Origin of the sequence: Oxalobacter paraformigenes, assembly GCF_000158475.2 — a bacterium.
Taxonomy (GTDB): Bacteria; Pseudomonadota; Gammaproteobacteria; order Burkholderiales; family Burkholderiaceae_D; genus Oxalobacter; species Oxalobacter paraformigenes.
Window position 1 is genome coordinate 1,291,596 of sequence record NZ_KI392031.1, and the last position, 57,671, is coordinate 1,349,266.

The window sequence follows — 57,671 nt, forward strand, 5'->3', positions numbered from 1 at the left end:
CATAAAAATGCCGGAGTTACCGGCATTTTTTATGAAGTGACGCCCCATCACACATACCCATCCGGATTTCCGCTCTGCCAGCGCCAGTAATCCGCGCACATCTGATCCAGCCCGTATTTTGCTTTCCAGCCCAGCAAGAAAAAGGCCAGAGATGGATCGGCATAATACAGGGGAACATCACCTGCCCGTCTCGGCGCTATCCGGTAAGGAATGGAGCGACCGCACGCTTTCTCGAAAGCACGCACGACATCAAGTACGCTATATCCGACTCCGGTTCCCAGATTGACCGTAAAACCCTTGTTGTTTTCAAACAGATAAGCCAGCGCATCGACGTGACCCCGCGCCAGATCCATGACATGGATATAATCGCGCACGCCGGTTCCGTCTTTTGTCGGGTAATCGTCGCCGAAAACAGCCAGTTCCTTCAGTCTCCCCACAGCGACCTGTGCGACATAGGGCATCAGATTATTGGGAACCCCGTGAGGATCTTCACCGATCATCCCGCTGGGATGCGCGCCAACCGGATTGAAATAGCGCAGTATGGCAACCGACCAGGATGGATCGGAAAAAGACAGATCGTTCAGTATTTTCTCAATCATCAGCTTGGAACGGCCATACGGATTGGCAACCGACAATTTCGCCGTTTCCGGAACGGGCGAATAATCGGGATCGCCATAAACCGTTGCGGAAGAACTGAATACAAAGCGGCGCACCCCGGCCTCCCGCGCATCCTGCATCAGGGATATCGTACCGGCAACATTATTGTCGTAATATTTGAGCGGTTCGGCAACCGACTCTCCTACCGCCTTCAGTCCGGCAAAATGGATAATGGCGTCGATGCCGGATTGTTCAAACACCTTTTTCATCCCGTTCCTGTCACGGATATCCAGTTCATGAAAAACAAGTGGCTTGCCGGTAATTTTTTCCACCCTTTCAAGCGATTTTCTTGAACTGTTGCATAAATTATCGACCGCTACCACGGAAAACCCCGCTTCCAGCAATTCGACGCAGGTATGCGATCCGATATAGCCTGCCGCCCCGGTCACCATGACCGTCCTGTTTTTATCGCTCATATCTTCCATATTCACCAATCAAATCACGCCATCCCGCTTTTCCCCGTTCAGTTTCCAATACTGACATAGACCCTTTTCTCTTTCCAAACAGGCAAATCAATTATCCCGAAAATGACGATCGGCGAAAACGGTTTTACTGGATAAAACCGGATAAAAAGACCGCTTACCCCGGTAACTCCTGCAAAAACCGTCTTGTTTTGTGATAGGGCAGCCTTTCGATAAAACAAAACCGCTTCTGTCCGATCAAAGTTTTTTTAAGCTGAAAAGGAAAAGACCCATGAACAGACAAAGCCTGATAAAAACCCTGCTGGCATTTGCCGCATTTTTCATATTTCTTGGAAACGTTCAGGCGCAGAATGCAGGCGCTTTGGAAGCGAAATACCAGCAGTTGCAAAACAAACTGGCCAACAACCAGTTCAATCAACCCATCTACATGGATTCCAACGAGCAATCCAACAAAATCAGCGGCGACGTATACAGTGTCGTCAATTATCCCTACTCTACCGTCCGTACTGCACTGGACACCCCGTCCGAATGGTGCGAAGTACTGATGCTGCATCTGAACGTCAAGTATTGCCGGGCGTTAAGCGGCAACAGGATTGAAGTCTATGCCGGGACGAAAAAACCCCAGCCGCTGAAAAACGCGTACAAGATGACATACAACTTCAAACCGGTTATCAACAACGATAACTATATGCAAATCATCATGGATGCGAAATCCGGCCCGGTCGGTACTTCCGATTATTACATGATGATGGAAGCCATCCCGTTGCCCAACAACCGGACCTTCATTCACATCACTTATTCCTACCGTTTCGGCACCATGGCCAAAATCGCGACCAATCTGTATCTGGACACGGCAGGAAGCGGAAAAGAAGGCTTTACCATCGTCGGCAAAAAAGCCAATGGCGCTCCGGAATACGTAACCGGCTTGAGGGGAGCGATCGAACGAAATACCATGCGCTACTATCTGGCTGTTGAAGCCTATCTCGGTTCGTTGTCTGCGCCTCCCGCACAGCAACGGGAAAAACGTCTGAAGGCCTGGTTCACCGCCACCGAACGTTATCCGCAACTGTACGAAATTACCGAAAAACAGTATCTCAGCATGAAGCGGGAAGAATTCAGACAGACTCCGCCAAACAACTGAGGCCATAAAAAAGCATGCGCCCAAAGGCGCATGCTTCATGTTTTATCCAGGGAAAACCGCAATCAACGTACTTGCCATACGCCACGATCCCAGTCATACGGTTTGCTTTCTTCAACCTGACAGAACTTGTTTGACTAACTTGACATAACGCCTGAAATCGGCGTTTTCCTCCGCCAACCGGTTACACCTGTTCCAGTCCACCCATTCCCCTTCCCGCGCCGGAATCAGAATCTGACTCTCAGAAACATTCACGACATCCAGCTGAATCACGCCAATACCATGTGCGGCATTCAACATTCGCAACTCACGCATGGTGTCGCCGTCATTTATCTTGGCCGCAACCAGATAACCCGGATTGGCCCATGAAGAATTGGAAACTGCCTGAAAAAACGCTTCTCTTACATTGGACATATTTAGCGCTTTTTTCACTTCGAAAGACCACAGTCTTGTCCGTTTGTCACCATAATGTGCAATACATTCCTTTACGGCACGATCCCAGTGCGCGCCCCCATCTTCCAGCCCCACCAGATCCGGATGAAGCCATTTGTTTCCGTTTTTTCCTTTCTTCCGGACGGTTTTTTCTCATCAATCCGAAGGAGAAAAAACGCTCAGTTCATTTTTCAGGCAGGTTGTCAGCAAGGGATAAAAAGACGGTTCGTTCAACCCATCATTGGAAAATCCGGTTGCCTCTGCGGTTTCCACATCAGCCTCATCTGTTTTGTCCGTGTAATACTATTTTTTGGGACGTCCGGCAGTTGTCTTGATCTGGGAGGTTACTTTTGAAGGACAGGATGATGCACGCCCATTTCCGAGGCAAGCTGTGCATTACCTCATTATCCGTATTAAGATGACTGCCGGCCTTTTTCCTGGCCTGACAGCAGGCCGGATAAACCGTGAAAATCTGTTCTGCAATCTGCCTTGCGGTCAATTATCGTTCAGCCTGACTTTTAAGCAATTCAAAAACCATACTTCCCAAACTGATTTTTTTCATTTCCCTGTTCATTTACGGTTGAACAATCATCTGTTTCCCAAAATAGAACTGTTCCATACAGAACCGGGTTCCCCCTTTGCCAGTGCGAAACATTCGTACCGGCTTTAACACACTGTCGCCAGGCTCTTCGGTTCGCTGAAAAAATATCATTCCAGATTCTGGACCTGTTCCCGGATCTGTTCGATCAAAAGTTTCAGTTCCATCGAGGCATCGGACAATTCCTTGATCGCCGCTTTCGAACCCAGCGTGTTGGCTTCACGGTTCAGTTCCTGCAACATGAAATCCATGCGTTTGCCGACCAGCCCGCCTTTTTCAAGAATGACTTTTGTTTCCCCCAGATGGATTTTCAGGCGGGACAGTTCTTCCGCCACATCGATTTTCATCCCGTAAAGCGTCACTTCCTGGCGAATGCGTTCGGAAGCGTCCTGCTGCGTTAAAGTAACCGGTACACTGTCGGACAACGCGACACCCAACGCTTCCTGCATGCGTTCGATCGCTTTCTGCTTGAACTGATCGACCATTTGGGGAATCAGCGGCTCGATCCGTTCGACAATCCGCTGCATGGCGTCTACCCGTTCCACCAGGGCTTTCGTCAATGCAGCCCCTTCCCGTTCCCGCTCGGCCGTAAATGTGGCCAGCGTATCGCTCATCGCCTCTTTGACCTGTTGTTGCAACGTTTCCTGATCGGGCGCCACTTCTTCAATCATGCCCGGCCAGCGCAACAGTTCGTTTACTGTCATGGCCTGGGCCTGTGGATTGTGTTGCCTGATTTCATGCTGGAGTTTGGAAAGCTCCAGAAACAGGGCATTATTCAGACTCAATGCCGACGGATTTTGCGTAGCCCGTGCAAAAGATAAACGGCATTCGACCTTGCCGCGTTTGACGTTTTGCATGATCGTCTCGCGGAAAGACGGTTCATAGGCACGGAATTCATCGTTCATTCTGAACTGCAAGTCGAGAAAACGCGAATTGACGCTCTTCAGTTCTATCGTCAGGGTTCCCGCTACCGTTTCCACCGAAGTGGTGGCATAAGCGGTCATGCTGCGAACGGCCATTTTTCTTCCTTATTGAATAATCATGTATTGCCGGATAAAAACCGGTTCAATACGGTTTTACTTTTTCCATACCGGCTTCAAGAAAAACGGCACGCCCTGGCGTGCCGTTTCGGAAATGACATGCAGTACAGACTGCCTGTCCTATCCTGCATTACTTGCTGCGGCTGCGGTATTCGCCGGTACGCGTATCGATTTCGATCTTGTCGCCAATTTCAACGAACAGCGGAACCTGCACGACAAAACCGGTTCCCAGCTTGGCCGATTTCATCACTTTGCCGGAAGACGTATCCCCCTTGACGGCCGGTTCGGTATAAACCACTTCACGGACAACCGTATTGGGCAATTCAACCGAAATCGCCCTGTCGTTGTAGAAAACGACCTCGCAAGGCATGCCGTCTTCAATGTAATTCAGGGCATCGCCCATGTTTTCGGCTTCGACTTCGTACTGATTATAATCGGCGTCCATCAACACATAATGAGGATCGGCAAAATAGGAATAAGTCACTTCTTTTTTATCAAGAATCACAACGTCGAATTTGTCATCCGCCCGGTAAACGGATTCCATATTGGAACCATTCAGCAGATTTTTCATCTTCATCTTGCAAACAGAGGCATTACGCCCCGATTTGCTATATTCGGATTTGAGAACCACCATCGGTTCGTTATTGACCATAACGACATTGCCGGCGCGTACTTCTTGTGCAGTTTTCATAAAAATAGGTAAAAAAGGATTGAAAATAAAATTTTGTTTCCGTGCCAGCTATCCATAAAACCGGCACCAGATCACGTTTTTTGAAAAAATTGGCGTTATTTTAACGCAAAGTATTGATAAATCGTACCAAACCGGACGCCAAATCGGGCCGGGCCGTCATTTTTTTTGACCAATCGCGTCCATGCTGTTTCAATTGCGGCAAAATTTTCCCGAATTCTTCCATACTCTCCAGACTGGCCTGTTTTTTCCCCGCATTCCATTCATGCCAGAACCGCTTTACTCTTTCGGCATTTTCAGATGAGAAATCCGCAAGATAGCTGTCCAGAAACGCTTCCAGCTTGACCAGATGGACCTCTTCTTCCTGAGGATAGATATGCCAGACAAATGGACGGGCGGCCCACTGCGCCCGGACAAACGAATCTTCTCCGCGAACAAAATTGAGATCGCACGACCATAACAGATAATCATAAGCGTTCTGTTCCATCATCGGGAGAATCTGCAAACTTAACTGGCCGGCTGAAAAACGGACGCCCGCCACCGCATCCCGTCCCATGAAAAAACGGACTGCCCCGGAGGCAACCCCTTCCGGAATCAGGCACAGCACTTTACGGCGGCTACGCTGAAAAGACTCCAGCAACGAAACGACCGGCGCATCCGGATAACAGAAAAGAGACACCATGAAATGTTCCGTTTCGGCTTCAACGCCCAGGGAAGAAAGAAAACGGACAGCGTTTTGGCGGTCTGCCTGAAAATGGTCGCGCGCCTCGATCAATCCGTCTTCCCGGATCAACCCGCCTGTTTTTTCGGTAAAACCGGGAAAATAAAAATACTTCGTCAATGAAATCCACGACTGCGGAGAGGCCAGAAGATGGCTTTCGTCCACCCAGGATTCCGCGCTGAGATATTCCAGATTGATCCAGACGGGACGCGCCTGTCTGGCGGCCATTAGACGGACATAGGATTCCGGCAAACGGGCACCGAACCCTTCAACAACCACATCCGGAACATCACTGGCAGGGAACGCTGGAAAAATTGATGGCCATAAACGGATACCGACTCCGCAAACAACCTGTTCCACCGCCTCGGAAACCACATCCGGACAGATTTTCTGCAAAACAGCCGGTTTGTCGATCCATAGCCTTACCCGGAAACCCCGTTCATTGGCAAGCTGCCTTGCAAGTCGCCAGCACACCCCTGCATCGCCGTAATTGTCGATAACCCGGCAAAACAGATCCAGCCTCAAAGGGGAAGTCATGGGACAGGCAATACGTGCAATTGAGCAAAAATCTACTGAGCCGATTTCAATAACGGAAGCATCTGCCCGAAAACCCGGGGAGAACCTGCCACAATATTGCCCGTTTCCAGAAAACCGGATTCCCCGTCAAAATCCGCCACAATCCCGCCTGCCTCGGAAACCAGCAAAGCGCCAGCCGCAATATCCCATATCTTCAGATTCTTTTCATAATAACCGTCGTAACGGCCGCAAGCTACATAGGCCAGATCCAGCGCGGCGGAACCGGGCCGACGGACTGCCTGGCAATTCAGCGTCATGGCCTCGAACATGCGCAGAAATTCCTTTAATGCTTCCGGGTCTTTCTTGCGACCGGCAAAACCCGTCCCGATCAGCGCTTTCGACAGACGATCCGTCTTGCTGACCCGGATACGCTTGTTGTTCAAAAAAGCCCCCGCGCCCTTTGTGGCGGTAAAAAGATCATTATGAACCGGATCATAAACAACCCCCTGGGTAATGACGCCGCGTTGTCTCAATGCAATGGAAATGCAATAACACGGGAATCCATGGATAAAATTGGTCGTGCCGTCAATCGGATCGATAATCCAGACATTCTCGCTCTCGTCGTTCAATCCGTTTGAAGCCCCCGATTCTTCGGCCAGCACGGCATGCGTGGGATAAGCAGTCAGCAGAACGTCAATAATCGCCGCTTCGGCCGCCTTGTCGACTTCCGTCACGAAATCGTTCTGTTCTTTTTGTTCAACGGCGATCTGTTCAAGATCGAATGAGGCGCGATTGATAATCGTCGCGGCACGGCGGGCAGCCTTCACCGCCATGTTAAGCATTGGTTGCATAGCGCTTTCGTAAAATGACGACACCTGCCATATCCGGAAAGGCGGCGCAGTGTCATAATGATTCATTAAAAAACCGGACAAATCGGGAAGACGATACCGGATACCGGTTTCGGCTCCCATGATTTCCCCAAACCCTGTATTGTAAATGAACCAGCCAAAAACCGACACATCCATTTTTCAGTCTTTGCGTTTCATCCTTGTCGGCACCAGCCATCCGGGCAATGTCGGCGCGGCGGCACGCGCCATCAAAACCATGGGATTTGATCGTCTGATTCTGGTCAGGCCCCGTTTTGAAAACGTTCTGACTCACGAAGAAGCCATCGCCTTTGCCAGCGGCGCCCAGGACGTTCTTGAAAAGGCGGAAATCGTCGATACCATTGATCAAGCACTTGAAAACTGCCAGTTTGCCGCCGCCATCACGGCCCGGCTTCGGGAATTTTCTCCGCCGGTCCTGACGCCGAGACAGTTTGCGGAAACCGTGTTGTCCGACAAAAAGAAACCTTGCGCCCTTGTTTTCGGCAGCGAACGTTACGGTTTGCCCAATGAAGTTGTCGAACAATGCCAGGCTCTGATCAATATTCCCGCCAATCCGGCTTACTCCTCACTGAATCTGGCTCAGGCCATTCAGGTTCTGGCATACGAATGCCGGATGGCGCTGCTTTTGGAAAATGGAGAACCGGCAAGAGTCGATCACATCGGTTTTCACGGCGATCCCGCTTCCGTCGAACAGATCAATGGGATGTTCGCCCATCTTGAATCAGTGTTGACTGCGATCGGATTTTTAAACCCCGACAATCCCAAAAAACTGATGCCCCGCCTGAGAAGGCTGTTCTCACGCACCGGGCTTGAAACGGAAGAAGTCAATATCCTGAGAGGCATTGCCCGGCAGATGGAAAAACAGGCCAGATATTCCGAACCGGACTGAATTACTGCCAGGTTCGCAAAAGACCCACTACCAGCCCCTCGATTCGGAAATCGTCTGATTCACGGTTCACCCTGATCGGCCTGAAGTCCGGATTTTCAGAAAGCAACTCGATGGCCGATCCCGTTTTTTTGAAACGTTTGACCGTCACATCATCCCCCAGTCTGGCAACGACAATCTGGCCATTTCGCGCTTTTTCGGTTTTTTTGACAGCGATAAGATCGCCTTCAAGAATGCCGATATCCCGCATGGAAAGGCCTCTGACCTTCAGGAGGTAATCGGGTTTGTCAGAAAAAAGAGCCGGATCCAGCTGATAGGTCTTTTCCACATGTTCCTGCGCGAGAATGGGTGAACCGGCCGCTACACGGCCAACCAGCGGAACGGCATACTGTCCCTGACGGCCCGTTTCGGAAACCGGAATTTTCCCCTCGTCCTGCACCAGGCGAATGCCCCGTGAAATCCCCGGGACGATTTCAATGACCCCTTTCCGCGCCAGCGCCTGCAAATGCTCTTCAGCCGCATTGACAGACCGGAAACCCAGTTCCGCCGCAATCTCCGCACGGGTCGGGGGAAAGCCGGTCTTTTCGATCGATTGGCTGATAAGATTCAAGATTTCCTGTTGCCGTGCTGTCAGTTTGATCATACGCGCCCCGTCCGGATGGATAAATGACTGATAATATTTGACTGGGTATTTTTATAGCCTGTTGATTTTAACAGTATTTTAAAAGGAAATCGTCTGTTTTTCCACTTTTTCGGAAGCTTTTTGCCAATATAAATCAACCGTCTTTTTCTGACACAATAAATATTGCGCACAAACGCCCTACACAGTAAAATAACGAGTTTTCTTCTTCCCGCACCTGACTTGACGCCGGGGCGGGCAAATTTCAAACGTCCAAAAGGAGTATGCATGCGTCACTACGAAATCGTCTTTATCGTTCATCCTGACCAGAGCGAACAGGTTCCGGCCATGATCGAACGTTACAAAAACAGCGTCACTTCCCGCGGCGGGAAAATCCATCGCGTTGAAGACTGGGGCCGTCGTCAACTGGCCTACATGATCAACAAATTCGCCAAAGCCCACTACGTTCTCATGAACATCGAATGCGACGGCGAAACCCTGAACGAACTGGAAACGGCATTCAAATTCAACGATGCCATTTTGCGTCATCTGACCGTCAAAATGAAACACGCTGAAACCGGCCCTTCCCCGATGATGAAATCGGCTCAGAAAGAAGAATCTGCCAAGGCGCCCGCTCCCGCAGAACAACAGTCCGCTTCAGCCTGACAAAATCGCGACAGGAGACTTCTCTGACGTCTGAAAACCGGCTTCATCTGACTGCCCGCATCGTGGAACGCGAATCGATCCGATACACGCCCGCTGGCATTCCTGTGATTTCAGCCCGTCTGTGGCACCGTTCGCAGCAGATGGAAGCGGAAACAAACCGGAATATCGAATTCGAGATACCCGCCATCGTTATTGGCAATATTTCGGAAAAATTCGAAAAGCTGGCTTCCGATACGTTTTATCGTTTCACCGGTTTCATGGCGACAAAAAGTCTGAAAAGCAAAAGTCTTCTGTTTCACATTACCGGCTTTTCATCGATTGAATAGGCCAACCCTTTATATATACAGGAGCCGAAAATGGCATTTGGTAAAAAATTCGACAAGAACAAAAACAAAGACAAACGCAAACAACAGAATCCGCTGTTCAAGCGCAAAAAATTCTGCCGCTTCACGGTAGCCAACGTTGAACAGATTGATTACAAAGATATCGATACCCTGAAAGATTTCATTCAGGAAAACTGCAAGATCATGCCGGCCCGTCTGACGGGCACCAAAGCGCATTATCAGCGTCAGCTCGACACCGCCATCAAGCGCGCACGCTTTTTGGCCCTGCTGCCGTACACTTCCCTGCATTCCGCCTGATTTTTGCCGGACAATCTAAAGAATATTGGAGAAAAACATGCAAGTAATTTTGTTGGATAAAGTCGGCAATCTCGGCAACCTCGGCGATGTCGTTAAAGTCAAGGACGGATATGCCCGCAACTATCTGATTCCGCAACGCATGGCCCGTCGCGCAACGGCGGCCGCTATCGAGGAATTCGAAGCAAAACGCGCCGAACTGGAAAAAGCCGCAGCTGAAAAACTGGCGGATGCACAGGCCCAGGGCGAAAAACTGGCCGGTTTGACCGTCCAGATTCTGCAAAAATCCGGTGTCGATGGCCGCCTGTTCGGTTCGGTTACCAACTTCGACATTGCAGAAGCCTTGTCCAAACAGGGATTCGACATTCACAAGGCTCAGGTTCGTCTGCCACAGGGGCCGTTCAAGGCTGTTGGCGATTACCCTGTCGCTATCGCCCTGCATTCGGACGTTATCGTTGATATTACCGTTTCTGTCCTTGGCGAACACGTGTAATCAAGACAAGCGATCAGCAAAAAATCCCGGCATCATTCCCGGGATTTTTTGTTTTTAAAATATTCATTTCGCATTTTCAGGGAAACATATTACATTTGCAGAAGAAAGAGTTATTTGACAGCATAGCACCGCAAAACGCTGAAATTCGCACGGTTGCCAATTCGTTCCCTCTACTTCCCAAATATTCCGCTAAAAGCTTATTCTCCAATCGCTTAAGTCAAACCGATAAAAATCTAAAATACGGAACATGTTTCCCGCAAAACCGGACAGACACTGCTTATTTTCCGTAAATCATCCATTTCGGCAAACACATAAGCAAAAAACCGGCATATTTTGAAAAAATACGATCCAAAAAACAGCCACACTTGTCAATGCAGCTGCTTTTTTAACTCATCAGAATAAAACGCCGTTTATTTATTTTTTCTTTGTGATGTGATGAACCAGAACCGGAATCTGGCACAGGTTCAGCACCTTGGTCGTCACGCTGCCCAGCAAAAGCTGGCCGAGACCGGAACGACCGTGGGACCCCATGAAAATGAGATCGCAATTCTGCTCCTGCGCCGCTTCAGCAATGGCAGCGCCCGCTGAATTGGAAAAAAGGATCAGGCTGGAAAACTGGACGCCCGCTTCCTGCGCCGCTTTCTGGACAGGTTGAAGATATTCCATGCCGACCTTGCGCATCAAGGCATCGTATTCTTCTTCAATAGGGTAAGTCGGGGGAATGATTTCGACATAAACCGGATACTGGTATTCGGGCGCAACGTACACCCCGATCACTTCGGAATGGTTATCCGCTGCAAAAGCGACACCTTCCAGCGCGGCAGCCGTGGAAAGTTCCGAGCCATCGGTCGGAATCATGATTTTGTTGAACATGGCGATCTCCCAAAGAAAACCAGCTGTTTAATGGAGTTGCCGGTCTCTACGGCACAGGCCGTTTTTCGCGAATCCGGGCTTTTTCCTATAGCCTAATTTAAGAATGGCATTACATCAATTCTTCCAGTCGTATTTTCGTCACTTTTCCCATGACGGTGGGCAGATTTTCCACTTTTTCTATTGCCGCATCCATATTCTTCTCCTGAGTCATATGCGTCAGGATAATAATATCCACCAATGTTTCTCCTTCCAGCGGTTCCTTCTGGAGGAAAGCGTCAATTGAAATTTGCAGATCGGCCAGAATACGGGTAATGTCAGCCAATACACCCGGCTGATCTTTCACTTGCATGCGCAGGTAATAACTGGTCGTCACTTCAGACATGGGAAGAATCGGGGTATTCGTCAAGGCATCGGGCTGGAAAGCCAGATGGGGAACCCGATGTTCAGGATCGACCGATTCAAGACGGGCAATATCGACCAGATCGGCAATGACAGCCGAAGCGGTCGGTTCCGAACCGGCGCCCTTGCCGTAATAAAGGGACGCGCCCACCGCGTCGCTGTTAACCAGTACGGCATTCATCGCTCCTTCCACATTGGCGATCAGCCGCTTTGCCGGAATCAGGGTTGGATGAACGCGCAGTTCGATACCGTTTTCCATCCGCTTGGTAATGCCCAGCAACTTGATCCGGTAACCCAGCTGTTCGGCATATTTGATATCGATCGCTTCCAGCTTCGTGATGCCTTCGACATAAGCCCTGTCGAACTGGACCGGCACCCCGAACGCAATCGCGGACATGATCGTCGCCTTGTGGGCGGCGTCGAATCCCTCGATGTCGAAAGTCGGGTCCGATTCGGCATAGCCAAGCTCCTGCGCTTCTTTCAAAACGGTATCGAAATCCAGTCCCTTTTCGCGCATTTCGGAAAGAATGAAGTTGGTCGTGCCATTGATGATCCCGGCAATCCATTCAATCCGGTTTGCCGTCAGCCCTTCACGCAAGGCCTTGATGATCGGAATGCCGCCTGCGACAGCCGCTTCGAAAGCGACAATCACTTTCCTGTTCTGTGCCGCCTCGAAAATTTCATTGCCGTGCAAGGCCAGAAGCGCCTTGTTGGCTGTAACGACATGCTTGCCGTTGGCAATGGCCTTGAGAACGAAATCCCTGGCAACGTCGTAACCGCCGATCAGTTCGACCACGATATCGATATCCGGATGGTTCACGAGCAGATTGCCGTCGGAAACCACTTCGCAATCGCCATTGACGATTTTCCGTGCCATTTCCACATTCCGGTCGGCCACCATAACAACTTCGATGCCGCGACCTGCCCTGCCCCTGATTTCTTTCTGATTCCGTTTCAATACATTGAAAGTACCGGAACCCACCGTTCCCAAACCCAGAATTCCAACTTTAACCGGCTTCATATTTCCTGTTCAAATAAATAAGGTTTCAAACAACTCTCAATTCTTTTTCCTGGCGAGGTTTCCCGTATTTTCGCAAGGCCAGCTCCTCGGTGCCGAACTTTTTGCGGTAATACTCGAGAAAACGTGCAATCCTTTCGATGGCATGCGTCAGATCATCCGAGTTCGGCAAAAAGACCACGCGGAAATGATCGGGCGCGATCCAGTTGAATCCGGTTCCCTGAACGATCAGGACCTTTTCCCGTTCCAGCAATTCATAGGCAAACTGCCTGTCGTCTTCGATCGGATAAATTTCCGGATCCAGTCTCGGGAACATGTAAAGGGACGCTTTCGCTTTTACACAGGTCACGCCCGGAATTTCCGTCAAAAGCCGGTGAGCCAGATCGCGCTGGCGCGTCAGCCTGCCGCCGGGAGCGACCAGATCGTTGATGCTCTGGTAACCGCCCAATGCCGTCTGGATGGCATACTGTCCGGGAACATTCGAGCACAGACGCATCGACGCCAGCATATCCAGCCCGACAATATAATCTTTCGCATATTTCTTTTCACCGGAAACGACCATCCAGCCGACCCGGTAACCGCAGGAACGGTAATTCTTGGACAAGCCGTTCATCGTAATGAACAGCACATCGTTGGCCAGTGACGCCATGGAAGTATGCGTCACACCGTCATACAGGCACTTGTCGTAAATTTCATCGGCAAACACGATCAGTTGATGTTCACGCGCCAGATCGACCATCTTTTTCAACAGACCGACCGGATACAGGGCGCCGGTCGGATTGTTCGGATTGATGACGACAATAGCCTTGGTCTGGGGCGTGATTTTCGCTTCGATATCGGCAATGTCGGGCATCCAGTCTTTTTCTTCATCGCACAGATAATGCACTGCCTTGCCGCCGGCAAGGGTAACGGCTGCCGTCCACAAGGGATAATCCGGCGTCGGCACCAGTACTTCGTCACCATTGTCCAGCAAGGCCTGCATGCTCATCACAATCAGTTCGGAAGCGCCGTTGCCGATATAGATATCGTCGATCGTCACGCCCTCGATATTCTTTTGCTGCGTGTACTGCATGATCGCCTTGCGGGAAGCGAACATCCCTTTCGAATCCGAATAGGGCGCGGCATTCAGCATGTTCTTGATTATGTCGCGCACAATCTCGTCCGGCGGGTCGAAACCGAACGCACCGACATTGCCAATGTTCAGCTTGATGATTTTCTGACCATCCGCCTCCATTTCCCGCGCCCTCTCCAGAACGGGTCCGCGTATGTCATAACAAACATTGGCCAATTTTTTCGATTTGTTGATAAGGTGCATTTTGTGCTCCCGCAATGTGTTAAAGGATAGTGCCCTTCGTGACAAGACAATATATCATTCTGACTAATCCCCGATCCTGAATCAAGACGGATATCAAAACTGATCTGTCAAATCAGTAAGCCTATCACTTTATAAGAATTTAGGTAAGAAAAAAATGGATCGCGCCGCTTTTGTCAAACCGCATGTCCCATCTGATAAAGACATGCCATTATCCTTTTCAATATGGACATTCAGCCTGAAAACGCCGACAACCTGCAAACGGTCACCGCCTGCCGCGCCAACGGAATCACCCTTGACCAAACAGACTATCATGGCAGCCTGATCGTCATGCCCGGCACAACGCCATTGCCCTGGCACGTCAAATCGTTCAGGGAACTGGTGCTTGACGATCTTCTCGCCCTGACAGCATACCAACCCGATATCGTATTGCTGGGAACGGGAAACGAAACCAGACGCCTTCCGGAGGACTGGATTTTTTCCCTGCTGGACAACGGCATCGTCATTGAATGCATGAATGGCCGTGCCGCATGCGGCACATACAACATGCTGCTCGCGGAAGGACGGAACGCATTACTTGCCCTCGTCATGGAAGAGATAAAGTAGAGAAAAACGGTTACACTCTTGTCGTAGGATTTTTTGACCGGACAAGGTCTTGCCAGACCTTGCCTTTTACCTCAGAAAAAAGAGAAAGCACCATGCCAGAAGAAACTGTCCAGCTCAACCAGATCGTCCCCGATTTCGCTGCCGAGGCAACCGGCAAGCCTTTCAGGCTATCGGACTACCGGGGGAAAAACCTGGTCATTTATTTTTATCCCAAAGACAATACGCCGGGCTGTACCGCGGAAAGCATTGATTTTCGCGATCACTATGCCGAATTCCGGCAGGCCGATACCGAAATCGTCGGCGTCAGCCGCGACAGTCTGCGTTCCCACGAAAACTTCGCCAGAAAATTCGATCTTCCTTTCACGCTGATTTCAGACCCTGAAGAAACGCTTTGCAACCGCTTCAATGTGATGAAAACCAAGACCCGTTACGGAAAAGTGGGACGCGGCATTGAACGCAGCACGTTCCTTATTGACCGGAATGGACAACTGGTGAAAGAATGGCGTGGAGTGAAAGTACCGGGCCATATTGAAGAAATCCTCGACGCGGCCCGCCAGCTCAACCGGTAAATGCCCTGTCCTGTAACAGATGAAGCCGCCGGATACAGTCAGTTGTCGTCTCAAATACCGTACCGTCGAAAGCGAATCGTGAACAGGGTTCGCTTCGAACATAACCAAAACGAAACGAGGTTCTGATGCCCCTACCCAAAATGCCCACCAAACCTGCCGACATGATCACGCCAAAGGATGCGGCAGCTACCCGTTTGCCGGCAAACGCAGCTCCCAGAGAAAAGAAAGGAACGGCAGAAAAAAAGCTTGTGGCAGCGGCAAAACCGGCCGCCAGCGCTGCCCCCCAAACGGTCTCTTCCAGAAAAACTGCCGCTCCGGCGGGAAAAAGCGGTACAGCAAAAAATGGCGCGCCTTCAGGCAAAATGAAACTGCCGCCACGGCCGCCCCGTAAAAAACTGGTCGAAACGACCAAGCAATCGCCTTTGAGCCGTGCGGCAAGCCAGTCTGGAGAAACCAAGCTGTTCGTATTGGACACCAACGTCCTGATGCACGACCCGACTTCCCTGTTCCGTTTCGAGGAACACGATATCTTCCTGCCGATGATTACGCTGGAAGAACTGGACAACCACAAACGCGGCATGTCGGATGTTGCCCGCAACGTGCGTCAGGTCACCCGCACACTGGATCAGCTCGTCGCCGATGTAGACGAAAGCATTCTGCTGACGCGGGGCATTCCGCTAAACAAGCTCGGCAACAAGGAAGCGCAGGGACACCTTTATTTCCAGACCAAAATGGAAGCGAGTCCCCTGCCGAAAAATCTGGCCTCCGACAAGGCGGATAACCAGATTCTCGGCGTCATGATGACCCTGGTGGCCGAATACCCGAATCGCGCCGTCGTCATGGTGTCCAAGGACATCAACATGCGCATCAAGGCCCGCGCGCTGGGACTGTCGTCCGAAGACTACTTCAACGATCAGGTTCTGGAAGATTCCGACCTGCTTTACACCGGAACCCTGCAACTCCCTTCCAGTTTCTGGGAAAAACACGGCAAAAACATCGAAACCTGGCAGGAAAACGATCATCACGGCGTCAGCCAAAGCTTTTACCGGATCAGCGGACCGATGGTTCCTTCCATGGTCGTCAACCAGTTCGTTTATCTGGAACCGGAAGCGGGCGAAGCGCCGTTTCAGGCACAGGTCAGACACATCGAAGGGAAAACCGCCGTATTGCAAACCCTGCACGACTATACGCACGGCAAAAACAACGTCTGGGGCATTACCGCCCGCAATCGCGAGCAGAACTTCGCTTTCAATATCCTGATGAATCCGGATATCGACATCGTCACCCTGGTAGGTCAGGCCGGAACCGGCAAGACATTGCTGGCGCTGGCGGCCGGACTGGCGCAGGTACTGGAAATGAAGCGCTATAACGAAGTCATCGTCACCCGCGTCACCATCCCGGTCGGTGAAGACATCGGTTTTCTGCCAGGTACGGAAGAAGAAAAAATGTCGCCATGGATGGGGGCGCTGGACGACAATCTCGAAGTGCTTTCCAAATCCGACAATGACGCCGGAGAATGGGGGCGCGCCACAACGCAGGAACTGATCCGTTCCCGCATCTCCATCAAGTCGCTTAACTTCATGCGTGGCCGCACTTTCGTTGACAAGTTCCTGATTATCGACGAGGCGCAAAACCTGACGCCGAAACAGATGAAAACCCTGATCACGCGCGCAGGGCCGGGAACGAAAATCGTCTGCCTCGGCAATATCGCCCAGATCGACACGCCTTATCTGACCGAAGGTTCCAGCGGCCTGACCTACGTCGTCGACCGATTCAGAGGATGGGAACATAGCGGACATGTCATGCTGGCGAGGGGAGAGCGTTCCCGGCTGGCCGATTATGCAACTGAAATCCTTTAACCGGATTGGCGGGAAACAGCTGAAAAAAGCCGAAGCCTGTGCTTCGGCTTTTTTATTTTCTCTTCATCCTGAATAGCCGCTTATAAATATTTTCCTGTTTTCGCAAACAGAAAATTCCGCAAAATACTCTTTAGAGTATTTCAGGCTTTGCAAATCCGCCTACCTTTTCAGCAAAGAATCCGTACCATCTTTCAGTCCGGTAAAAATGTCCTGCCTTAACCTATTGTATTCTCAACAAATCCTGGCATTCTCCACGCTGAAAAACCGTGCAATACCTGAACGTCCTCATCATTTTCCAGCAAACCTTCAATTCTCTTTTTGAGCACAATTTACAGAAGGATTCCTTACAATCCGCCAAATCTTCTCAGCCGCTTTCCGGTTCTTGATTCCGGTTCAGGGAGGATACGAAGGAAGGCGTTCGCCTTCATTATAATTTTCCCCTTCTTCAAAGCTGGATTCATTTTCTTCCCTGACCAATCTGGAAAATAATCAAGACATTAATTAAGAGAACATATTAATAAATTTCCCTCCTTCTTTAATCATGAGTTCACTTGAAAAATGACGGTTCTTTTAGAGTCAATTATCAGCTTTTTATCAAGAAAACAGGAAAAGCCATAAACCGAAACGCCAACCTCAAAAACGCTGCTTGCTTAAATATGGACTGGATATTTCTCTACGCGAATGGAAATCACGAACTACAGGCCAGGCCGTGATGCCAAAAACAGCGGTTGTGCTATAACGAAATATACCGTGAAATGACTTGATCTTATCGTCACCGTTCTGACAGCCATGCTCAGAACCCTCCGGGCAGTCTCATGACCCGAAAACAGTGCAACGCGATTTTGCCGTACACCGGACATTCTCTGACCGGCAAAGGTGTAAGCCTTGCTCTCAGCCTGAACAGCATTTTTAAGTGACCCGGCATTTATTGCAAAACCGTAACAAGCACATCCTGGCGCAATGACTGATGTGCTGATTCCTTGCTGTAAGGAAAAAGATGTTTCCTGAAATCCTGTATCGCCGTTTTCCTTTTTAATTTTTCACGAAGATAAAACAGGAAGGACAAGAAAGCAAATACCCTCTTTGCCACTGCCTTTATTTTTCTGTAAACAGAACCGGACTATTTTACTTTTTAAAGTCCCTTTTCCATCAGATAATTTTTCAAAAGCACTCCTTTTCTTTCAACGTATTGTTCTGTGATGACTTTGTAACCCCGTTTTTCAAAAAACGGTTTGGCGGTAATGGAAGCCTGAACAATGACAGTATTTTCATGGACTGTGCTTTCAAGTTGATCGCATAAAAGAGTGGCGATTCCTTTTCTCTGAAAATCCTTATGCACGTATAATTTGTCAATATATCCTTTTTCGTCTATATCTCCAAAGCCGGCAATGACATTATTTTCGACCGCAACACAAGTAAAATGAGACAGGAAAGACCGGTCCCATTTTTTCAAATCGACTTTTCCTGTTGCCCATCTATCCAACTGCTCTTTGGTGTAATCTTTTGCATTTATGGTATGGACAGTATTGTAGAAAAGCCGGGCCATTTCCAAGACATCATCAGATTGGTATTTTCTTATTTCCATATTTCAATAAAATCCATGAGTGTGGCTTGAAGTCTCACCGGATCGCCCAATCCTCTGTCCGGCACGAAATAAAGTCGAATTCCGGAATTTCGGTAAACGACTTTCAATGGGCCGCTTTATGAAAGGAAAACAAGGCAGAACTTATCCTGCCCCGTGAAAAACCGCGAACAACACCGGCAAGCCGGCTTGCCATGCTTTCCTGTCTTATCAGGAAACGGCTTCAGCGGCTTGGCAGGCAAAACAACAGACAGGAGCTGTTGGCAAATACAGAATTCGCTCAATCCCCGAACGGACTTAAACGGTTCCAGTCGAATTTGTCCAGATAGTCATCTATAAAAGCGGCCTTGTTATTTCTATATTTTTCGACCAAGGCTTCCGATTTCATTCTCTGTGAAGCCGTCATATCTTCTTTGTGGAATTCCTTAATGATAGCGGCAACGTCTTTATGCGGAAAAAAATGGAACCCGCCGGCATTAAATCCCTCGCTTGCGAATCCTGTCGGTATCTGCATCAGCAATTGCCTTGCCGCATAAGCGATGACTTTATTATTGTGGGTTTGCGCGATTAGTTTCAGGGCCTGATAAACCGCGCAGGAATTGTCTCCCCTGCTTTCAGAACCCAGATTTTTCCACACTTCGTTTTCATGAAAAAAATTCAGCTTTATCCGGCAGACAGCATCGGCATTGCCGTTTTTCGCCGCAATGAAGTACCACTCCTGCGCCGTCTTTTCTTCACCGAAAGCCCGGTAAATTTCACCCGTCATATACTGGGCATACGGCACGTTTTTATCGGCAAACTTTTTGTATTGCCGAAATGCCCTGCTGTACCATGACTGGGCCTGCGCGCTTTTGAAATCCACGCAATAACGGGCATACAAATATTGGGCGTCCGGATTTCCGGTTACCGCAACCGGGTAAACCTGTCGGCACGCTTCGGCCAGCTGTTCCCTGAAAAAGCCATTCCCGTTTTCGGTTGAAACCGGATTGTCCAGATACATTTCGTACTGCCTTATCAGGGCCAGCACATTCCCTTTTCGGGCCGACAGGCCAAACAGATCATATACTTCCTGCACAGTGTGAGAAGGCCGGTTTTCCCAGCGACGGTAACGCATGGCCCGACGGTATTCCTCTATGCCGGGAAGATTATCCGGCAGGAAATCGCTGAAATTCACCGGAACATTTTTCCAGGCATCCGGACTGGAACCGGGTTCATCCGCTTTCCGGCTTTTGTCGTTTTCCCAGAAAACGAGGAAACGGCTGAAGTAATCCGTCCAGGATGCCGTTTTCCGTTCGCCAGTCCCCACCGGTCCGTTTTTCGCAAAAACGGTCAAGGGCGAAATGAAAACAAGGAAAAGGCACAAACACAAACCGGCGAATTTTTTTTCACGATTTTCCATAGTGCGCAGCCCCGGGTCTCCAGTTGGCAACCGGCCATACCTTTCAAACACACGTAAAACCGGACATATTCAAATTGTTCCCGCAGTGGAGAACCGAACTTCCGTCCATCATACTATGCGTATCGGTACAGCCTCAACCGGATTACCGGTTTTCAGGAAAAAACGGTATTTTCCATGATAGCAAGCGCATTGCTTTTCTCTCTGAACGGGTAAGCAGTCTGTTCTTTATTTTTTCGCTTCCACAAAAATGCCCCCTCGGGCAAAACCTCGAGGAGGCAAATTTACAAACCGTTCACAGACAGACTATCAATCTCCCGTCCGTTTGTCGAATACCAGTTCTCCATCCTTTTCGTCCACCACAATAACATCTTTCGGGCCATACCTGCCTTCCAGTATATACTTCGAAATCGGGTTTTCGATCTGGTTCTGGATCGCTCTTTTCAGCGGACGGGCACCGAACAGCGGATCGAAGCCGGCTTCGGCAATCTTGTGAAGCGCCGCATCGGAAACTTCCATCGACATATCCATCTTTTGCAAACGCCTGTTGACCAGTTCGAGCTGGATCCGCGCGATAGCGCCGATGTTCTTTTCGTCCAGAGCGTGGAAAACAACGATTTCATCCACGCGGTTGATGAATTCCGGACGGAAATGCTTCCTGACTTCTTCCATCACCGCCATCTTGACCAGGCCCTGATCGCTGCCGCCCATTGACTGGATCAGTTGCGATCCCAGATTCGAGGTCATGACAATCACCGTATTCTTGAAATCGACCGTCCGGCCCTGACCGTCGGTCATGCGCCCGTCGTCCAGCACCTGCAACAGCACGTTGAAGACATCCGGATGCGCCTTTTCGATTTCATCCAGCAAAATGACGCTGTACGGTTTGCGACGGACGGCCTCGGTCAGATAACCGCCTTCCTCGTAACCCACGTATCCCGGAGGCGCGCCGATCAGCCGTGCAACCGAATGTTTTTCCATGAACTCACTCATGTCGATCCGGATCATCGCGTCTTCGGTATCGAACAGGAAACCGGCCAGTGCCTTGCACAATTCCGTTTTACCGACACCGGTCGGGCCAAGGAACATGAATGAACCGTATGGCCGGTTCGGATCGGACAAGCCGGCACGCGAGCGGCGGATCGCCTCGGATACCGCGACAATCGCTTCATGCTGGCCGACAACGCGTTTGTGCAGTTCGTCTTCCATGTGCAACAGCTTGTCGCGTTCACCCTGCATCATTTTGGAAACCGGAATGCCGGTGGCGCGTGAAACCACTTCAGCGATTTCCTCGGCATCCACTTCGGTACGCAACAACCTCGGATGGGCGTGTTCCAGCCTGGCATCCTTGTCGTTTTCCATTGCCAGCGCTTTTTCAAGCTCCGGCAATCTGCCGTACATCAGTTCGGACATCTTTTGGTAATCGCCCCGGCGTTTGGCTTCCTCGATCTGCAGGCGGATTTTTTCGATTTCTTCCTTGATGTGTTTCGAACCTTCCACCCCGGCCTTTTCCGCCTTCAGGATTTCATCGTAATCGGCGTATTCCTTTTCGAGTTTCGCGATTTCTTCTTCAAGCAGGGCCAGGCGTTTCCTGGACGCTTCATCCGTTTCTTTTTTGACCGCCTCGCGTTCGATTTTCAACTGGATAATGCGCCGGTCGAGCCTGTCCATGACTTCCGGTTTGGAATCGATTTCCATCTTGATGCGCGAAGCCGCTTCATCAATCAGGTCAATCGCCTTGTCCGGAAGGAACCGGTCAGTTATGTACCGGTGAGACAGTTCCGCCGCCGCGATAATGGCCGGGTCGGAAATTTCCACGCCATGATGCACTTCATATTTTTCCTGCAAGCCGCGCAGAATCGCGATCGTATCTTCAACCGACGGTTCATCCACCATGATCTTCTGGAAACGGCGTTCCAAAGCGGCGTCTTTCTCGATGTACTTGCGGTATTCGTCCAGTGTCGTCGCACCGACGCAATGCAATTCACCGCGCGCCAGCGCCGGTTTCAGCATGTTGCCCGCATCCATCGCCCCTTCGGCCTTGCCTGCTCCGACCATCGTATGGATTTCGTCGATAAAGACGATATCCTGCCCTTCGTCTTTGGCCAGTTCGTTCAACACGGCTTTCAGGCGTTCCTCGAATTCGCCGCGGAATTTCGCCCCGGCCAGCAGGGCGGCCATATCCAGCGCCAGCACCCGTTTGCCCTTCAGGCTTTCCGGCACTTCATTGTTGACGATCCGCTGTGCCAGCCCTTCGACAATCGCCGTCTTGCCGACGCCCGGTTCGCCGATCAGAACCGGATTGTTTTTCGTCCTGCGCTGCAAGACCTGAATGGCCCGGCGGATTTCATCGTCACGGCCGATCACCGGATCCAGCTTGCCCTGGCGCGCCCTTTCGGTCAGATCCATCGTGTATTTTTTAAGCGCTTCGCGCTGGCCTTCCGCATCGGCGGAATTGACGTTGGCGTCTCCCCGGACAGCCTTGATCGCCGCTTCCAGCGCGCTGCGCGACAAGCCGGCTTCACGCGCCAGACGTCCCGCTTCCGACTTGTCATCAAGAAGCGCCAGCAAAATCATTTCACTGGCGATAAACTGGTCGTTCCGTTTTTGCGCTTCCCGGTCCGCCAGATTCAGGACATTCATCAATTCACGTCCGATCTGGACATCTCCCCCTGTACCGGTCACTTTCGGTAACCGATCAACGGCAGTTTTCAGGGCACCGGCAAGTTTGTTGACATTCACACCGGCCCGCTGGAGAAGGGACTTGGTACTGCCGTCATTTTGTTGCAGCAAAGCCGTCAACAGATGAACCGGATCAATGTACTGGTTATCGTTACCGACTGCCAGACTGTGCGCATCTGCAATGGCTTCCTGTAACTTCGTAGTCAATTTGTCTTGACGCATTGCAATCTCCCTATAACTGTTATTTTTTCCATATTGGGATCAGCATGCCTTATTTCAAGACTTTCACCTTGCGAAAAAAGGAAAGAGAACGACATTTTCGCCCTTTCAAAGTCCGGAAAAATAACGGTAGCTGGCAAAGCCCCCCATACACAACAGTATGGCGCCAGCGACATGCAAAACAACCTGCAAACCTGCCCAGAGATACTCTCCCCTTTGGAGCATCAGAACGGTTTCGGCGGAAAACGTCGAAAAAGTCGTCAGACCTCCCAGAAAACCCGTAATCGCGAAAAGCCGCCACTCCGGACTGATGCCGTTGTGTCCGTAAAAAAACGCCATTGCCAGACCGATGACGTATCCACCGGAAAGATTGGCGACAAGCGTTCCCAGCGGAATATGCTGATGAATGCTGTTCATCAGCATTCCCAGGCCCCATCTTAACCAGGCGCCGATTGCCGCGCCCAGACCTACCGCAAGCCAGCTCATTGAAACCCCTTCCTTGTTTGTCGGTTCAAAAAATATCTGTCCCTTCATTCAGGGACAAATGAAAGAAAACCGGAAGGCCAGGAAACGGGGGAACAAAAGACAGACGCACCGATATCCTCACCGCTCCGGTGAAAAAATCAGGCGTCATCAGCCACAAATAACCGTGGCGGTTGGGAAAGGTGGAACACCATCACCTTGAGTCTGAAATCATAATCTCCAAACAGCCGGAACACAATACCGTTTTCTCGCACGTCCCCTGCAACTCCGGTATCATCACTCTGTTAACCGGGCCAAACGGCATTCATTTCGGCATGCATTATTTCATTCTCTTTCTGGCGTTCGCCAAAATCGGCATGTTCACGATTGGCGGAGGGCAAGCCATGATTCCGCTGATCGAACGGGATATCGTGAGCCGCGGCTGGCTGGAACCCGACGAATTCATCGATCTGCTGGCCGTGACGCAATCGCTGCCGGGAGTCTTTGCCGTCAATATCGCCATATTCGTCGGGCATAAAATCAAGGGCGTATGGGGAGCAATCTGGAGCGCGCTCGGCTGCATTCTTCCCGCCTTTGTCACCATGCTGGCAATCGCCCTTTTCTTCAGACAGTATCAGGAAAGCGTCTGGGTAATCAAAATCTTCAACGGCATCCGTCCGGCTGTCGTCGCCCTTATTCTGGTTCCCTGCATCACTGCCGCAAAAGCGATGAAACTCTCCCGGATGGAACTGGTCTTTCCCGCACTGGCCGCGCTGTCGATCTGGTTGCTGGGCGTGTCACCGGTATGGATCGTCTGTCTGGGCATCGCCGGCGGCCTGCTCTATACCGGGTGGCTGAAAAACAGGATCCGAAGCAAAAGGAGAAACCGTTGACCCTCTATTGGCAACTCTTTTATGCCTATACCAAGATCGGCATTTTCGGATTCGGCGGCGGATATGCCATGCTGTCCCTGATCCAGCATGAAGTCGTGGACAAATACCACTGGCTGACGCTGGCCGAATTCACCGATGTTATCGCGATTTCCCAGATGACGCCCGGGCCTGTCGGCATCAACAGCGCGACTTATATAGGCTATACCGTAACGGGGAACGTCTGGGGAGCCATTCTGGCGACATTTGCCGTTTCCCTGCCGTCTTTTATTCTGGTCCTGCTGATTTCGGTTTTCTTTGTCCGGTTCCGGCAAAACCGCTATGTTTCTGCCGCCTTTACCGGCCTTCGCCCGGTCACCATAGGACTGATTGCCGCCGCCGCACTGGTTCTCATGAACGGCGACAACTTCATCGACTATAAAAGCGTGCTGATTTTTGCCGCCGCATTTTTGCTGAGCTGGAAATTCAGGCTGCACCCGATCCTGATGATCTGTCTTGCAGGGGCCGCCGGTCTGGCGCTGTACTGATACGGCAAAAACATCCATGGCCAACATACCGGCACTTTACCATTTCCGGCTGGCCGTTTCATCGTCCGGTTTCGCCGCTACCCAGCGGGAACCTTCCGGCGTTTCTTCCTTTTTCCAGAAAGGCGCCCGCGTTTTCAGCTGATCAATGACGTACTCGCAGGCACGGAATGCTTCACCCCGGTGCCGCGAACCGGCAGCGACCAGCACGATCTGGTCGGATGGCTCCAGTTTCCCGACGCGGTGAATCACAGCAAGATCCATCACGTCCCAGCGCCGGCACGCCTCTTCGGCGATTTCCTGAAGTACCTGCTCCGTCATGCCCGGATAGTGCTCCAGTTCCATGGACAAAACGGTTTCATCCCCGTGAATGTCCCGAACCGTTCCGAGAAACGATACAACCGCCCCGATATCGCGACGATCTGAACGCAAACGGTTCACTTCTTCCGTCAAATCGAAATCCCCGGTCTGGACGTGTATGGATATCATGAGTATCTTTTATTGTAGCCAACCAAAACGGATTCGAATGTTCTGCGGGAATGCCTTTCAGACAATACGCATGGAAAAATCCGTCGCCTTTATATCTTTGGTCAATTCCCCTATCGAAATCCTGTCCACCCCCGTTTCGGCAATGGCGCGAACCGTCCCCCGATCAATTCCACCCGAAGCCTCAAGTACCGCCCCTGTTTTCGACTCTTTGGCAATCCGGACAGCCTCACGCATTTTTTCCAGACTGAAATTGTCGAGCATGATCGATTTTGCGCCCGCCTCCAGCGCTTCCTTCAATTGTTCAAGTGTTTCCACCTCGATCTGAACCGGCACATTCCTGTGTTTGAACGCTGCTTCCAACGCCTGACGGATGCCGCCGGCGGCGGCAATGTGATTTTCCTTGATCAGGATGGCATCGTACAAGGCCATACGCTGATTTTCTCCCCCACCGACAGAGACGGCATATTTTTGCGCCACGCGCAAACCCGGCAGGGTTTTCCGCGTATCGTAAATTTTCGCGGACGTGCCTGCCACCAGCCTGACATACATTCTTGTCGCTGTGGCTACCGCCGAAAGCAGTTGCAGATAGTTCAGGGCCGTGCGCTCCCCGGTGAGGAGAGAACGCACGGAACCGGTCATACGGCATACTTCACTTCCCGCTTCCATCAAATCGCCCTCCCGATACCCCCACTCGATCCGGACGCGTGAATCCAGGGCGTTCATGACCCCTTCAAACCAGGGAATCCCGCACAGCACGGCCTCTTCCCGCACGATTACACGCGCGGAAACCGTTTCATTTTCCGGAAGAAGCGAAGCCGTCAGATCACCGGCTCCAATATCCTCGACAAGCGCGGCTTCAATATTGGTCGCGATCGTCGCTTCCAGCATGCCATACCCGAATATACTGCGGTGTTTCATGCCGCCCCCATGCCGGAAGTCAGCACGGCTTCCCTGCCCTGTGGCCTGTTTTTATGTTCGGCGGCGAAATCGAGCATCCGCTGGATACAGACAATCGCTTTTTTGCCGATTTCAGGATCGACCGATATTTCGTTATGCTCTTTTTCGAGCACTTCTGCCAGATTCGACAAGGAATTCATCGCCATCCAGGGACATTGTGCGCAACTCTTGCAGGTCGCGCCGTTGCCGGCTGTCGGCGCCTCGATCAGCGTCTTGCCCGGAACGGCCTGTTGCATCTTGTGGAAAATGCCCTTGTCGGTAGCCACAATAAAAGTCTGTGCCGCCATGTTTCGTGCCGCATTGATGATCTGGGACGTGGATCCGACGACATCCGCCAATGCCACGACAGAGGCAGGCGATTCAGGGTGCACCAGTACCTTTGCGTCCGGATATTCTTTTTTCATGAAAGCCAGTTCCGCTGCCTTGAATTCGTCGTGCACAAGACACGATCCCTGCCACAAAAGCATGTCGGCCCCGGTCTGTTCCTGAATATAACTGCCCAAATGACGATCAGGCCCCCACAAAATCTTTTTGCCCTGCGCATGGAGATGCTTCACGATATCCAGTCCGATAGACGACGTCGCCATCCAGTCGGCTCGCGCCTTGACCGCTGCGCTCGTATTGGCGTAAACGACCACCGTCCGGTCCGGATGGGCGTCGCAAAAAGCCGTGAATTCCTCGATCGGGCAACCCAGATCGAGAGAACAGCAAGCGTCCAGATCGGGCATCAGGATTTTCTTGTCCGGAGAAAGGATTTTTGCCGTTTCGCCCATAAAGCGCACACCGGCAACCACCAGTGTCTGCGCAGGATTGTCGCGACCGAAACGGGCCATTTCAAGCGAATCGGCAACGCACCCTCCGGTTTCTTCAGCCAGGTCCTGAATATCGCCATCGACATAATAGTGCGCGACCAGCGTCGCATTTTTTTCTTTCAACAGACGCCGGATCCGGTCTTTCAGTTCTTCTTTTCGCTGCACGGACAATTCGGCAGGCACCCGCGCCCAGGCGTTGGCCACACAAACCGCTCCGCTCTGCATTTGAGGCAGATCGTATTCCACTTTCTTGATATCAGAATCTTGCATTTTATTGACCGAAAAAATTAAACGCACAGGTTTCAACTATCGCACAAACAGGGAAACTTGTCAGGAAAACAGCGCCATCCGTTTTACTCGATACCCTGACTGCCCAGATATTCTTCGTAATTCCCCTTGAAATCGATCATTTCGCCCTCCCTGATTTCAATAATCCGGCTGGCCAGAGACGACACGAATTCACGATCATGCGATACAAACAGCAGGGTTCCCGTATATTTTTCCAGCGCGATATTCAACGCTTCGATGGATTCCATATCCATATGGTTGGTCGGCTCATCCATCAACATCACGTTATGACGGCCCAGCATCAGCTTGCCGTACATCATCCGGCCCTTTTCACCGCCTGACAAAACCTTTGCCTGTTTTTTGACCTCGTCACCTGAAAAAAGCAATCTTCCCAGAATCGAACGGACAGTCTGGTCGTCGTCCCCTTCCCGCGTGAAACGGGTCATCCATTCCGTCAGATTGAGATCGTTTTCAAACTCTTCGCCCGAATCCTGCGGCATGTAACCGATATCGGCATGTTCGGCCCATTTGACCGTACCGGAATCCGCTTTCATCTTGCAGACCGCATCGCCCAGACAACGCAAAAGCGTCGTTTTACCGGCGCCATTGGCCCCGATAATCGCTACTTTCTCGCCTGCCTCGATCGTGATATCGAGATTGCCGAATATCCGGCGGTCATAGGATTTGGACAGCTTTTCGGCTTCGACGGCCAGCCGGTGCAATTTTTTGCCCGCTTCAAAACGGATATAGGGATGGACACGGCTGGAAGGCTTGACGTCTTCGACCTTGATCTTGTCGATCTGGCGGGCGCGGGAAGTCGCCTGTCTGGCCTTGGATTTATTGGCCGAAAACCGGCGGACGAATTCCTGCAATTCGGCGATGCGTTCCTTTGCTTTCGCATTGGCGGCCTGTTGCTGCGCCCTGGCCTGTGCAGACGCCAGCATATAATCGTCGTAATTGCCGGGATAGACTTTCAGGGTTCCATAATCCATGTCGGCAATATGGGTACAGACCTGATTCAGAAAATGCCGGTCATGCGAAATGATGATCATGGTGGAATCGCGTTCGTTCAATACATTTTCCAGCCAGCGGATAGTATTGATGTCAAGATTGTTCGTCGGCTCATCAAGAAGCAGAATATCCGGATCGGAAAAAAGCGCCTGCGCCAGCAAAACACGCAATTTCCAGCCCGGCGCCACGGCACTCATCGGGCCGTCGTGAAGTTCCAGAGCGATACCGGCGCCCAGGAGCAACTCGCCCGCCCGCGCTTCTGCCGTATACCCGTCGTATTCCGCAAACTTCGCTTCCAGTTCGGCCGCTTTCATATAATCATCGTCTGTCGCGTCGGGATTGGCATAAATGGCATCGCGTTCCGCCATGGTCTGCCACATTTCCGTATGCCCCATCATGACGACATCGAGAACACGCATGTCCTCATAGGCGAACTGGTCCTGTCGCAATTTGCCGAGGCGTTCGTTCGAATCGAGCGTGACAGTACCGGAAGTCGGTTCCAGATCGCCGCCCAAAATTTTCATGAAAGTGGATTTGCCGGAACCGTTCGCCCCGATCAGGCCATAACGGTTTCCTTCGCCGAATTTGACGGAAATATTTTCGAACAGCGGCTTCGGGCCGAACTGCATCGTGATATTGGCAGTAGAGAGCACGGTTATCCCTTAACGATAGCGGTAAAACCGGATATTTTACCAAACCACAGGATAATCGCTCAAATGAAGTTCGGAAGCGCCCTTGCGTGACAACAGGCGGGCATGTGCCCCGACAGGCAAGGTGACCTTGTCTTTGACATGTCCGAACGGCAAACCTGTCAGAACCGGAATCGTCAGACGCGAGCGCAGCCATGCCAGCATTGCCTGAAAATCATATCCGTTATCGTAATCGGCTGCCCGGAATTCCGTAAATTGCCCCAGGACAAGCGCTTTCTGTTTTTTCAGGATACCGGCTTCATCCAGTTGCAGCAACATCCGTTCAACCCGGTAAGGCTGTTCGTGGATATCTTCCACAAACAGGATTCCGCTCGAAATATCGGGCATCCACGGGGTTCCCGTCAAATGCGCCAGCATCGTCAGATTGCCGCCCCACAATACCCCTTCGACATCGATATCGGGATTGTCCCGTGAAAGCCATTTCACCGAGCTATCCGGCGATATCATGCATTTTTCAAAATGGCCAAGCGTAAATTCACTCAAATCTTGCCGTGTCAGGTCAGGGTGAAGCATCGGGCCGGCAAAACTGGTGCCTCCCTGCTTCAACAACGCCATTTCGAAAGCCGTAAAATCGCTGTGACCGACAAAGAGTTTCCCGCTTTTCGCCAGACCGGCGAAATCGAGTTCGGGCAAAAGCCGCGTCGTTCCATACCCTCCCCGCAAGGCCATGACGATCTTCACTTCCGGATTGGATGCCGCCTGTTCAATTTGCGCCGCCCTTTCCTTGTCGGTCGCCGCAAAACGCTGGTAACGTTTTTCAGGATGATAATAATTGAAAACCTGATACCCTTGCGATTTCAGGGTTTCGAGTCCACGCTGCAGTTCGGCAGCAGGAATGTATCCGCCAGGCGCCACAATGGCAATACCGATTTTTCTTGCGTTCATCACTCTTTTCTGCCTTCCATGCCCTGCCTGCCTGTCTTCCTGTTTTCCCCGAAAGAGGGAAGAATGTCCTGAAGAAAAACCGGATACACCATTTCCATTGCCGGTACCGGCTTCAGCCGTAAGGCCTGCATTCACAGACGTTTCCGCTTCCGGCTGGAATGCCCCAACGGCATGTAGCGGAACAATTGCCCATAAAAGCAGCATAACGACAAATTTTTTCATGTTCATGGGCCTCAGCCAAAGCGGACGAATCGGAGAGCCGGTTTACCGATCTTTTCAGCTCCATGGATCCGCTATACCGATTCCCCGCCTGCCGGAATTTCCTTCATTTTTTCCGTCGTTCGGCAAAAAACATTTTCAGCAACAGGGAACATTCATCCTGCAAAACCCCGCTTGTTACCGTTGTATGGTGATTCAGTTCCTTTTGTCCAAAGAGATCCACGACACTGCCGCAGGCTCCCGTTTTGGGGTCAAACGCCCCGAAAACGACCCGTTTCAGCCGCGCGTGAATCATGGCGCCTGCACACATTGAACAAGGCTCAAGCGTGACATAGAGTTCGCAAGCGGGCAAACGGTAATTCCCGCAGATTTTCGCGGCATTTCTCAATGCCATGATTTCAGCATGCGCTGTCGGATCGTGTCTTGAAATCGGACAATTGAAACCGCTTGCGATAACACGGCCTTCCAGTACCACCACCGCGCCGACCGGAACTTCTCCCGCTTCCTTTGCCAGTGCCGCCTGATCCAGCGCGGCACGCATGAAAACATCGTCAGTCATGAACAGAATCGGCCGTCACCTCGGCCCAGCAATTCGGCGTCTCATAAATCCGCACGCTTTTCAGAACAAGCGCCTTGCCGTAAAAACCTTCATAAACATTTTTCAGGGTATCGAACGCCACCTGCGCCATGTTTTCCACGGTCGGGACACGATCCAAAACGACTGTCTTGTGATTGGGCAGACTGTCAAGAAACTCCCTGACGGGCCGATCTTTTTCATAAACCAGAAAAGCATGATCCCAATGGGAAACGAGATGCGTTTCCGCCAGCTTCTTGACTTCCGAGAAATCGAGAATCATGCCATTGCCGGAATCGCCCTCTTTCATGAGCGGATCACCTTCCAGCGTAATATGCAAAACATAACGGTGCCCATGCAGATTCCGGCACTGGCTGTGATGGTCGGGAATCCGGTGACCGGCATCAAATTCGAGTTTTCGGGTAATCGTTAACATGAAAATATCAGGGTATCTGTAAATATTTATGTGTTTGCAAGCCGAGCTTCCATTTCGGATTTTTCAAACAGGTATCAATCGCCATTTTAATGTTTCGTTCCCGGTTTTCCCCATCCATCGGCTGAACGTAGAAATGCGAAAAAGACAGATCTTCGTAATCGGCCAGATTCTGGCCGGCCTGCGGAATGACGACTTTCAGTTCGTCTCCGCTTTTCACGACAAGTGTCGAACCGACTTTCGGACTGACACAAACCCAGTCGACCCCTTCCGGAACAGGAATCGTTCCGTTGGTTTCGATGGCAATCTCAAAACCGGCCCGATGCATGATACCGATCAGCGGCCTGTCCAGCTGCAAAAGCGGCTCACCGCCGGTAAAGACCACATAACGGTTTTCAGCGTGTTCCCGGGGCCACAGCGAAATAATAACCGACGCCAGTTTTTCCGCCTCCGGAAATTTGCCTCCCCGTTCTCCCGACGTTCCGACAAAATCGGTATCGCAAAACCGGCATATGGCCCGGGCACGATCCTGCTCACGCCCCGACCAGAGATTGCATCCGGAAAAGCGGCAGAAAACAGCCGGGCGACCGGTACGGGCGCCTTCTCCCTGCAAAGTATAAAAAATTTCCTTGACGCTATAAGCCAAAACCCAACTCCGGCGACCGAACAGACAAACACAAACGTCTATTTTCTCATCTATTCGGCTTTTCGTCACCGTTTCAGGGGCTTCTTCCAGTTCTGGCGTCAGTACAGTTCCATTTTATGCGTTGCCTGAAGCAATTCTTCAAATTCCTGATCTCCGACCGGCCCGGATATGTAATACCCCTGCACACAATCGCAACCGAAAGAAGACAGCATTTTCAACTGCGCCAGCGTCTCCACTCCTTCGGCAATCACGGCAATATCGAGTTTATGCGCCATCAGTGTCATCGCTTCACACAGTACCCTGTCTTCTTCGGTAATTGTCAGGTTTTTTACAAACATCTGGTCGATTTTCACATAATCGATATCGAGTTTTTTCAGATAGGCCAGTGACGAATACCCGGTGCCGAAATCGTCCAGCGCCACTTCCATGCCCGCATCGCGCAAAGCCAGTAACTGGTCCGCGATACTTTCGTCAATTTCCAGCAGCAGGCCTTCGGTAATTTCAATCACAATGGCTTGCGGAGGAAGCTCCAGACTTTTCAGATGGGCAAACCAGACATCCGTATTGATCCCGCCGTTTTTGAACTGGACTGGCGAAATATTGACGCTGACCTGAAAACCGGGAATGTATTTCCTGCACCGTGCTGCCTGCCGTGCCGCTTCCAGAAAAACCCAGTCGCCAAAAGCCTGTATCAGTCCTGTGTCTTCCGCAAGTGGCACAAAGGAAGCGGGATTGATCACGCCGTGTACAGGATGGTGCCATCGTATCAGCGCTTCGGCGCGACAGATTTCCCCGGTTTTCAGATCAACGATCGGCTGAAAAACGGTTTCAAACTGATTGTTTTCCAGCGCCCCATGCAAATCGTTGATCATGTGCATTCTTTGCTGAACCGCTTCCTGCATTGATTGGGTGAAATAATGGTACCGGTTGCCTCCCATGCTCTTGGCGGCATACATGGCCTGATCGGCATTTTTCATCAGATCGTGCGTATCGGCGGCATCTTCCGGAAAAAACGTGATGCCGATACTGGCAGAAATATGAACCGGCTGTCCTTCAAGCGTAAACGGTTCCGAAAGCTCGTCAAGAATATTCTGGGCAACGCGTTCGACATCCCGGAAGTCAGCCAGATCGGTCAAAATAACCGTAAACTCGTCGCCACCCAGCCGCGCGACAGTATCGGTTTCGCGAACACAACGCGTCAGCCTGTCGCCCGCTTCCTTCAGGAGGGTATCGCCAGCACCATGCCCCAACGTATCGTTGACATCCTTGAAATGATCGAGATCGAGAAACATCAAAGCGACCGATGCACCCGTTCTCTGCGCCTTGCGCGTTTCGAAAAACAGTCTTTCCGAAAACATCCGTCTGTTCGCCAGGCCGGTAATCTGATCAAAATTGGCATGGCGCCAGACCGTTTCTTCGGCTTTTTTCTTTTCTGAAATATCTCTTATGATGAACTGGATGAATAGCCGGCCTTCCGCCTCTATAACGCGCGAACTGATTTCAACCGGAAAAATACTCCCATTGGCATGTTGGCCGTACGCTTCAAAAATCAGACTCCTTTCCTGTTGCAGTTCACCCCATTTTTCTTCAAAAGCAAAATCGTCTTTCAGATCGAAAACCGTCCTGATATTTTTTCCTATCAATTCAGACCGTACTTTGCCGAACATTTTTTCCGAGCGATCATTCACTTCAATTACCGTTCCGGTCCCGTCCATCAAAATAATGACATCATTGGCAAACTTGCTCAGATAATCATAATGCTGGCGTAACGCCTTCTGTTTCAATCCCATTTTCAGCCGCTCCGTTTGATGTTGCATGTGCCGGTGACGCAATATAAAGAAAATCGCCGAACCTGTTGTGACGGTCAGCAAAAAAGCGATCAAAAGAATATAGCTCCCCATTTGCCGAATATGACCGTATGCTTCCCTTTCATCCAGCTTGATCATCAACGACCAGTCCGAATCGGGTATTTTCTCGATATAGCCGACGACTCTTTTTCCCCGGTAATCCAGCTCATGAAAAATCCCCTGCCGTGTTTCACTTATTTTCCTGAGCCATTGCTCCCGTCCCGGTTCGTTCAGCTTCAATGGATAAACGACATGATCCTTGGACGAATTGCGCAAAATCATGATTTCCTCACCTTGTCTGCTGAATAAAAAAGCCTGGGATGTTTTTCCTGTTGTCGGCCATACTGACAACAGTGGAATCAGCGATTCTGAAGGATCCAGATAATGTAACTGGACGCCGGCTTCCTTTCCTTTCGCCGTTTCTTTCAGGAAAGGAATATACATCGTCAAAAGATCAAGCGATTTGCCGTTTATATCGGTCATCTTTTTCAGTGGCCCCATCCAGACCCGTTTGTCTTTCAGTACGCTGGAAAAATCGTACCGTCCGACAAGCGAAAAAAGCATATTGTTGTGGTGAATGTCCAGACTGGCCATATCGGCTTCAAAAGCGTGCTTTCCATTTACCAGATAATCTGTGGCCTTCCTGGAATCAAGTGTGTTGCCTGACCAGGAAAAACGCTTTTCCTGATCATTGTTGGCAAGATGAACCTGCCTGCTTCTCCAGTCATTGACATGCTTTACCTGAAGTTTTGCAATCTGCATCAGACTTCCATCGAAACTTTCAGTCTGATCCTTTGCAAGGAAAGCAAAAACGATACAAGCCATCACGATGATAATGGCGGCAGCCGCAAAAAAAAGAGGAAAGTGTTTTCTGATTGTAAAGACCGAAAAACGGATGTTTGCGGCGATTCCCGATCTGGCAGCCGGAAAAAAGCGGAATGAATAAACGGCGACAATGGAAAACAGCAATACGACAGAAGACGAAAAAAGATACCTTATATAGATTTCAAAATCGACAATTCCATCTATGGAATCGAAAACAAACAAAACAATCAAAGTACTTACTGACAGGAGAAAACAGCACATCATGCCGCATGTTAAAGAACTGAACGCTTTCCGCCCTTTTTCCTTCACATTAATATCAGAAATGTAACTCAGCATCTTTCAGGATTCTTTCTTTCCAATGTAGAGAACATGATTCTCTTTGACTAACAGACACTATTGCGAATTCAAGAAGGCCATTTCAGGAATTTTCCATGTCGCTTTTTCGGTCAACCGGCAAACCAGTCCAAAAAAATTGCCAGAAAAAAAATAATAATTTTTTCGCTGAAACAACTTTTGATTTAAATCATGAAATATCCAATAAATAAACCATTCGCAATACCCAAACATTAAATTTACAACTTTTTCATTTGAAAATGTGTCTTTTTTTTGATTAATATTATTTAAAATTATTTCTGTTTGGTTTATTATTATTTTATATAAAAATAAAAAATTTTCCCCTGCTTTTTTAGGCTATTATTTATTATAAAAATGGCATTAAATTCACCATTTCAAATGAATTCACGAATAGAAACAACTTTTAACAATAATCCTGAAAACGGATTTCCAATTCTTTTTTAATTGTAAAAAATTTAAGTTTTTTATCGCAAAAAAAAAAAAAAAAAGAAATGGATGAAACTCTTTCAAAAAAACATTCTCACGGGAATAGTTTTCCACACTGTAAAAAAGCACAGTATATGTATCAAAAAACTGAAAAAATCTTTCAAAGACTTTACTTTTCCTTTACAAATAAAAACACTTAACAACAAAAAACCCCGTCTCGAAAGACGGGGTTTTTAAAAAATCGGAAAAAACCGCTTATTCCCACTCAATTGTGGCGGGCGGTTTTCCTGAAATATCGTAAACCACCCGATTGATGCCGCGCACCTCGTTGATGATACGGTTTGAAACCTTTCCAAGCAATTCATGCGGCAAATGCGCCCAATGAGCAGTCATGAAGTCCTGTGTCTGCACGGCGCGCAAGGCAACGACATATTCATATGTGCGCCCGTCGCCCATTACGCCTACCGACTTGACTGGCAGAAAAACGGCAAATGCCTGACTGGTCGCATCGTACCAGCTCAACGGCGCTCCTTTTTCGGATACTGTACCGGACGGTGTTTTCCACAACTCCTCAATAAATATCGCATCCGCTTCTCTTAACAGATCCGCGTATTCTTTCCGGACTTCTCCCAGAATGCGAACACCCAGTCCGGGCCCGGGAAACGGGTGGCGATACACCATTTCACGAGGCAATCCCAAAGCCAGCCCCAGTTCCCGCACTTCATCCTTGAAAAGCTCTCTTAACGGTTCCAGCAATTGCAAATTCAGCGTGTCCGGAAGACCGCCGACATTATGGTGGCTCTTGATGGTCTGTCCCTTTTTGCCCTTTCCGGCACTTTCAATGACATCGGGATAAATCGTTCCCTGCGCCAGCCATTTTGCATTGCTGATTTTTCCCGCTTCGTTCTGGAAAACTTCGACAAACTCCCGCCCAATGATTTTCCGTTTCTCTTCCGGATCGGTGACATCCGCCAGCTTGCTCATGAACTGTTCCGAGGCATCGACATGAATGACTTTGACGCCCAGATTTTTTGCGAACATGTCCATGACCGTCTTGCCTTCATTCAGCCGCAAAAGGCCATGATCGACAAAAACGCAGGTCAACTGATCGCCGATAGCCCGATGAATCAGCGCAGCGGCAACACTGGAATCGACCCCGCCTGACAAGCCGAGAATGACATCGTCTTTTCCTACTTTTTTTCGTATGGATTCAATCGCCTCGGACACATAATCCGGCATGTTCCAATCCGCTTTCGCTCCACAGATATCGTGCACGAAACGATTGATAATCGCTTTTCCCTGCACCGTGTGCGTGACTTCCGGGTGGAATTGCAGGGCGTAAAACCTTCTGGATTCATCGGCCATCCCGGCAATCGGACAGGCATCGTTGGACAACATGATAACAAAGCCCGGCGGGATTTCCGTCACCTTGTCGCCATGGCTCATCCAGACCTTCAGCAGATTTGTGCCGTCATCCAGAATGGAATCGGCAATCCCCTCCAGCAGTCTGGTGTGATGGCGTGTCCTGACCTCGGCATAACCGAATTCCCTGACTTTGCCGTTTTCAACTTTCCCCCCCAGCTGCGCCGCCATGGCCTGCATGCCGTAGCAAATCCCCAGAACGGGAACGCCCAGTTCAAACACGGCTTGCGGAACACGCGGCGTATCGCTTTCTGTCACGCTGTTCTGCCCCCCCGACAGAATCACCCCCTTCAGGGAACCGTCTCTGGCATAGTCACGAATAAAATCAGGAGACACATCATAAGGAACGACTTCCGAAAAAACACCCGCTTCCCGCACACGGCGGGCAATCAGCTGGGTGACCTGTGAACCGAAATCGAGAATGAGTATTCTGGAATGCATGGAAAATTCTGGTAAAAACGGATTTTTAAAACGTGAAGGGCCGGAAAAACCGGCCCTGTCCTGTCTGGTTTTATTCAAGACGGTAGTTCGGCGCCTCTTTGGTGATCTGGACATCATGAACGTGCGACTCACGCATGCCGGCTGAACTGATTTCGACAAACGCCGCTTTTTCGTGCATCTGGTCGATCGTGGGACAACCGCAATACCCCATCGAAGAACGGATACCGCCGATCAGCTGGAAGATGATCGCATTGACGCTGCCCTTGTAGGGAACACGGGCTTCGATTCCTTCCGGGACCAGCTTGTCCGGCTGATGCTCCGCTTCATCCTGGAAATAACGGTCTGCCGAACCGCGCTGCATGGCGCCGACACTGCCCATGCCGCGATAGGCCTTGTAACTGCGCCCCTGGTACAGAATGACTTCGCCCGGCGCTTCATCGGTACCGGCAAACATGCTGCCCATCATGACGGTAGAAGCGCCGGCGGCCAGCGCCTTGGCGATATCGCCCGAAAAACGGATGCCGCCATCAGCGATACACGGGACGCCAGTACCCTGCAAGGCGTCGGCAACGTCTGAAATAGCGGTGATCTGCGGAACACCGACACCGGCAACGATACGGGTTGTACAGATGGAACCGGGGCCGATGCCGACCTTGACGGCGTCTGCCCCATGATCCAGCAAGGCTTTTGCCGCTTCTGCCGTCGCGATATTGCCGCCAATGACTTCAATATTTGGATAATGCGTCTTGACCCATTTGACGCGGTCGAGCACACCCTGTGAATGGCCATGCGCCGTATCCACAACCAGAACATCCACACCGGCCTTGGCCAGCAAGTCGATACGTTCATCATTGTCCGGTCCGACACCGACGGCGGCACCAGCCAGCAGTTTTCCGTAACCGTCCTTGGAAGCCAGCGGATAATCGTTTGTTTTCTGGATATCCTTTACGGTAATCAGACCGCGCAACTCAAAAGCGTCATTGACGACCAGTACCCGTTCCAGACGGCTGCGGTTCATCAGGCGTTTGGCTTCTTCCAGCGAAGCCCCTTCCTTGACGTAAACGAGTTTTTCTCGCGGCGTCATCTTGTCGCGGACAGGCGCATCCAGTTCTTCCTCGAAACGCAAGTCGCGGTTGGTGATGATGCCGACAACCGAACGGCCTTCCACAACCGGGAAACCGCTGATGCCATGCTGTCTGGACAAAGCGATAACATCGCGGATTCGCATGGTCGGCGGAATAGTGATCGGATCGGTGACGACCCCTGCCTCGAACCGTTTGACCCGGGCCACTTCTCTCGCCTGTTCAAGCGCGGTCATATTCTTGTGAATGATACCGATACCGCCCTGTCGCGCCATCGCGATTGCCAGAGACGATTCCGTCACGGTATCCATCGCCGCGGAAAGCAGAGGAATGTTCAGCGAGATATTTCTCGTCAAACGGGTTTTCAGATTGGTGTCTTTGGGAAGAACGGCGGAATAAGCCGGAACGAGAAGCACGTCATCGAACGTGAGTGCCTTTTTAAGTAGTCGCATGGTATTTCCTATGTGTCCAAAACAGGATTATACAGATTTTTTCAAAAAATTGCCTACCATAATTTTTGCATTTTGCAAAATCATACCGGTATTGTGGCTTACGAAAAACCTGAAACGGTCATATTTTTACCGATAGGCAAAATCAGATGCGGACAACAGTGTACTCCATTAAAACGGCGCTCTGTTTCATTTGATACGCCGAATACACACTCACAAAAAACATGCGCAACATGACGGCCTTTATACCGTAATCCGATGTTGCACCGGAATGATAATGCCTGAATTCCATGACATGCCGTGAAAGCGGCCTGTTTTGGAGAATGCAGCAACTTCTCGCCTGTTGCCCTTTACACCCTTCATCCGGCTATGCAGGTTATAAAAACGTCACCTTGCTTAAAAGTCGCATTCAATAGAAGCCGTAACGGGCAATCGGCTTTAAAAGAAAATCACGTTCTCCCTTCATGACAGAAGGATTAAAAAACGCAAGGCCGGTGTCAGGTCTGCAGCCAATCAGATCAGGTAGCGGCAAACGTATATGCCGAAAAACATGCGTCCCTCTATTCGCGAAACTTCTCTTTTCACCATTCCGTTTCATAATCAATTCATCGGACACGTGTCCCCCTAAAACCTGAACGGTTTTCAACTGAATGGCCTGAAACATGGCTTCACATGCAGGCCAGACGGCAAAAACATTCCTGTCTTTCAAAAAGTGGCAAGATCAGCAACGACAACATAACCTGTCTGGCCCAAAAGAAAGGCTTTCACAAACTTCAAAAAACAGAAGCTGACAAGTTGCCAGGGATTGAAGCGTGTATTACGCAAGTACACCCGGACTGCGAGCATTTCATAAAAAGAGCGGAACGGTAGCCGGTATCCCTAAAAACCTGAAGCAATCCGGAAAAAGGGGGATATATTCCGGAAATTCCATATGTGATCCCCCCTTTGGCATGGCGCCCTCGTTTAAGAGGAAAACAATCATTGAAACCTGTGCCCGTCCTGTGTATGACGTCCTACAAGTAGATCCTCTCGTTCCTGACAAAAGACAAAATCCCGTCAATTTCATGTCATCCGCATCTCATCAACATATTTTGACAAGAGCACCAAATGGCAATCTGCCATAGCCTCCGGAAAAAATCGGCTGGAATTCACGAAAACCGCCGGAATACTGGACAAATGCAAGCCATACACGGCCCATATGTTTGCCCGCCATATCGGCTTTGTTCCCAATTTTTCCGCCTACCGCTACTTGATAAGGGTTAACCAAACCATCCCTGAATTCATTACACCGGATTTGCCGGGAGCCACTATCTATCCACTACCGACTGTAGAATTGGCCCGTTATTGCATCCGTTCTTCCCAAAGAGCGATCGTTTTTTCCGATACCCTGAAATATCCTGTTCATTACGAAATGCGCAATCCGGAAACCGCCAATTCCCTTAACAGGCACATTATTGAAGAAGCACATGAGAACGTTTTGCCTGCCGTACAGAAACGCTCGACAAGTACCGGGCTTGCTGTCGGCAAGCCCGGTATTGAAAGAATGAACCACACATTTTCGTCCGGCTGCACAGCGGACAGTTGAATCCGTATTTGGGCACAGCAGGAAACTACAGTTTGTTAACGGGACAACGCGGTTTTTCTCCCCGGAATCCCCGGACAGCTTCTTCAGCGCAACGCGTCTTGAGGTTCGATTCGGCCTGCACCGAATACCAGGCCATATGCGGGGTGATCACCAGGTTCGGGGCCGAACGCAGCGGACTGTCCATCGGCAACGGCTCCTTGCCGGTTACGTCAACGCCAGCCCCGGCCAGATGGCCCGACTTCAGGGCAGCCGCCAGCGCTTCTTCTTCCACCAATCCTCCCCGCGTCACATTGACGAACAAGGCTCCCTGTTTCATTTTGCCAAAACTTTCCGCATTCATCATTCTGGCGTCCTGCGCATTCAGACTGCAGTGCAGGGAAAGCACATCGGCCCGGCTGATCACATCGGCTTCTGAAGTCAGCTCAATAAATGAACAGTCGGGATCGCCCTTGACGTGATCGGTAAAAATGTCAAAGCCGATAACCCGGCAACCCAGAGCATGAACCCGTTTGGCAAACGCAAGACCAATACGGCCCAGTCCGATGATGCCGACGGTCATATTGGCAAGATGCTGTATGGGCGCCATTTCCGCATAATTCCACCTGCCCGCTCTGACCTGATCATTGGCCTGGCATATTTTCCGGGTAATCGCCAGCATCAGCGCCAACGCATGATTGGCCACCTCAGAAGTGCCATAATCGGGAACATTGCACACTTGCACGCCGTGACGGGTAGCGGCTTCAAGATCGACATTATCGACGCCGTCCCCGTAACGGACAATCATTTTCAGCCGGGGAAGCGCTGCAAACACCCTTTCGGTAAAAGGAGCGCGCTGATTGCATACGGATACAGCCCCCTGACAGTTTGCAATCAGATCGTCTTCCGTTTTGCACTGACATAACGTGTAGGGAACCCCGGCCGCTTCAAAAACGGCCTTTTCTTCGTCAATGTTGGCATGATTACAATCGGTAATAACAATCATGGCCTCAGTCATAAGGACACCTGTCTTTTCGAGTGAAAAAAATAAGTCAAAGCCTGACATTCACGGGAAGTATTATATTCAAAACCCGCAAAAAAGTTGGAAAGCAGCCGGACTGCACCAGTTTGCCGAAAAAGACAGACCCAAGGTGCCGTTCTTTTCCCGTTTTCTCAGGCGAGGCCGTTTTATCCTGTTGATATTGAAGGGATAAGCCGGTTGTTCTGTGAAAATGTGTCGCATATTCATGTTATGTGACACACTAGTTTCGCACAAGTTCCTGTTTTTTCTTGTCTTTTTTTTGTCTTTCAGTTAGAATCCCCTCTTCTGTTTTTTATGGAGGTTTTCATGGCTCGTGTTTGCCAGGTGACGGGAAAAAAACCCATGTCAGGAAATACGGTTTCTCATGCCAATAACAAGTCGAGACGCCGTTTTATGCCGAATTTGCACTATCGCCGCTTTTTTGTCGAATCGGAAAACCGCTGGGTTTCCCTGCGTGTCTCCAATGCCGGGCTTCGGGTGATCGACAAGTTGGGGATCGAGGCCGTTCTGGCGGATTTGCGTGCTCGCGGTGAGAAGGTTTGAGCCGGTTGTCGGCTGTTTTTTGAGAGGTTTTTGTTATGGCTAAGGCAGGTAGGGAAAAGATCAAGCTGGAATCCACTGCGGGTACCGGTCATTTTTATACGACAACGAAGAACAAGCGGACAATGCCTGAGAAGATCGAGATTGTGAAGTTCGATCCCAAGGCAAGAAAGCATGTCCCTTACAAGGAAGCCAAGATCAAGTAAACCACGGTTTCCTTTTCTTCTCTGGAAAAGCCGGCTTCATGCTGGCTTTTCTATAGGTTCTTTCAAGTACTCCCGATCTTATGGGCAACCGGCATATTTATCCGCCCGTCACTGGCGGGAAAAAAGCCACTTCACACCCTTCTGTCAGAAGCGTATCCGGAGCAGCCATTTTCAGCTGGCAAGCCATCCGCAGACTGTTTCCTTCCGCCAGCGCCTCACGCCATATGGTTCCCCTGTCCATCAGGTAACCTCTGAGATCGTCAAGCGTTTTGACCCGATCGGGCAATATAATTGATTCTTCGGAAATCCCTACTGCCTCGCGGATGCTGGCAAAATAACGCACTCTGATTTTCATCGGCCGAAAAATTCGCTGAAAGGAATGAATTTTACCCGGTCTCCCGCCTTGATTGTCCGGCCGGGAGGATTGTCGATCAATCCATCTCCCCACACGATGGATGAGAGGACTCCTGACCCCTGATTGCCGAACAGTTCGGCTTCTCCCTCCCCGTTCAGTCTGGCACGCAGGAACTCGCGGCGTTCGTCGGGCCTGTCGTGTGAATTGGCAGCCCTGACCTGTACGGATTTCATCTCAACGTCTTGCACTCCCTGCATCCTGAGAATATAAGGCCGTACAAAAAGCAGAAAAGTCACAAAACCGGATACCGGATTACCCGGCAAACCGATAACGGGAACGCCCTTTTTGCCCGGGGAGGCCTTGCCGATCTCACCGTATACCAGCGGCTTTCCCGGTTTGACGGCGATTTTCCAGAAATGCAGCTTCCCTTCCCTTTCGATAGCGGTTTTGACATGGTCTTCCTCGCCGACCGAGACGCCACCGGACGTCAGAATCAGATCATGGCTATCCGCAGCACTTGCCAGTGCGGAACAGGTAGCGTGCAAATTGTCCGGAACTGTTTTGCCATCCGTTACCATGCAACCGAAATCTTCCAGCAAGGCCCGCAAGACATAATAGTTGGAATTGTAGATTTTTCCCGGTAAAAGCGGATTGCCGGGCATAAGCAGTTCATCCCCTGTCACCAGCAATGCCACTTTCGGTTTTCTCACGACCGGCAAACCGGTCAATCCGACCGAAGCGGCCACACCGAGATGTTGCGCTCGCAAACGCGTGCCCGCATAAAGTACCGGCTCTCCTTTTTTCACCTCTTCGCCCGCCAGCCTGACCGAATCGCCTTTTTCCGGGAAACGCAGGAATTTCAGCTTGTCGCCTTCTGTCGAACACCATTCCTGCCGGATCACGGTATCCGCCCCTTCCGGCAAGGGCGCTCCGGTAAAGATGCGTGCGGCTTCGCTTTTTCCCAGTTTCACGCCTTGCCTGCCTGCGGGTATTCTTTGCCTGACCGTCAATACCGTATCAGTACCCTTCACATCGGCAAAACGAAAGGCATATCCATCCATTGCCGAATTGTCCGTATCGGGAACGGTTACAGTGGAATACTGCGTCGTTGCGAGAACACGGCCGTTTGCCGCGGAAAGGGAAACCCTTTCCGTCTCACGGATCGGCAACACACTGTCAAGCAGTCTGGAAATCGCTTCAGCAACTGTCAGCATAATTGGTTTTCCACTTGCCATTCCTGTCTGTCAAAGCCGCTTTCCGGTAATGCCGCACAGCCATCAAAGTCCCGTTTTGCCGGCAATAAAGCGTTTGACTTTCCCGACGTCAACCGGCATGACCGTAAAACGTTGCGGCAACTCTTCAATATTTTCAAAACCGGCCGGTCTTTCGGCATTTCGGCCCAGCGCTTCAAAAATCGCTTCATTGAACTTGGCTGCCTGAGCCGTTTCCAGCACGATCATCGGTACCCCTTGCCGCTGATGTTCCCGCGCCACTTTCATGCCATCCGCCGTATGCGTATCAATGGTAATGCCATATTCCTTTTCGGCAAAACGGATCGTTTCGATACGATCGGCATGCGTGGATTTACCCGACTCGAAGCCGTATTGCGCGACCTTTCCGAATTCGTCGCCATCGCTGCCGGGTTTTCCCGACAAATCGAAAAAGCCTTTTGTCTCGATTTGCCTGAAAAGACGATTGACCCGCTCGCCATCTCCGCCAAGCAAATCGTAAACAAACCGTTCGAAATTGGACGCCTTGGAAATATCCATTGAGGGGCTACTCGTGTGCCAGGTTTCAGCCGACTTGCGGACACGGTAAACGCCAGTTCTGAAAAACTCGTCTAAGACATCGTTTTCATTCGTTGCCACCACAAGCCGGTCAATCGGCAATCCCATCATGCGGGCGATATGTCCGGCACAGATATTGCCGAAATTGCCTGACGGCACAGTAAACGATACTTTTTGCGTACTGTTTTCCGTAGCCAGCAAATAGGCGCGGAAATAATAAACGACCTGTGCGACAACACGCGCCCAGTTGATTGAATTGACCGTTCCGATTTTCTGGCGCCCCTTGTATTCCAGATCGTTCGAGACCGCTTTCACGATATCCTGACAATCGTCGAAAACCCCTTCAATAGCAATATTGAAAATATTGGGATCCGGCAAACTGAACATCTGCGCTGTCTGGAAAGCGCTCATCTTCCGGTAGGGAGAGAGCATGAAAACCCGGATACCGGTCTTTCCCCTCATCGCATACTCGGCCGCACTGCCCGTGTCTCCCGATGTGGCTCCCAGAATATTGAGTTCGGCATTCTGTCGGCCCAGTTCGTACTCGAAAAGATTGCCCAGCAACTGCATGGCCATATCCTTGAATGCCAGAGTCGGGCCGTTGGACAAGCCCAGAAGCAGCAGTTTTTTGCCGTCCTTCTCTTCCAGCCAACGCAAGGGCGTGATGGCGTCCGGCGCTTCATCGGCGCGTACATTTCTGTAAACCTGCGGGGTATACGTTTTTTCAACCAGTTTTCTCAGATCGTCTTCCGGAATGTCGTCCGCAAATTTCCTCAGAATTTCGAAAGCCAGCCCGGCATAAGACAGCGAACGCCATGAATCCAGTTCTTCCCGAGACACGACCGGATAGGACTGCGGCATGTAAAGACCGCCATCCGGGGCCAGACCTTCCAGCAGAATCTGTGAAAAAGAACGTTTTGCGCCGTTCTTGTCCGCGGCGCGAGTCGATACGTATTGCATACGAAGCATTTCAGAAAATGAGGGATTGAACACAACCGGAACAGGAACTTTGCCGTTTCTGGGCGAACATAACGACGCCATCCAGTTCAACAAGGCCTAATATTGTAACCAAATTCCGTTTCGATAGATATTTATGGAATAAAATGGCACGTTTTTTAAACAATAGCCCCAACAAAACGTTGAAAAAGGTCTATCCTATTTCCATTAACAGTTTTTCCTGAAACAAAATCATGTCTCCCAAAGTCGCTATCGCTCAAATCAACAGTACCGTCGGGGATTTATCCGGCAACCGGGCCCGTATCGCGCAGTTCGCCCGCGAAGCGGCCGCGAAAGGAGCTGATATCGTGCTGACTCCGGAACTGTCGCTAACCGGTTATCCGCCTGAGGACCTCCTCCTGCAACACAGTTTCCATTCCGCAACCCGGCTTGAACTGGACAGGCTGAAAAACGAACTGGCCGATCTGGACAATGTGCATGTCCTTGTCGGCCATCACTGCATCCGGGACGGCCTTTGCTATAACGCCTGTTCCATTCTGGCAAACGGTTCCATTATCGGAACGTATTTCAAGCAGGAATTGCCGAACTATACGGTTTTCGACGAAAAACGCTATTTCACTCCCGGCACGGAACCCCTTGTTTTCCATGTCAAGGGCGTTTCTTTCGGCGTTACCATCTGCGAGGATATCTGGTTCCCCGAACCGGCGGAGCGGACACGGGCAGCCGGAGCCGACGTCTTGCTGATCATGAACAGTTCGCCCTATCACATGGGAAAAATGCATCAGCGTCCGGTCATTGTCCGTCAAAATGTCATCCATCACGGATTGGCAGCCCTTTACGTCAATCTGGTGGGCGGTCAGGATGAACTGATCTTCGACGGTTGTTCGTTCGCCATGAACCGGGATGGAAAAGTCTGTGTCCAGCTGAAACAGTGTGAAGAAGACATGGAAATCGTCTCCTTTGAAAACGGCAATCCGGTCAACGGCCGCATGGAAGAGCATCCCACCGTTGAAAAAGAAGTTTATCGGGCGCTTGTTCTGGGTGTCAGGGATTACGTGAACAAGAACGGTTTTCCCGGCGTCATCATCGGCCTGTCTGGCGGCGTTGACTCAGCGCTCGTACTGGCCATTGCCGTTGATGCCCTGGGCCCTGAAAAAGTCCGTACCATCATGATGCCCTCTCCCTATACAAGCGAAATTTCCCGCATTGATGCGAGCGACATGGCTGCCCGGATGAAAGTCAGCTACGATGAAATTCCCATCACGGACTGCTTCTCGTCTTTTCTGCAAACACTGGCGCCCCAGTTCGCCAATCTGCCGGAAGATTCCACCGAAGAAAATCTGCAAGCCCGCATTCGGGGAACGCTTTTGATGGCGCTCTCCAACAAATTCGGCTCTATCGTTTTAACCACAGGCAACAAAAGCGAAATGGCGGTCGGCTACTGTACGCTTTATGGCGACATGGCCGGAGGATTCGCTGTCATCAAGGACATCTACAAAACACTTGTTTACCGCCTTTGCCGTTACCGCAACACGATTTCGGATGTTATACCGGAACGGATGCTGACCCGCGCGCCAACTGCCGAACTGAAACCCAACCAGTTCGATCAGGATACTCTTCCCCCTTATGAAGTGCTGGACGCCATCGTCAAAATGTTCATGGAAGAGAATAAAAGCGTCAACGAAATCGTCCGGAACGGATACAGCCATATCGTTGTGGAACGCATCGTTCGGCTCATGCGAATCAATGAATACAAACGCCGTCAGGCGCCCATCGGCATCCGCATTACCCCGAGAGGTTTCGGCCGGGACTGGAGATGTCCTATCACGTCGAAATTTCGCGATTGAAAGGGAAATGTTTTAAAATGAGTCCGGTTGCCCACAAGGCCTTGTTTCCCTTTTCGTTGTCACCGGAGTTTGCATGAAAAAAATAACCGCGATTATCAAACCGTTCAAACTGGACGAAGTCCGTGAAGCCCTGTCGGATGCCAACATCAATGGTCTGACCGTCACCGAAGTCAAGGGATTCGGACGGCAAAAAGGCCATACCGAACTTTACCGTGGAGCCGAATATGTCGTCGATTTCCTGCCAAAAGTGAAAATCGAGGTTGTCGTGGATGACAGTGTACTCGAACTGGCTATCGAAGCCATCCTGAAATCCGCCCGCACGGGAAAAATCGGTGATGGCAAGATTTTCGTACAGGACATCGAACAGGTTATCCGCATCCGGACTGGCGAAACCGGCAGCGAAGCGATCTGATCCGGATTTCCGCCCAGTCTGAAAACCGGTTGACTGGGCCCGGTTACCGGCACAGGACACACCCATAAGGCAACGGCACGCAACCGTTGCTTTTTTCAATTCAGGCGCTTTTTGAAAATATACGTTTCCAGACAACCGGTCTCAGACAAGGCGTTGTTTTCAAACCGTTCGAGTATCTCGAAACCGTTTTTCCCGTAATACTGGACGTTACACGTCGCATCTGCCCAGAGAAAAAGATTTCCGACACCGCTTTTTCGGCAAATACTTTCCAGATTTTGCAAAAGCACACGTCCTGTCCCGCCGACACGGCTCATGAAAAGCCCCATCTGGACATCGCATTCCCCCATGATTTTTTTCACGGCGTCGCCGTTCCTGTCCAGATAAGACCGGTACTCCCGTGCAATTTTTCTTTTCTCAGGCGAAAAAAACGAAAGGCCGCGCTCGAACCAGCGGTCGCAATCATTGGTATCCTTTTTGAATCCGGCAAGCAAAAAAGCGGCCAATCTCCCGGCTGCGATACTGAAGGAATAATGACGGTTCACATCGTAATAACGCACCAGATATTCATGTATGAAACGGTTTAAAGCGGGGTCTGTCCTGCCAAGCTCATAAGACCATACGTCGTAAGCCATTTGTCCGGCTTCTTCAATGTCTTCTTCCCGAAACGCTCTGATTCCCATACACCCCGCTATTGACACGGCCTGCCGCAAAACAGGTATGCCGACTGAAAAAAACATGAAATTCGAAAGAATAATCCGGGAAAAAAGAACGGCTTTCCGCGTGGCATTGCGGTTTCACGTCCTGATTTTCCCGCAATCACAGAAATACGGCTATTCCGTCCAGACCGGACGAATCCGGCGGCAACCGCTCATTTCCGGCTTTCGGCCAGAAGCTTCGTCGCTTCCGCATGTTGCTCCGGCGTCATAACCGTCCACATGTTTTTCGCGCCGGTAGCGGCCATCTGATATCCCTGTCCGGCCGCCAGACTGTACCACTTGTATGCCTGAACCGGATCGGCACGCATTCCCAGTCCCAGTTCATACATTCTGCCCAGCATGTACTGCGCACGCATATGCCCTTTTTCCGCAGCCCGTTTCATCCACATGCCGCAGATCTGGTCGTCCTGATCGATACTGCTGCCGGCACAATACATTTCGGCAACCTTTACCATCGATTCCACATCGCCTTTTTCCGCTTCGGAAGTCAATCTGGCAGCCGTTTCCTGCCCTGTGGAACAAGCCGCCAGCACACCGGCAGACACGACAGCCAGCCCCAGGGGAAGCGCTTTTTTGAAAAAAGAAAACATGAAGACCTCTATATGGAAAAAGATGGCAAAATCATCCGGATTTCAACTCATGGATGTAAAGTATAGCGGCATAAAAGGTTTTATTCCAGCGACACCTAGCGCCCTTTCAGCAGAACGACAACCGCCCCCGATCCGCCGTCTGCGGGTTTTGCCTGACAAAAAGCGATGACATCCAGACGCTGTACCAGCCACTTGTGAACCAGCTTTTTCAGAACCGGCTCATTATTGACGGAACCCAGGCCCTTGCCGTGAACGATACGCACACACCGTATGCCGCGAATGGCGGCCTGCCGCAGGAACTCGACCATCATTTCTCTGGCCTCATCCCTGCGCATGCCGTGAAGATCAAGCTGATCCTGAATGACCCAGTGACCGCGACGCAATTTGCGAACGACATCGGGGCCGATACCGTTTCGCGCGTAACTTAACGCTTCATCGGTTTCCAGCAGGCTCTCCACACTGAATTCATCCGACAGGGATTCGCACAAGGCCTGTTTTTCATCGGCAATCCGCTGGGCAGGAATGGGCTTGGGCGAAGAAAAAACCGGTTCAATCCGGTCTTTCGCATTCAGCGGCATCACATCGCCGACCGCTTTCAGAAAAAGTTCACGGTCGGAAATCGCCTGTCTTTCGGCCTTTTTCCGCGCTTCTTCCTGCTTTCTCCGGTCTTCATTGACCTGTTTCACCGCCTTTTTCAGTGTCCTGAAATCGGAAATTTTCTTTGATGAAGAAGCCATAACCGTCCACCGTTACGACAGTTGCTCTTCCAGATAACGTTGCACGTCCAGCGCAGCCATACACCCGGAACCCGCGCTGGTAATCGCCTGGCGGTAAATGTAATCCTGAACGTCGCCCGCCGCAAAAACTCCGGGAACATTAGTCGCTGTCGCCATGCCGTTCTGGCCCATCCGGGTCTTGATATAGCCGTTCACCATGTCAAGCTGCCCCTCGAAAAGCGCGGTATTTGGCCTGTGACCAATGGCGATAAACACACCGTGCACCGCAATTTCCTCTGTACTGCCATCTTTTACCGACTTGACCCTGAGCCCGGTCACACCCGAATCGTCTCCCAATACCTCATCAATAACCGTATCGTACAAAATCCTGATCTTGCCTTCCTGTACCCTTTCATGCAGGCGCTGAACCAGAATGGGCTCTGCCCTGAAGGTATCGCGGCGATGAATCAGGGTGACTTTCGAGGCGATATTCGACAGATATATCGCCTCATCGACCGCCGTATTCCCGCCGCCGACAACGGCGACTTCCTGATTGCGGTAGAAAAAGCCGTCGCATGTCGCACACCCGGAAACTCCCCTGCCGATATACGCCTGTTCCGAAGGAAGTCCCAGATACTGCGCCGAAGCGCCTGTCGCAATGATCAATGCATGACAGGTGTATACGCCCATATCGCCAAGAAGACGGATCGGTTTTTTGGTCAGTTCGGCGGTATGGATATGATCGAACATGATTTTGGTATCGAACCGTTCCGCGTGCTCCAGAAAACGCTGCATCAGATCGGGACCGGGAATGCCGTTCCCGTCACCCGGCCAGTTTTCCACATCTGAAGCGGTCATCAGCTGCCCGCCTTGCTGGAGCCCTGTAATCAGAAGCGGTTTCAGATTGGCCCGTGCGGTATAGATGGCAGCGGTATATCCGGCGGGGCCGGAGCCGAGAATGATCACATCAGAGTGTATGGAAGAAGTCGTCATAACTGAATCGCCAAAAAAGACCGGTCGTTATCGCAAACCGTTTCGTACCGGCCGGAATAAAACGGAAAACGGCCAGATATTTTTATCTGTCCCGCCAAAACTTGTTAAGATTATAGTCGAAAGCGCCGGGGCGAGAAGCCTGTACGTCAGAACAAATACACTTTGCTGTCAAATGTCAGTCCGCTTGTCCGTTGACACATTGGGCCATTATTCAAAGTCGAATACAATAATCGTATCCCGCCTCTTTTGGGGGAACCGCAAGTAAAAAGATTTTATCGTTACGGATTCATGAGCAAAAACATGTCGAGCTATGACAGAAAAAAACAGGATGTGAAACCTGCCACACCGAGCCGTTCCACCCGGCTGGTGACAGAAGCGGGATGGTTTGTCCTGATTGCCGTAACCGTTTATTTTTTCCTGATTTTCCTGACTTTCGACAAGGCCGATCCCGGCTGGTCCCATGCCAATCAGGTAACCGGCATTTCCAATCTCGGAGGCCGTATCGGCGCCTGGATTTCCGATCTCCTGTTCTTTACCTTTGGTCTGTCGGCATGGTGGCTCGTTCTCTGGATGCTGAAAGCGGTCTGGAACGGTTACCGCCGGATATCCCGCCTGCTTTTGCTTCAGGAAGAACCCGAACCGTCCTGGCTGCGCGACAAAATTCTCAAAAATGCCGGTTTTGTCGTCCTGCTCGTTTCAAGTTCCGGGGTCGAATACCTCCGCATGTACAATATGAAAGCCCAGCTGCCCGGCATACCCGGCGGCGTTATCGGCGAAATTGCAGGCAAAACGACCCAGCACTATCTCGGCTTTACCTGCGGCACGCTGCTGCTCGTTTTGCTGTGCGCAGTGGGTTTCAGTCTTTTTCTCCAGATGTCCTGGCTTCAGCTGGCCGAACGGATCGGCGCTTTCATCGAGGGTATGTTCAATTTCGGCAAACGGATTTACACGATCCGCGAAGACCGCAAGATCGGTCAGGCCGCCACGGTAAAACGCGAGGAAAGCGTCATACAGGAAAAAGCGAAGGCGACTGAAGCGCCCCCCATGCGTATCGAACCGCAAATCACGGAAGTGCCGAAATCCGAACGTGCCGAAAAGGAAAGACAGGTCGTCCTTTTCAACGATCTGCACGATTCCGAATTGCCTCCCCTGTCCCTTCTTGACCCTGTTCCGGCCAAACAGGATACCGTCAGCGTGGAAACCCTTGAATTCACCAGTCGCTTAATCGAGAAGAAACTGTCGGACTTCGGCGTCAGCGTCCGGGTTGTGGCAGCCTATCCCGGTCCCGTCGTTACCCGGTATGAAATCGAACCGGCCACTGGTGTCAAGGGAAGCACTATCGTCAATCTGGCCCGCGATCTGGCCCGTTCGCTTTCCCTGGTGTCCATCCGCGTCATCGAAACCATTCCCGGCAAAAACTATATGGCGCTTGAACTGCCGAACACCAAACGCCAGATCGTCCGCCTGACTGAAATTCTGAGCTCCAAGGTTTACAGCGATGCTTCATCGAATCTGACCATTGCGCTTGGCAAGGACATTGCAGGCAATCCGGTCGTTGCCGATCTGGCACGAATGCCACACCTGCTGATCGCCGGCACAACCGGCTCCGGCAAATCCGTTGGCATCAACGCAACCATTCTGTCCCTGCTTTACAAGGCCGACCCCAATCAGGTCAGGCTTATCCTGATCGACCCGAAAATGCTGGAATTGTCCATTTACGAAGGCATCCCTCACCTGCTGGCGCCTGTTGTCACCGACATGCGGCAGGCGGCCCATGCCCTGAACTGGGCCGTGGCGGAAATGGAAAAACGCTACAAACTGATGTCGCATCTGGGCGTACGCAATCTGGCCGGTTACAACAACCGCATTGCCGACGCGGAAAAGAAGGAAGAAAAAATCCCGAACCCGTTTTCCATCACGCCGGACGCGCCGGAACCGTTGGAAAGAATGCCCCAGATCGTCATTATCATCGACGAATTCGCCGATCTGATGATGGTCGTCGGCAAGAAGGTGGAAGAACTGATTGCGCGCATTGCACAGAAAGCGCGTGCTGCCGGCATCCATCTGATTCTGGCGACACAGCGCCCTTCAGTCGATGTCATTACCGGCCTGATCAAGGCCAATATTCCGACCCGTATCGCTTTTCAGGTCAGCAGCAAGATCGATTCGCGGACTATTCTGGACCAGATGGGCGCCGAAACCCTGCTGGGGCTGGGCGACATGCTGTATCTGCCGCCGGGAACGGGACTACCCAACCGTGTTCACGGCGCTTTCGTTTCGGACGATGAAGTCCATCGTGTCGTCTCTTTCCTGAAAGAACACGGCAAAGCCGATTATATCGACGGCATTCTCGAAGGAGGCACACTGGAAGACGACGCTGCCGGTTTGAGCGGCGAACAGACGGCAGACGGCGAATCGGATGCGCTGTACGATGAAGCGGTCGCCATTGTGCTGAAAAACCGCCGCGCCTCCATTTCACTGGTCCAGCGCCATTTGCGCATCGGGTACAACCGGGCGGCCCGCCTGCTGGAACAGATGGAAAAAAGCGGGCTCGTTTCTCCCATGCAGAGCAACGGCAACCGTGAAATTCTAGTGCCGGCATCCGCTCATGAATGACATTTCCGAACCGGAACGCTTCTTTCCGGTCAAACCGTCATTGAACCCAACCTTTGAAAACATCATGCGATCCTACATTTCCAAAACGGTCGGTACAGTTCTGCTTCTTTTTCTTCCCCTGTTTGCCGGAGCGACAGCGCTCGACCAGTTGAAAAACTTCTCGGCCAATGCGCATTCCGCCAGGGGAGAATTCAGTCAGGCACAAGTCAAATCCGGTGAAAAAGTCCGGTTCACCAATGCCGCTTCAGGAACTTTTCTTTTCTCACGCCCCGGAAAATTCATCTGGACTTACAAAAAACCCTATGAACAGGTATTGCAGGCTGACGGCACCCGGCTATACATGTACGACAAGGACCTGAATCAGGTCACTGTCAAGAAACTGGGCGACGCCCTGGGTTCCAGTCCCGCGGCCATCCTTTTCGGCAGCAACAATCTGGAAAAAAACTTCATGCTCAAAAATGCCGGCGCCCACAACGGTTATGAATGGGTTGAAGTCATCCCCAAAAAGAAAGACACCCCTTTCGAGAAAATCAACATCGGCATGAAAAACGGCATTCCGGAAGCGATGGAGCTGTATGATTCGCTGGGGCAACTCACACTGATCAAATTCACCCAATTCACGAAAAACCCGCCCGTCAATGCCGGCATGTTCAAATTCGTCGCGCCCAAAGGAGCGGATGTATTCGAGAACTGACCCTGTCTGTTCTTTCCGATCACGACATTCGATGAAAACGAGCCGGTTTTTAAACCGGCTCGTTTTCATTCTGGCTGCCAAGTCACCTTTTACCGTCCTCCGTCATTTCTGCAAAGCAAAACAGCTACCTCTGCGGCAATCCCTTCTTCCCTTCCCAGAAAACCGAGTTTCTCATTGGTTTTCGCCTTGATATTGACCTGCGAAACAGCAACGCCCAGATCGGACGCCAGATTGGCCCTCATTGCATCGATATGCGGCGCCATTTTCGGGGCCTGTGCAATAATCGTCGCATCCAGATTCACGACAGCATACCCCTGCTCCGAGACGCGTTTCATGGCTTCCCTTAACAAGATGCGGGAATCCGCTCCAGCAAAACGTTCATCGGTGTCGGGAAAATGCCGGCCAATATCGCCCAGACCGGCCGCCCCGAACAACGCGTCGGTCACCGCATGAAGCAATACATCCGCATCGGAATGCCCCAGCAATCCCCGGGAATGGGGGATTTCAACCCCCCCGATCACCAGTCTTCGCCCGGACACCAGCGCGTGGCAATCGTATCCCTGGCCGATTCTGAAAGGAAACGTGTTCATCGTCTTTTTTCTCACTCGTTAAAAATCCCTGTCTGCCTTCAGGAACAGTTCCACCAGCGCCAGATCAGCCGGACGGGTGATTTTGGTATTGCGCAAATGCCCCTCCACCAGATGCGGAGTCAGGCTCATGGCTTCAACAGCGCCCGCTTCATCCGTGACATTCCCGCTCTTTTCAAGCGCTTCCCGCAAGATAGCGTAGCGGAACATTTGCGGCGTCTGCGCCAGCCAAAGGCCATCGCGTGAAACCGTTTCCAGCCCGTTATTTCCCTGTCTTTTGACCGTATCGACCACCGGCAAGGCCAGAAGCCCGCCTGTTTTATCATCCGCAACGGCGTGGATCAGACGCTGTATCAGTTCCGGCGTCAGTCCGGGACGCGCCGCATCGTGCACCAGTATCCAGTCGTCCGGCGCACATTCGCGAAACAGGACATGTAACCCATTTAACACCGTTTCCCTGCGGGTCACTCCTCCACAGCGAAGAAAGCGGACGCGCCCCGTATCCAGATCAGGCCAGGAAGCCAGAAAAGCGTCCAGCCATTCGTCTTCGTGACTGATCAGGACATAAATGCGTTCGATCTCGCTGCACTCGCCAAACGCTTCAAGCGCATACCGCAATACCGGCTTCCCCAGCAATTCCAGATACTGTTTCGGACAAGCCGCCCCCATTCGCGAGCCGACTCCCGCCGCGGGAATGAGGGCAAAAAAGCGGGGTGCAATAGCGGATGTATTCGTCAAAGTGGTCATGAAACCTTCATCAAGGCAGGAAAACAGAATCGGCGCGACAGGGCATGATCGTTTATAATGTCATATTCGGTTTTCATATTGTAATCTGGAACAGGACGAATTGGCTTTTTGTCGATATCGTCTTTTTTGCATTGATGCCCTTCGATCTCAAGAAATTTCTTCCCCGTCCCGGACAACGCTTTGCCATGCCGCCCTTGCACGGCTCGGCCGACGCGCTCGTCCTGGCGAAAGCCGCGCACGAATTGAAATCCCGGCAGCAGATGCTGGTTGCCGTCGTTGCCAACGCCTCGGATGCCAGACGCCTTCTGGAAGAAATCCCCTGGTTTGACAGTGAAGGCGACGAACCGCTTCGCTGCCATCTGCTTCCTGACTGGGAAACACTGCCATACGATTCCTTTTCCCCGCATCAGGATCTGGTTTCCCAGCGGCTGGCAACCCTCTACGAAGTGCACAACGGGCGCTGCGATGTATTGCTCGTTCCGGCCTCCACCGCCCTTTTGCGGATTGCGCCCCCTTCGTTTCTGGCGGCCCATACTTTCTTTTTCAAAAAGGGAGAAACGCTTGACGAAGCGAAACTGAAAACCCAGCTGACGATTGCCGGATACAACCATGTCTCGCAGGTCATGTCGCCGGGCGAATATTCTGTCCGTGGCGGTTTGATCGACTTGTTTCCCATGGGGTCGAAACTGCCGTACCGGCTCGACCTGTTCGGCGACACCATCGAAACCATCCGGACATTCGACGCCGATACCCAGCGTTCGCTTTACCCGGTGAATGAAATCCGGATGCTTCCGGGTCGCGAATTTCCGATGGATGAACCATCCCGCGCCTATTTCAGAAGCCGCTGGCGTGAAGTATTCGAAGGCGATCCGACCCTGTCCGTCATTTATCGCGACATTGCGAGTGGCATCGCTTCAGCCGGTATCGAATATTATCTCCCGCTTTTCTTTGAAGAAACCGCGACTCTCTTCCAGTATCTTCCGGAAAACGCCATTTTTGCCCTGATCGGCAACGTCAGCGAAGCCTTCCAGCGTTTCTGGGCCGATACCAGGTCGCGTTATGCCTTCCTGAAATCCGACCGGGAACGCCCGCTTTTGCCTCCGGAAAAACTCTTTTTAAGCAGCGAAGACTTTTTCGTTCTGGCGCAGCCTTTCGGCCGCTGGGTCATCACTTCCGACGATGCGCCTTCCGAACTGTCTGCCCCGATTCCTGACGTGACCATCAACCGGCGTGCCGATGACCCGCTCTCCAATCTCAGAACCTATATCGAACGGGCGGGAAAACGCGTGCTGATCTGTGCTGAATCGCCGGGACGCCGGGAAACGATGCAACAGCTTTTTAATGAATACGACTTCAAAGTCGCCCCCTGTACCGGTTTTGCCGACTTCATCACCCATAGCGAAGACGTGATGTTTTGCGTGGCTCCGCTGCAAAAAGGGTTCGCACTCGGCTACGTCTTCGGCGATCTGGCGTTCATTACGGAAACGGAACTGTACGCCAATTCCGGACGCCGCAGCGTCCGGAAGCAAACCAATGCCGACTTCCACATCGAGTCCATCGTCCGCGATCTTTCCGAACTGAAAATCGGGGATCCGGTCGTGCATGCCCATCACGGCATCGGCCGTTACCGCGGACTGGTGACTGTCGATCTGGGCGAAGGAGAAACCGAATTCCTGCATTTGCAATACGCGCGCGAGACGAAACTCTATGTTCCGGTTTCCCAACTGCATGTGATTTCGCGGTATGCCGGCACTTCACCGGAAGACGCGCCATTACATACTCTGGGATCGGGCCAGTGGGAAAAAGCCCGGCAAAAAGCGGCCCAGAAAATACATGACACGGCAGCCGAACTGCTGGATCTGTACGCGCGCCGCTCGATGCGCAAGGGATTTCCTTTCCCGCTGACGAAAAACGATTACGAGGCCTTTGCCGACAGTTTCGGATTTGAAGAAACCCCCGATCAGGCTGCCGCCATTTCCGCGGTCATGGAAGACATGACGTCCGAGAAACCGATGGATCGCCTGATCTGCGGCGACGTCGGATTCGGCAAAACCGAAGTCGCCCTTCGTGCGGCTTTCATCGCAGTCATGGGCGGAAAACAGGTCGCTCTGCTGGCCCCCACCACCCTGCTTGCCGAACAGCATGCCCAGACCTTCCGTGACCGTTTTGCCGACTGGCCCGTCCGGATATCGGAGCTGTCCCGGTTCCGTACCCAGAAACAGGTCAACCAGACAATCCAGGGACTGGAAGACGGTTCCGTCGATATCGTCATCGGAACCCACAAGCTGTTGTCCAAAGACGTTTCTTTCAAACGGCTTGGACTGGTCATTATCGACGAAGAACACCGGTTCGGCGTTCGCCAGAAAGAAGCCCTGAAAGCCATCCGCGCCGAAGTCGATGTTCTGACCCTGACGGCCACTCCCATCCCGAGAACACTCGGCATGGCGCTCGACGGCCTGCGCAGTTTTTCGATTATCGCAACCGCCCCGCAAAAACGGCTGGCGATCAAAACGTTTGTCCGCTCGGAAAACGATTCCGTCATCCGGGAAGCCTGCCTGCGCGAACTCAAGCGCGGCGGCCAGGTCTATTTCCTCCATAATGAGGTCGAAACCATCGAAAACCGCCGCGTCATGCTTGAAAACC

General features: G+C 51.3%; 55 protein-coding genes and 1 riboswitch (1 of these 56 only partly in view). Of the genes, 19 read left to right on the plus strand and 36 right to left on the minus strand.

Features of this window, described 5'->3' with window-relative positions:
* Positions 1–47: 47 nt before the first annotated feature.
* Positions 48–1,073 (minus strand): UDP-glucose 4-epimerase GalE, encoded by a 1,026-nt coding sequence (galE, locus tag OFAG_RS10165; protein WP_005876229.1) that lies wholly within the window; start codon positions 1,071–1,073, stop codon positions 48–50.
* A gap of 277 nt (positions 1,074–1,350) precedes the next feature.
* On the opposite strand from galE, the gene OFAG_RS10170 reads away from it, so the two are divergent.
* The gene (locus OFAG_RS10170; protein ID WP_020995246.1) at positions 1,351–2,220 is read left to right on the plus strand and encodes a hypothetical protein; all 870 of its coding nucleotides are present in this window, start codon (positions 1,351–1,353) and stop codon (positions 2,218–2,220) included.
* A 111-nt stretch (positions 2,221–2,331) separates the two neighbouring features.
* Here the strand turns inward: OFAG_RS10170 and OFAG_RS14390 are convergent, their stop codons facing one another.
* From OFAG_RS14390 to OFAG_RS10200, 5 genes are all read right to left on the minus strand, one after another.
* Positions 2,332–2,745 (minus strand): hypothetical protein, encoded by a 414-nt coding sequence (locus tag OFAG_RS14390; protein ID WP_231371697.1) that lies wholly within the window; start codon positions 2,743–2,745, stop codon positions 2,332–2,334.
* 612 nt (positions 2,746–3,357) lie between these two features.
* A complete protein-coding gene (locus tag OFAG_RS10185) occupies positions 3,358–4,266 on the minus strand; it encodes a YicC/YloC family endoribonuclease (RefSeq protein WP_005876225.1) in 909 nt (302 codons plus the stop codon).
* 151 nt (positions 4,267–4,417) lie between these two features.
* The gene (efp, locus tag OFAG_RS10190; protein WP_005876224.1) at positions 4,418–4,978 is read right to left on the minus strand and encodes an elongation factor P; all 561 of its coding nucleotides are present in this window, start codon (positions 4,976–4,978) and stop codon (positions 4,418–4,420) included.
* Positions 4,979–5,078: 100 nt separating this feature from the next.
* On the minus strand, positions 5,079–6,233 hold the full coding sequence (gene earP, locus OFAG_RS10195) for an elongation factor P maturation arginine rhamnosyltransferase EarP (RefSeq protein ID WP_005876223.1): 1,155 nt from the start codon (positions 6,231–6,233) through the stop codon (positions 5,079–5,081).
* Positions 6,234–6,265: 32 nt separating this feature from the next.
* On the minus strand, positions 6,266–7,054 hold the full coding sequence (locus OFAG_RS10200) for an inositol monophosphatase family protein (protein WP_005876222.1): 789 nt from the start codon (positions 7,052–7,054) through the stop codon (positions 6,266–6,268).
* Positions 7,055–7,208: 154 nt separating this feature from the next.
* On the opposite strand from OFAG_RS10200, the gene OFAG_RS10205 reads away from it, so the two are divergent.
* Positions 7,209–7,988 (plus strand): RNA methyltransferase, encoded by a 780-nt coding sequence (locus tag OFAG_RS10205; RefSeq protein ID WP_005876221.1) that lies wholly within the window; start codon positions 7,209–7,211, stop codon positions 7,986–7,988.
* Between the two features lies 1 nt (position 7,989).
* Here OFAG_RS10205 and lexA read toward each other — a convergent pair whose 3' ends face one another.
* Positions 7,990–8,628, minus strand: coding sequence for a transcriptional repressor LexA (gene lexA, locus OFAG_RS10210; protein ID WP_005876220.1), 639 nt, complete (start codon positions 8,626–8,628; stop codon positions 7,990–7,992).
* Positions 8,629–8,892: 264 nt separating this feature from the next.
* Between lexA and rpsF the strand changes: the two genes are divergently transcribed.
* Genes rpsF through rplI form a run of 4 tightly spaced genes read left to right on the plus strand, consistent with a single transcriptional unit; the run spans position 8,893 to position 10,401 of the window.
* Positions 8,893–9,270 (plus strand): 30S ribosomal protein S6, encoded by a 378-nt coding sequence (gene rpsF / locus OFAG_RS10220; RefSeq protein ID WP_005876219.1) that lies wholly within the window; start codon positions 8,893–8,895, stop codon positions 9,268–9,270.
* A 47-nt stretch (positions 9,271–9,317) separates the two neighbouring features.
* A complete protein-coding gene (gene priB / locus OFAG_RS10225) occupies positions 9,318–9,596 on the plus strand; it encodes a primosomal replication protein N (protein ID WP_335328969.1) in 279 nt (92 codons plus the stop codon).
* 30 nt (positions 9,597–9,626) lie between these two features.
* Positions 9,627–9,911: a 30S ribosomal protein S18 gene (gene rpsR / locus OFAG_RS10230; protein WP_005876217.1), complete on the plus strand. Its 285-nt coding sequence runs from the start codon at positions 9,627–9,629 to the stop codon at positions 9,909–9,911.
* A gap of 37 nt (positions 9,912–9,948) precedes the next feature.
* A complete protein-coding gene (gene rplI, locus OFAG_RS10235) occupies positions 9,949–10,401 on the plus strand; it encodes a 50S ribosomal protein L9 (protein ID WP_005876216.1) in 453 nt (150 codons plus the stop codon).
* A gap of 414 nt (positions 10,402–10,815) precedes the next feature.
* On the opposite strand, the gene OFAG_RS10240 is transcribed toward rplI, so the two are convergent.
* The 3 genes from OFAG_RS10240 to OFAG_RS10250 form a co-directional block, all read right to left on the minus strand.
* Positions 10,816–11,274, minus strand: a complete 459-nt coding sequence (locus OFAG_RS10240) for a universal stress protein (RefSeq protein ID WP_005876215.1) — start codon at positions 11,272–11,274, stop codon at positions 10,816–10,818.
* Positions 11,275–11,383: 109 nt separating this feature from the next.
* Positions 11,384–12,694, minus strand: a complete 1,311-nt coding sequence (locus OFAG_RS10245; RefSeq protein WP_005876214.1) for a homoserine dehydrogenase — start codon at positions 12,692–12,694, stop codon at positions 11,384–11,386.
* A gap of 25 nt (positions 12,695–12,719) precedes the next feature.
* Positions 12,720–14,006 carry a pyridoxal phosphate-dependent aminotransferase gene (locus OFAG_RS10250; protein WP_020995249.1) on the minus strand — a complete coding sequence of 429 codons (1,287 nt, stop codon included), beginning with the start codon at positions 14,004–14,006 and terminating at the stop codon, positions 12,720–12,722.
* Positions 14,007–14,228: 222 nt separating this feature from the next.
* Here OFAG_RS10250 and OFAG_RS10255 point away from each other — a divergent pair, with 222 nt between their 5' ends.
* The 3 genes from OFAG_RS10255 to OFAG_RS10265 all read left to right on the plus strand — a co-directional run bounded on the left by OFAG_RS10255 (position 14,229) and on the right by OFAG_RS10265 (position 17,037).
* Positions 14,229–14,609 carry an Mth938-like domain-containing protein gene (locus OFAG_RS10255; RefSeq protein WP_005876212.1) on the plus strand — a complete coding sequence of 127 codons (381 nt, stop codon included), beginning with the start codon at positions 14,229–14,231 and terminating at the stop codon, positions 14,607–14,609.
* 92 nt (positions 14,610–14,701) lie between these two features.
* A complete protein-coding gene (locus tag OFAG_RS10260; RefSeq protein WP_005876211.1) occupies positions 14,702–15,178 on the plus strand; it encodes a peroxiredoxin in 477 nt (158 codons plus the stop codon).
* A gap of 125 nt (positions 15,179–15,303) precedes the next feature.
* On the plus strand, positions 15,304–17,037 hold the full coding sequence (locus tag OFAG_RS10265; RefSeq protein WP_020995250.1) for a PhoH family protein: 1,734 nt from the start codon (positions 15,304–15,306) through the stop codon (positions 17,035–17,037).
* A 1,132-nt stretch (positions 17,038–18,169) separates the two neighbouring features.
* On the opposite strand, the gene OFAG_RS10270 is transcribed toward OFAG_RS10265, so the two are convergent.
* From OFAG_RS10270 to crcB, 4 genes are all read right to left on the minus strand, one after another.
* On the minus strand, positions 18,170–18,622 hold the full coding sequence (locus OFAG_RS10270; protein WP_005876209.1) for a GNAT family N-acetyltransferase: 453 nt from the start codon (positions 18,620–18,622) through the stop codon (positions 18,170–18,172).
* Positions 18,623–18,899: 277 nt separating this feature from the next.
* Positions 18,900–20,018 carry an SEL1-like repeat protein gene (locus OFAG_RS10275; protein WP_005876208.1) on the minus strand — a complete coding sequence of 373 codons (1,119 nt, stop codon included), beginning with the start codon at positions 20,016–20,018 and terminating at the stop codon, positions 18,900–18,902.
* 306 nt (positions 20,019–20,324) lie between these two features.
* Positions 20,325–22,919, minus strand: a complete 2,595-nt coding sequence (gene clpB / locus OFAG_RS10280; RefSeq protein WP_005876207.1) for an ATP-dependent chaperone ClpB — start codon at positions 22,917–22,919, stop codon at positions 20,325–20,327.
* Positions 22,920–23,024: 105 nt separating this feature from the next.
* Positions 23,025–23,402: a fluoride efflux transporter CrcB gene (gene crcB, locus OFAG_RS10285; protein ID WP_005876204.1), complete on the minus strand. Its 378-nt coding sequence runs from the start codon at positions 23,400–23,402 to the stop codon at positions 23,025–23,027.
* A gap of 131 nt (positions 23,403–23,533) precedes the next feature.
* Positions 23,534–23,606: riboswitch (Fluoride riboswitch) on the minus strand.
* Between crcB and OFAG_RS10290 the strand changes: the two genes are divergently transcribed.
* Both OFAG_RS10290 and OFAG_RS10295 read left to right on the plus strand, forming a co-directional pair.
* Positions 23,582–24,271, plus strand: coding sequence for a chromate transporter (locus tag OFAG_RS10290; protein WP_020995251.1), 690 nt, complete (start codon positions 23,582–23,584; stop codon positions 24,269–24,271). (Overlaps the previous riboswitch by 25 nt.)
* Positions 24,268–24,795: a chromate transporter gene (locus tag OFAG_RS10295; protein ID WP_005876202.1), complete on the plus strand. Its 528-nt coding sequence runs from the start codon at positions 24,268–24,270 to the stop codon at positions 24,793–24,795. Before OFAG_RS10290 ends, OFAG_RS10295 begins: the two co-directional genes overlap by 4 nt.
* Before the next feature lie 36 nt (positions 24,796–24,831).
* On the opposite strand, the gene OFAG_RS10300 is transcribed toward OFAG_RS10295, so the two are convergent.
* The 12 genes from OFAG_RS10300 to OFAG_RS14395 form a co-directional block, all read right to left on the minus strand.
* Positions 24,832–25,281, minus strand: coding sequence for a molybdenum cofactor biosynthesis protein MoaE (locus OFAG_RS10300; RefSeq protein ID WP_005876201.1), 450 nt, complete (start codon positions 25,279–25,281; stop codon positions 24,832–24,834).
* Positions 25,282–25,338: 57 nt separating this feature from the next.
* Positions 25,339–26,199, minus strand: a complete 861-nt coding sequence (nadC, locus tag OFAG_RS10305; RefSeq protein WP_005876200.1) for a carboxylating nicotinate-nucleotide diphosphorylase — start codon at positions 26,197–26,199, stop codon at positions 25,339–25,341.
* Positions 26,196–27,320 (minus strand): quinolinate synthase NadA, encoded by a 1,125-nt coding sequence (gene nadA, locus OFAG_RS10310; protein WP_020995252.1) that lies wholly within the window; start codon positions 27,318–27,320, stop codon positions 26,196–26,198. The genes nadC and nadA overlap by 4 nt, the downstream gene beginning before the upstream one ends.
* Before the next feature lie 83 nt (positions 27,321–27,403).
* Positions 27,404–29,002 (minus strand): ABC-F family ATPase, encoded by a 1,599-nt coding sequence (locus OFAG_RS10315; RefSeq protein ID WP_020995253.1) that lies wholly within the window; start codon positions 29,000–29,002, stop codon positions 27,404–27,406.
* Between the two features lie 36 nt (positions 29,003–29,038).
* Positions 29,039–30,172, minus strand: a complete 1,134-nt coding sequence (ldcA, locus tag OFAG_RS10320) for a muramoyltetrapeptide carboxypeptidase (protein ID WP_335328967.1) — start codon at positions 30,170–30,172, stop codon at positions 29,039–29,041.
* A 97-nt stretch (positions 30,173–30,269) separates the two neighbouring features.
* The gene (gene tadA / locus OFAG_RS10325; RefSeq protein WP_005876195.1) at positions 30,270–30,722 is read right to left on the minus strand and encodes a tRNA adenosine(34) deaminase TadA; all 453 of its coding nucleotides are present in this window, start codon (positions 30,720–30,722) and stop codon (positions 30,270–30,272) included.
* Entirely contained in the window at positions 30,715–31,173 is a 459-nt protein-coding gene (queD, locus tag OFAG_RS10330) for a 6-carboxytetrahydropterin synthase QueD (protein WP_005876194.1), read from the minus strand. Before queD ends, tadA begins: the two co-directional genes overlap by 8 nt.
* A 7-nt stretch (positions 31,174–31,180) precedes the next feature.
* Complete coding sequence (queE, locus tag OFAG_RS10335; protein WP_020995255.1) at positions 31,181–31,816, minus strand: 7-carboxy-7-deazaguanine synthase; 636 nt, start codon at positions 31,814–31,816, stop codon at positions 31,181–31,183.
* Between the two features lie 98 nt (positions 31,817–31,914).
* Positions 31,915–34,824, minus strand: coding sequence for a bifunctional diguanylate cyclase/phosphodiesterase (locus tag OFAG_RS13045; protein ID WP_005876192.1), 2,910 nt, complete (start codon positions 34,822–34,824; stop codon positions 31,915–31,917).
* A 699-nt stretch (positions 34,825–35,523) separates the two neighbouring features.
* Positions 35,524–37,131, minus strand: coding sequence for a glutamine-hydrolyzing GMP synthase (gene guaA, locus OFAG_RS10345; protein ID WP_005876191.1), 1,608 nt, complete (start codon positions 37,129–37,131; stop codon positions 35,524–35,526).
* Between the two features lie 70 nt (positions 37,132–37,201).
* Positions 37,202–38,665 carry an IMP dehydrogenase gene (guaB, locus tag OFAG_RS10350; protein WP_005876190.1) on the minus strand — a complete coding sequence of 488 codons (1,464 nt, stop codon included), beginning with the start codon at positions 38,663–38,665 and terminating at the stop codon, positions 37,202–37,204.
* Positions 38,666–39,071: 406 nt separating this feature from the next.
* Positions 39,072–39,326, minus strand: a complete 255-nt coding sequence (locus OFAG_RS14395) for a hypothetical protein (protein WP_020995256.1) — start codon at positions 39,324–39,326, stop codon at positions 39,072–39,074.
* A 534-nt stretch (positions 39,327–39,860) separates the two neighbouring features.
* On the opposite strand from OFAG_RS14395, the gene OFAG_RS10370 reads away from it, so the two are divergent.
* Positions 39,861–40,247 carry a hypothetical protein gene (locus OFAG_RS10370; protein WP_005876189.1) on the plus strand — a complete coding sequence of 129 codons (387 nt, stop codon included), beginning with the start codon at positions 39,861–39,863 and terminating at the stop codon, positions 40,245–40,247.
* Positions 40,248–40,272: 25 nt separating this feature from the next.
* On the opposite strand, the gene OFAG_RS10375 is transcribed toward OFAG_RS10370, so the two are convergent.
* Positions 40,273–41,241, minus strand: coding sequence for a C-terminal binding protein (locus tag OFAG_RS10375; protein ID WP_005876188.1), 969 nt, complete (start codon positions 41,239–41,241; stop codon positions 40,273–40,275).
* Between the two features lie 330 nt (positions 41,242–41,571).
* On the opposite strand from OFAG_RS10375, the gene rpmB reads away from it, so the two are divergent.
* Positions 41,572–41,808: a 50S ribosomal protein L28 gene (gene rpmB / locus OFAG_RS10380; protein WP_020995151.1), complete on the plus strand. Its 237-nt coding sequence runs from the start codon at positions 41,572–41,574 to the stop codon at positions 41,806–41,808.
* Between the two features lie 35 nt (positions 41,809–41,843).
* Positions 41,844–42,011: a 50S ribosomal protein L33 gene (rpmG, locus tag OFAG_RS10385; RefSeq protein ID WP_020995150.1), complete on the plus strand. Its 168-nt coding sequence runs from the start codon at positions 41,844–41,846 to the stop codon at positions 42,009–42,011.
* A gap of 97 nt (positions 42,012–42,108) precedes the next feature.
* Here rpmG and moaD read toward each other — a convergent pair whose 3' ends face one another.
* From moaD to thrC, 3 genes are all read right to left on the minus strand, one after another.
* Entirely contained in the window at positions 42,109–42,366 is a 258-nt protein-coding gene (gene moaD / locus OFAG_RS10390; protein WP_005876187.1) for a molybdopterin converting factor subunit 1, read from the minus strand.
* Positions 42,363–43,580 carry a molybdopterin molybdotransferase MoeA gene (locus tag OFAG_RS10395; protein ID WP_020995257.1) on the minus strand — a complete coding sequence of 406 codons (1,218 nt, stop codon included), beginning with the start codon at positions 43,578–43,580 and terminating at the stop codon, positions 42,363–42,365. The genes moaD and OFAG_RS10395 overlap by 4 nt, the downstream gene beginning before the upstream one ends.
* A 63-nt stretch (positions 43,581–43,643) precedes the next feature.
* Positions 43,644–45,113: a threonine synthase gene (gene thrC, locus OFAG_RS10400; protein ID WP_005876185.1), complete on the minus strand. Its 1,470-nt coding sequence runs from the start codon at positions 45,111–45,113 to the stop codon at positions 43,644–43,646.
* 230 nt (positions 45,114–45,343) lie between these two features.
* Between thrC and OFAG_RS10405 the strand changes: the two genes are divergently transcribed.
* Together OFAG_RS10405 and OFAG_RS10410 are read left to right on the plus strand one after the other, a co-directional pair.
* Entirely contained in the window at positions 45,344–46,957 is a 1,614-nt protein-coding gene (locus OFAG_RS10405) for an NAD+ synthase (protein ID WP_005876184.1), read from the plus strand.
* Positions 46,958–47,030: 73 nt separating this feature from the next.
* A complete protein-coding gene (locus tag OFAG_RS10410) occupies positions 47,031–47,369 on the plus strand; it encodes a P-II family nitrogen regulator (protein ID WP_005876183.1) in 339 nt (112 codons plus the stop codon).
* A 95-nt stretch (positions 47,370–47,464) separates the two neighbouring features.
* On the opposite strand, the gene OFAG_RS10415 is transcribed toward OFAG_RS10410, so the two are convergent.
* The 4 genes from OFAG_RS10415 to trxB form a co-directional block, all read right to left on the minus strand.
* Positions 47,465–48,106, minus strand: coding sequence for a GNAT family N-acetyltransferase (locus tag OFAG_RS10415; protein WP_020995259.1), 642 nt, complete (start codon positions 48,104–48,106; stop codon positions 47,465–47,467).
* A gap of 131 nt (positions 48,107–48,237) precedes the next feature.
* Positions 48,238–48,675: a tetratricopeptide repeat protein gene (locus tag OFAG_RS10420; protein WP_005876181.1), complete on the minus strand. Its 438-nt coding sequence runs from the start codon at positions 48,673–48,675 to the stop codon at positions 48,238–48,240.
* Between the two features lie 95 nt (positions 48,676–48,770).
* A complete protein-coding gene (locus OFAG_RS10425; RefSeq protein WP_005876180.1) occupies positions 48,771–49,412 on the minus strand; it encodes a Smr/MutS family protein in 642 nt (213 codons plus the stop codon).
* 12 nt (positions 49,413–49,424) lie between these two features.
* Positions 49,425–50,384, minus strand: a complete 960-nt coding sequence (gene trxB, locus OFAG_RS10430) for a thioredoxin-disulfide reductase (RefSeq protein ID WP_005876179.1) — start codon at positions 50,382–50,384, stop codon at positions 49,425–49,427.
* 288 nt (positions 50,385–50,672) lie between these two features.
* Between trxB and OFAG_RS10435 the strand changes: the two genes are divergently transcribed.
* Both OFAG_RS10435 and lolA read left to right on the plus strand, forming a co-directional pair.
* Complete coding sequence (locus tag OFAG_RS10435; RefSeq protein ID WP_040720235.1) at positions 50,673–53,000, plus strand: DNA translocase FtsK; 2,328 nt, start codon at positions 50,673–50,675, stop codon at positions 52,998–53,000.
* Entirely contained in the window at positions 52,993–53,694 is a 702-nt protein-coding gene (gene lolA, locus OFAG_RS10440; RefSeq protein ID WP_005876176.1) for an outer membrane lipoprotein chaperone LolA, read from the plus strand. Before OFAG_RS10435 ends, lolA begins: the two co-directional genes overlap by 8 nt.
* Before the next feature lie 89 nt (positions 53,695–53,783).
* Here lolA and ispF read toward each other — a convergent pair whose 3' ends face one another.
* Positions 53,784–54,284 carry a 2-C-methyl-D-erythritol 2,4-cyclodiphosphate synthase gene (gene ispF, locus OFAG_RS10445; RefSeq protein WP_040720240.1) on the minus strand — a complete coding sequence of 167 codons (501 nt, stop codon included), beginning with the start codon at positions 54,282–54,284 and terminating at the stop codon, positions 53,784–53,786.
* Between the two features lie 18 nt (positions 54,285–54,302).
* The gene (ispD, locus tag OFAG_RS10450) at positions 54,303–55,028 is read right to left on the minus strand and encodes a 2-C-methyl-D-erythritol 4-phosphate cytidylyltransferase (RefSeq protein WP_005876175.1); all 726 of its coding nucleotides are present in this window, start codon (positions 55,026–55,028) and stop codon (positions 54,303–54,305) included.
* Between the two features lie 134 nt (positions 55,029–55,162).
* Here ispD and mfd point away from each other — a divergent pair, with 134 nt between their 5' ends.
* Positions 55,163–57,671, plus strand: partial view of a transcription-repair coupling factor gene (gene mfd, locus OFAG_RS10455; protein WP_005876174.1) — the 5' portion only. 944 nt of this gene lie beyond the right edge of the window; 2,509 of the gene's 3,453 nt are visible here — the first part of the coding sequence; it begins with the start codon at positions 55,163–55,165; its stop codon lies beyond the right edge, outside the window.

Excerpts from the sequence above, each read along its gene's own strand:
- galE (WP_005876229.1), bottom strand. The coding sequence starts at position 1,073 with ATGAGCGATAAAAACAGGACGGTCATGGTGACCGGGGCGGCAGGCTAT.
- OFAG_RS10170 (WP_020995246.1), top strand. The coding sequence starts at position 1,351 with ATGAACAGACAAAGCCTGATAAAAACCCTGCTGGCATTTGCCGCATTT.
- OFAG_RS10185 (WP_005876225.1), bottom strand. The coding sequence starts at position 4,266 with ATGGCCGTTCGCAGCATGACCGCTTATGCCACCACTTCGGTGGAAACG.
- efp (WP_005876224.1), bottom strand. The coding sequence starts at position 4,978 with ATGAAAACTGCACAAGAAGTACGCGCCGGCAATGTCGTTATGGTCAAT.
- earP (WP_005876223.1), bottom strand. The coding sequence starts at position 6,233 with ATGACTTCCCCTTTGAGGCTGGATCTGTTTTGCCGGGTTATCGACAAT.
- OFAG_RS10200 (WP_005876222.1), bottom strand. The coding sequence starts at position 7,054 with ATGCTTAACATGGCGGTGAAGGCTGCCCGCCGTGCCGCGACGATTATC.
- OFAG_RS10205 (WP_005876221.1), top strand. The coding sequence starts at position 7,209 with ATGAACCAGCCAAAAACCGACACATCCATTTTTCAGTCTTTGCGTTTC.
- lexA (WP_005876220.1), bottom strand. The coding sequence starts at position 8,628 with ATGATCAAACTGACAGCACGGCAACAGGAAATCTTGAATCTTATCAGC.
- rpsF (WP_005876219.1), top strand. The coding sequence starts at position 8,893 with ATGCGTCACTACGAAATCGTCTTTATCGTTCATCCTGACCAGAGCGAA.
- rpsR (WP_005876217.1), top strand. The coding sequence starts at position 9,627 with ATGGCATTTGGTAAAAAATTCGACAAGAACAAAAACAAAGACAAACGC.
- rplI (WP_005876216.1), top strand. The coding sequence starts at position 9,949 with ATGCAAGTAATTTTGTTGGATAAAGTCGGCAATCTCGGCAACCTCGGC.
- OFAG_RS10240 (WP_005876215.1), bottom strand. The coding sequence starts at position 11,274 with ATGTTCAACAAAATCATGATTCCGACCGATGGCTCGGAACTTTCCACG.
- OFAG_RS10245 (WP_005876214.1), bottom strand. The coding sequence starts at position 12,694 with ATGAAGCCGGTTAAAGTTGGAATTCTGGGTTTGGGAACGGTGGGTTCC.
- OFAG_RS10250 (WP_020995249.1), bottom strand. The coding sequence starts at position 14,006 with ATGCACCTTATCAACAAATCGAAAAAATTGGCCAATGTTTGTTATGAC.
- OFAG_RS10255 (WP_005876212.1), top strand. The coding sequence starts at position 14,229 with ATGGACATTCAGCCTGAAAACGCCGACAACCTGCAAACGGTCACCGCC.
- OFAG_RS10260 (WP_005876211.1), top strand. The coding sequence starts at position 14,702 with ATGCCAGAAGAAACTGTCCAGCTCAACCAGATCGTCCCCGATTTCGCT.
- OFAG_RS10265 (WP_020995250.1), top strand. The coding sequence starts at position 15,304 with ATGCCCCTACCCAAAATGCCCACCAAACCTGCCGACATGATCACGCCA.
- OFAG_RS10270 (WP_005876209.1), bottom strand. The coding sequence starts at position 18,622 with ATGGAAATAAGAAAATACCAATCTGATGATGTCTTGGAAATGGCCCGG.
- OFAG_RS10275 (WP_005876208.1), bottom strand. The coding sequence starts at position 20,018 with ATGGAAAATCGTGAAAAAAAATTCGCCGGTTTGTGTTTGTGCCTTTTC.
- clpB (WP_005876207.1), bottom strand. The coding sequence starts at position 22,919 with ATGCGTCAAGACAAATTGACTACGAAGTTACAGGAAGCCATTGCAGAT.
- crcB (WP_005876204.1), bottom strand. The coding sequence starts at position 23,402 with ATGAGCTGGCTTGCGGTAGGTCTGGGCGCGGCAATCGGCGCCTGGTTA.
- OFAG_RS10300 (WP_005876201.1), bottom strand. The coding sequence starts at position 25,281 with ATGATATCCATACACGTCCAGACCGGGGATTTCGATTTGACGGAAGAA.
- nadC (WP_005876200.1), bottom strand. The coding sequence starts at position 26,199 with ATGAAACACCGCAGTATATTCGGGTATGGCATGCTGGAAGCGACGATC.
- nadA (WP_020995252.1), bottom strand. The coding sequence starts at position 27,320 with ATGCAAGATTCTGATATCAAGAAAGTGGAATACGATCTGCCTCAAATG.
- ldcA (WP_335328967.1), bottom strand. The coding sequence starts at position 30,172 with ATGAACATGAAAAAATTTGTCGTTATGCTGCTTTTATGGGCAATTGTT.
- tadA (WP_005876195.1), bottom strand. The coding sequence starts at position 30,722 with ATGACTGACGATGTTTTCATGCGTGCCGCGCTGGATCAGGCGGCACTG.
- queD (WP_005876194.1), bottom strand. The coding sequence starts at position 31,173 with ATGTTAACGATTACCCGAAAACTCGAATTTGATGCCGGTCACCGGATT.
- OFAG_RS13045 (WP_005876192.1), bottom strand. The coding sequence starts at position 34,824 with ATGCTGAGTTACATTTCTGATATTAATGTGAAGGAAAAAGGGCGGAAA.
- guaA (WP_005876191.1), bottom strand. The coding sequence starts at position 37,131 with ATGCATTCCAGAATACTCATTCTCGATTTCGGTTCACAGGTCACCCAG.
- guaB (WP_005876190.1), bottom strand. The coding sequence starts at position 38,665 with ATGCGACTACTTAAAAAGGCACTCACGTTCGATGACGTGCTTCTCGTT.
- OFAG_RS14395 (WP_020995256.1), bottom strand. The coding sequence starts at position 39,326 with ATGTTTCAGGCCATTCAGTTGAAAACCGTTCAGGTTTTAGGGGGACAC.
- OFAG_RS10370 (WP_005876189.1), top strand. The coding sequence starts at position 39,861 with ATGTTTGCCCGCCATATCGGCTTTGTTCCCAATTTTTCCGCCTACCGC.
- OFAG_RS10375 (WP_005876188.1), bottom strand. The coding sequence starts at position 41,241 with ATGACTGAGGCCATGATTGTTATTACCGATTGTAATCATGCCAACATT.
- rpmB (WP_020995151.1), top strand. The coding sequence starts at position 41,572 with ATGGCTCGTGTTTGCCAGGTGACGGGAAAAAAACCCATGTCAGGAAAT.
- rpmG (WP_020995150.1), top strand. The coding sequence starts at position 41,844 with ATGGCTAAGGCAGGTAGGGAAAAGATCAAGCTGGAATCCACTGCGGGT.
- moaD (WP_005876187.1), bottom strand. The coding sequence starts at position 42,366 with ATGAAAATCAGAGTGCGTTATTTTGCCAGCATCCGCGAGGCAGTAGGG.
- OFAG_RS10395 (WP_020995257.1), bottom strand. The coding sequence starts at position 43,580 with ATGCTGACAGTTGCTGAAGCGATTTCCAGACTGCTTGACAGTGTGTTG.
- thrC (WP_005876185.1), bottom strand. The coding sequence starts at position 45,113 with ATGCAATACGTATCGACTCGCGCCGCGGACAAGAACGGCGCAAAACGT.
- OFAG_RS10405 (WP_005876184.1), top strand. The coding sequence starts at position 45,344 with ATGTCTCCCAAAGTCGCTATCGCTCAAATCAACAGTACCGTCGGGGAT.
- OFAG_RS10410 (WP_005876183.1), top strand. The coding sequence starts at position 47,031 with ATGAAAAAAATAACCGCGATTATCAAACCGTTCAAACTGGACGAAGTC.
- OFAG_RS10415 (WP_020995259.1), bottom strand. The coding sequence starts at position 48,106 with ATGTTTTTTTCAGTCGGCATACCTGTTTTGCGGCAGGCCGTGTCAATA.
- OFAG_RS10420 (WP_005876181.1), bottom strand. The coding sequence starts at position 48,675 with ATGTTTTCTTTTTTCAAAAAAGCGCTTCCCCTGGGGCTGGCTGTCGTG.
- OFAG_RS10425 (WP_005876180.1), bottom strand. The coding sequence starts at position 49,412 with ATGGCTTCTTCATCAAAGAAAATTTCCGATTTCAGGACACTGAAAAAG.
- trxB (WP_005876179.1), bottom strand. The coding sequence starts at position 50,384 with ATGACGACTTCTTCCATACACTCTGATGTGATCATTCTCGGCTCCGGC.
- OFAG_RS10435 (WP_040720235.1), top strand. The coding sequence starts at position 50,673 with ATGAGCAAAAACATGTCGAGCTATGACAGAAAAAAACAGGATGTGAAA.
- lolA (WP_005876176.1), top strand. The coding sequence starts at position 52,993 with ATGAATGACATTTCCGAACCGGAACGCTTCTTTCCGGTCAAACCGTCA.
- ispF (WP_040720240.1), bottom strand. The coding sequence starts at position 54,284 with ATGAACACGTTTCCTTTCAGAATCGGCCAGGGATACGATTGCCACGCG.
- ispD (WP_005876175.1), bottom strand. The coding sequence starts at position 55,028 with ATGACCACTTTGACGAATACATCCGCTATTGCACCCCGCTTTTTTGCC.